This window comes from Candidatus Zixiibacteriota bacterium (assembly GCA_029860345.1).
Taxonomy (GTDB): Bacteria; Zixibacteria; MSB-5A5; order GN15; family FEB-12; genus JAJRTA01.
In genome coordinates this window covers 1-46,190 of sequence record JAOUBJ010000023.1, presented here as the reverse complement: position 1 = coordinate 46,190, position 46,190 = coordinate 1, and the positions used below count along the sequence as shown (strand labels likewise).

Sequence of the window (46,190 nt, the reverse complement as noted above, 5' to 3'; positions counted from 1 at the left end):
CCCGCAAACTCATCCTGACAATGTCCTCTCTGGCCATATACATCCCTGTCTTTTTGGGACATATTATAGCTGATCAATAGGACATTTCTACTTTGCTCAAATAGGACATTATCACTTTGCGGGAACACTACAAATCGAACCGAAGAATGTGGACAGGCCAACCGGCGAGGGGACACAGCGTATATAGTTGTAAGAACTAAGGGCGCCGGCGACACTCGGCGGATCTGGAGTCCAGGTCAGTCCGGATAGTTGGTGCGGAAAATCGCTTGCGTGGACCCCGGATGGACATTATAATCGATATCAGGCGATCTCGACGGCGTGAGTCGAATGGAAATCGGTCTCGACGGCTGTCAGACAGGGGTCGCTTGTTTTGATGTCAAACCAATGACTTGTTCGGAAATAGCCAAAGATGAGTTTTCGCGTCACGAGCGCGTTACCTGTTAGTGTGAGGTTATAGTTGAAGGCTACAGAGATTCTTAGGTCGGAGCACGATACCATCAAAAAAATGCTGGCCGTCCTGGATGCCGCCTGTGATCGCATCGAGCGAAAGGAACCGGTTGCGGCCACCGACTTGGTGCGTATTACGGAATTCATGAGTGCCTTTGCCGATCACTGTCACCATGCCAAAGAAGAAGACCTGCTCTTTGACCTCATTGAGTCACTGGGGCTGTCGGAGATCGTACCGCTGGTGAATGAACTTTCCACCGAACATACAATGGGACGAGCTCTCCGGATGTCAGTTAATGATGAAATTGAGGCCATTATAGATGGTGCGGCTCCCGACACCACCGATTTCGTAGAATTTGCTCGCAGCTATGTGCTGCTGTTGGCTCATCACATCTGCAAAGAAGACTTGAACCTGTTTCCCGCGGTGGATCGGCTATTGACAGCCGAACAACAGCGTGAGTTGTCGGCCAAATTTGACAGAGTGCATCGGGAACGGTTTACCGCGGATATCCACACTGAATCCTCACAATTGGTGCAGGAACTCCAAACAGCATACGGGGCCAGTGACCGGATCGCCCGCCTGTGTGAGCAACGATGACCCCATTTGAGATTCCGAAACGCTGGGATGATACAAACCCGGCGTGAGCGATTAACATTGGCAATACATCTTTAGAACGTAACATGCGACTGTTTTTGATAATCCTGGCTGTGCTCATTGTCGTTGTGCTGGTCGGAAATCAAGTTATTGTCCACTTGGTGCGAACCACTGTCTATGAGCGCAGTCTTACTTTCGTAGACGATACGCCACTGGAGGCCCTGCGGGACCTTAAGCAGGTGAGCGAGTCGGCCGACGGTGAGCAGTTTGATATGACCGGTCGCGTGCGACCATTCTACGAGCTTGATTGTTTCGATGAAGATGCCAAGTGCTGGTCCAACCAGTTCAGCCAGTATGGCGCGGCCGGGGTGCTGCTGTTCGATGCCAACGGTGATGACCTTTTGGACGTCTACTTTTGTCAGGACGGTCAGAACTGGACCCGTCCCACCGACCAAGCCGGTGTCCTGACAGATAAGCCGCGCTACCAGCACAATGGGCTGTACATCAATCGGGGTAATGACCGCGACGGTTATCCTCTCTTTATTCAGGCCGGTAAAGCTGCTGCTGCGAATGATGAATTTGTGAAAGAAGAGTTGCTGGTCGAGGATTACCTCTACCCCCGGGAATCCGTCGACGACTCCGAGGAGCGGTGGGGGCGTGGTTCCAACGTTGCGGTCGCGGCCGATTTCAACAATGACGGCCGCCTGGACCTCCTGGTCGGCAACGAACCAAAAGGGATGTTCTGGTCACATCCGAAAACACAGCGGGTATTGATGCAGTTTGTCAATCCGGTCGGACGCGAGGCCAGAAAATCAAAACAGCCGCTGGCTGCCCAGGGATTGTATTTTGTCGATTACACCCCGAGGCATTCCATCGAAGACAAGCGTGAATCGGCGCGCGGTATCGAAGCCGAAGGCGCCAACTCGCTGTATCTGAATATGGGTGACGCCGACAACGATGGCTTACCGGAGTGGAAAGATGCAAGTCGAGAATCCGGCCTCGAGGGATTCCGGGCGACCTACTCACTGTCGGTGGCCGATATCGATCTTGATGGCGACCTCGATGTTTTCGTGGGCAACACATGCGATATCGACTACTGGGTCGGTGGTTCGCAGTACTGGGCCGGCGGGGCGAATTGTCTATACATCAACCAACTGGCCCAGACGGGCGAAATGAAATTCGTCGAACGCGCTGGCGAGATGGATGTGGACGGTGTCTACGACGATGAAAACCCGATGCCGTACTATTACAAACTACGGGAGATTCCTTTCTTACCAAAAGAATACTCGATCTGGTTCATGGAGTATGAGGCCTTCCAACCGGAGTACCTGAACATCAACGGACAGGAAGGGGAGCACGGCCAGATTTCCTGGTCGGCACTGCTCCAGGATGTAAACGACGACGGCTATCCCGATGTATGGGTGGCCAACGACATGGGTTACACCCGGTTGTATCTCAACCAGCGGGGTGAAAAGTTTGTCCACAGCCGGCATGCGCGCTCACATCGATCAGGATACTGGATGACTTTTGCGCCCGGCGATCTTAACAACGATCTGCACGAGGATCTTTTTGTCGGCAACCTCGGTGGCGCCGTCATGAATCACGCCTTTGCAACCCCGGATCCCTATGATCTGTTCGAACCGGTGATCCTGAATGCAACCATTTTCGCGCAGTTTTACAACGACAAGCACGACACACGCCATTCGTTGATCGATGGTCGCGACTTTAACACTGAATTGGCCAACCGGGTGCAGCGGTCCAAAGTCCTGCCGCCCGACGTAACCATCCCCAACAACTACCGACGGCATGCTCCGGAAGGAGTCACGCTGCCCCGGTTTGATCCCAACGAGCTTAACGCTTATGAGTTTGCGTGGGGTGCTACCTGCTTCGACGCTCAGAACGACGGCTCCCTTGATCTGTACTATGTCGGATGTCTCTATGGTCGTGGCGGCGGCCTCTTTCCTATTTCCGGTACCGGGCCGGGGAGGTTCTTTGCCAACTGCACCAAGCCGGACGGTGAACTGAGGTTTGCCGATCAGACTGTTGAGCATCATCTTTTGAATATCAAAGAACTGCGCTATGACCGGTTGGATGAGGACGGCATAATCTATCGTCGCGCGCCGCGTCAGAATTGGGGCAAGCGAGATATGGTCTACAGCTTCGACCGATCCAACTGGGCCATGCAGGGTCCGGACATTCAGGAAAAAGTGACCAACCAGGACATGATTCAGACGGCGGAAAACGGTCGAGCGGCAGTAGCTGCCGATGTCAATGGTGACGGCTTTGCCGACATTCTGGTCAGGAACCAGGGCGGGTACGACAGCCGTAGTTCCAGGTCGATGAATTTGAAAGTGATGATGGATGGACGCCCCCATGTGTTGCCGGCCCATAACTACAACTATCCAACACCCACCGATTACGAACCGGGTGATTCGCGACTGTTCATCAATACTTATTCCGAAAACCGTTGGCTCAAGGTACGACTGGTCGACGACTCGCCGGGGAGTTTCAACCGCGATGCGATCGGCGCCAGAGTGGTAGTGAACGGAAAACACCTCCGGGTCAAAAGGTCCGGGCAGGGCGGTTTCCTCTCGAATAAGTTCGAGGACCTGCTTTTCGGGTTGGGCGCCGACGGTGCGCACACATTGGAAGTACATTGGCCCGATATTGAACGCACCATGACCAGGATTGAGATGGATGGTTCTTTCAACAAGACGGCGCTCATCTTCAAAAGTGAAGGGGTCGTCAGGTGGCTTTGAAGAGTAGACTCCTTCTTCTGGGTGTTTTGGCCTTTGCTATCCTCGGACAGATTCTATGGATCGGTTGTCGGGAAAGCAACTGGGGACGAGTAGAAGTATCGCCCACCCTTGAAGATGTAACCGAAAAAGGCTACCTGTACACCCCCTCTACGCAGTCGTTCCTGCGCGGCGGCCACTGGCTTGAGGAGGTCGATCAAGTGGAGATTACGACCGAGGGAAACATAGCCCGGATCATCTTCCACGCCAAGAACTCAGAACATGAGATGCAGGTGGTCAACCTGCCTCTGGATCGCCTGGTGCCGCGTTTGCACTATCATGCAGCCGACCAACCGGATGAGTTCGATGCGTATAATCTCATGTTGGCTGAGTATTCGCGCAACTCGCTCAGTGTACCGGTCGGCCGCCCGGGCGACAAAAGCGCACACTTCGAAAGCAGTCTTGAGGAGGCCGCCCCCTGGCGTCTGTCCGGTGACTACAGTTTCGTCCCTAACGAGCTCGTTCGCCCTATCCGTGTTGGTGTCATCAACAACTGTCTCAAACCGGGGCTGTGGGAGCTCAATGCCAGCGATCGCAGCGGTGAGATTTATCATTCGTGGTTCAATATGCCACCGGAACTCTACAATAAACTTTTGGCCGAGGCTAACGGCGTGAGCGAAGAGTTTGCATCTGCGGCGACCATCTGGTCAACCGAGCCGGTCGCCCTCGACTTGCCCCGGCTGCGCACCGTCACCGACACGCTGGGACGCTTTGCGGTGTCCCTTTGCTCCGACGATGTGGCCGGATACTCTTCTCAGGATTCGCGGCGCAAACTGGCCAAAGGGTATGTGCTGGTGGACAATGACGGACAAAAGGAAAAGCCGACCACGTTGAGTGAGATGACGACAAAGAGATGCTATCTGTCGGACTTTGTCGAGCCGGGCAAGTACTCCTTCACTGACCGCCGGGAGTTCGATCTTAGTTTTCTCGCCAAGGTGCATGAGGCATCGGTTTCCCGCGTAACACCACACACGGATTACAACTGGCTGTCGCCTGAGCAGAGGCGCGCCCGCCCAACGAGTCAGTCCGGTTACATCGAGTTGAGCATAAAGCTCGATGACATCTCCATCGTAATCGGCAACTTGCCGTTGCACCTATTGGTGCCTCAGGAGGATCTTGCCATTAACGGTTTCGGTGTGGGTGTATTGTCATCCAGCGGCATTGCCGAGCGTCGGGACTTTTTGATTAACGAGGGGCCGGCGCCGTCGTTTGCCTATCTATGCCGTGAAGAACATGATCGGATGAACGGGTTGAACTCGCACGATTTCGGAATTGAACAGATCTTCATCAGGACGCATATCAATGATCCTTCGCCCTGGTGGGAGGTAACCATTACATCGTTTGAACGGATGGTTGATCTTATCAAGTATCGTGTGGAAATCCCTGAGGCTCTTCAGGCCGAGTTAGTCGATCATTCACAGCGCTATATCTCGCCGCTATACCGCACTTATCGGGACGACAACCTAAGGTAGGCACCTGAGCCGACAGGTTCTCAGCCGATTCTGGGTCTTTCCAATCGTAACATAAAGCGGGCATCAACCGCTTTGGAGTTCTTGCGGTCGGCCGCTGCAAAGAACGGGTTAACATCGAACGAATCGATCTCGGGGAAATCCGTCACCAACTGCGACAGGCGGAGGATCGTCTCTGCCAGACAGTCAAAGTCAACCGCGGGAGCGCCCCGGAAGCCGTTGAGCAACGGGTAGCCCTTTATGGATTCTAACATTTCCCTGGCATCATGCGGCGTAACCGGATGCACCTTGAAGGTAACATCTTTCATCACTTCAACGAAAATACCACCCAGGCCGAACATGATCAGCGGACCGAAAGCCGGATCGTGATTCATGCCTATGATTGTCTCCACCGCGCCGGTGATCAACTCCTGTATGATCACACCGGAGAATCCGGTTTGAGCCGTCTCACAGTTTTCCCGCATCGATTCAAAAGCGAGCGACACTTCCTCGGCCGACCTGAGATCGGTCGACACACCACCCACTTCGGTCTTGTGCAGTACTTCGGGTCCGTCCACTTTCATAATAACCGGGAAACCGAGTTCACCGGCGATCACACAGGCCTCTCTGGCCGTTTCAGTCCTGATCGATCTGGCGACGTTCACACCGTAAGCATCGAGGATGCCAAGGGCCTCACCACCGATGATAGTTTGGCGATTGTCGGCGCGAGCGTTGTCGATAATCTGCTGCACGACTTTCGTGTGCGCTTTGAATGCCTGTGGTTCGCTCATCGGTCGGTCGATCCATCGGCGACGGCGCACCAAAGCCGACATGGCCTTGGCGGCTGATTCCGGGAATGTGTAGATAGGTATCTTGTGCTTGATCATTGCCTCAGAGCCGGCGATTCCGGACGGTATCGCCATGAAACAGCCTAACACTGTTTTTTGATTTTTGTCATTGTCGATAGCCGCGACGATTTCATCAATTACAGCTTTGTGATCGACAACCACCGGCGGCACGAAGATCACGATGACAGCATCCACATTAGGGTCGGACAAAACTGCGTCCATGGCGATACGATAACTGTCCGGACCACCGGCGGCGATCACATCAACCGGATTGTTGACCGACGCTACCAACGGCAGTTTCTCCCTGAGTATTTTGGTAGTCTTCTTGTCGAACGTAGCCATCTTCATACCGAGGTTTACAACAGCATCGGTGGCGAGAATGCCGGGGCCGCCGGCGTTGGTAATCACGGCAATTCGGTCTCCCCGCGGTATTGGCTGGTTTGATAAGGCTCCTGCGACATCGAACAATTCATCTATCGAAGTCACACGGGTGACGCCGCACTGCTCCAGCAGAGCATCGGTGCCGACATCCAACCCGGCCAGCACGCCGGTGTGCGAACTGACGGCCCGCGCGCCTGCGGCAGTGCGTCCCGCTTTGACCGCAACGATTGGTTTCTTGCGCGACAGTTCCCGGGCGATGCGCGTGAACTCCCGGGGATCACCAAAACTTTCCAGATACATGAGAATGACATCGGTATTTGGATCGTCGGCCCAATAAGCCAAAATGTCATTGCCGGAAATGTCCGCCTTGTTTCCTACCGATGCGAACATTGAAAAACCGAGGTTAAGATCATTGGCCAGACCGAGAATAGCCTCGCCGAGCGCACCCGATTGCGACATGAATCCAATGCGTCCACGCAACGGCTGGGCCTTGGAAAACGTGGCATTCATCGAGTATTCGAGGTCGGTGTTAAGTACGCCAAAACAATTCGGTCCGATCATCCGCATACGATACTTGCGAATGATCTTGAGCAGTGCCTCCTCCTTGGCAACTCCATCTTCACCGACTTCCTTGAAACCCGACGAGATCACCACCACTCCCTTTACACCTTTGTCACCACACTGTTCGAGGATAGGTCCCACGTGGTCGGCCGGGACGATTATTATGGCCAGATCGACAGCATCGGGTACATCGAGAATCGTGGAATAGCATTTGATAGAGTGAATAACATTTGCCTTGGGGTTGACCGGAAATACCTTGCCGTTGAATGAGTACTCGATCAGATTGTGCAGGATAGAGTGGCCGATGGTTCCCCTCTTGCTTGATGCACCTATCACTGCAATTGATCGTGGCCTGAAAATGCCGTCTAGTTCTGTATTCATCGCTATATCCTATGTTCATTCGTTGTCAGAGCGACCGGAATAAAGTGTCGATAGCCGGAGGGCGCAAGAGAATTCGGAGCCAAGAGTGCATCAATGCCCGTCAACGACACTACTTCGGTTTCATTAACCACAATTGACTTGTTTACGTTGCAAAGGACAAGATACGCAAAAGAAACGGGCGAGTCCGATCCGAGACAGGTAAGCTTGTGGGCGGCAGACGTCCCCGTCTGCCCCTGCAGTTGCGTGGCGCACGAGGACGTACACCACGCCCAAGAATAGAAACGGGCGAGTCCAAAAAGACCCGCCCGTGAATCGTGGACTGAGATAGCCTATACTAACCGGATACTTTCACGACACATCCTGCCGCGGTATCGCCGGCGGCGCATCCGGCAAAAAGACCGTAGCCGCCACCCTTGGTGGCCAATTCTTCGATTAGTTCCATTATGACCCGGAGAGCCGTCGGTCCCTGGGGGTGTCCCCAGATCAACGGGCTGCCGTAGTTATTCATTTCGTTTTTGTCATAGCCCAGTTCGCGTGACAGATGAATGTCATTCACCGCAAACGGGTTGTGAGTATGCACAGCCTTCAAATCACCAACACTGATACCGGCGTCCTCAAGCGCTGCTTTGGCCGCCGGAGCGACCGCCATAGCCATGTAACCCTTCTTGGTGCGGGCAGTACCGAATCCGACAAACTGGATTTCAATTTTGGAATCTGTGGCCAACTCAGCCGCGATCTCTTTGGTCGTAACGATCATTCCGGAGTTACCATCGGCCGGGTGAGTCTGTGAGCCGAACGAAACCGTCCCTTCGGGCATCATCGGCTTGAGCCCCTTTAGTCCGTCGAGCGTCGTTGGGAAGACACCTTCGTCGGCATCTATGGATTTCGCACGCTTACCCCTTCCGACCTCGACCGGAATCATGTACTTCTTCTGAAAAGCCCGGTCGTCGGCAAAGGCCATCTGGTACTGTTCGAACCGACGCTGAGTCAATTCGTCCTGTTCATCTTTTGAGATGTCGCACTCTTTGGCGACGTTCTCAGCCGTTTGAATCATCGATCCCTTTGCCCAGGGATCGAAGCTGAAATTGTCCCACACCCAGTTTTCGGCCTTCCCTGTTCCACCCGGGGCGGACTGGCTGGGATAGTACAGATGCGGACCGTTGGAGCAACGGTCGGCGGCAACCACAAGACTGGACTGAGCCACCCCGCCGTCAATGTCCTGCGAAGCCATCTTGACGCAGACAGCGCCGGTGATACATGCCTGGTTGATCCAGGGCCCGGTAATGCCGCCATCGCCGAACAATCCGGCCAACCAGGGACCGCCGTAGAAACTGTGCTGCTGCGGAATGGTCAAACCGAGATAGCAATTGTCAAACCGGTCCGGCGCGATCTTGCGCGCCTCAAAAAACTTGGCAGCCGTTGTGGCGGCCAGTTTCATCGAATGCATGTCGGCAAAACTCCCCTGCCATTTGGCGTAGGGGCTGCTCCAGTATCCTCCATAGGGAACATACGCTTTGGTAAACGCCATAGTCTTTCTCCTTACGCTATGCGTTCTGCTCTGTCTTTGTCTATATGCATAACCGGCGTTGTCTTCAGACGCTGGTCGTGCGGGTATTACTTTTTTTCAGTTCGTCCACAACCATGTCGCCGACTTGCGAAGTCGAGAAACCGCTGCGGGCATCCAGCGACGGTAGCTTGCCTGACTTTAGCAGCGACGTTACCGCATTCTCTATAACGGCGGCGCCCTCTTTCTCGCCAAGGAAATCAAGCATCATCTGTCCGGCCATAATCGCGGCTATCGGACAGGCGACGTTCTTGTCTTTGTACTTGGGCGCCGAACCGTGGATTGGCTCGAACATTGATACCTGCCCCGGATGAATGTTGCCGGAAGCGGCGATACCCATACCGCCCTGCACCATAGCGCCGAGGTCGGTGAAAATGTCACCGAAAATGTTAGTGGTTACGACAACATCGAACCACTCAGGGTTTTTCACCAGCCACATACAGGCGGCGTCAATGTATGCATGGTCCTTCTCGATATCGGGATACTCGGAGCCGACCTCTTCCATGGTGCGGGTCCAGATATCCTGGGCACGGATTGCGTTGGCCTTGTCAACCAGCGTGACTTTGTTGTCCTTGTTGCGCGCTTTGGCCAGTTCGAAAGCGTAGCGCACGGCCCGCTCGCAACCTTTGCGCGTGAACACCATGTTGGCGATAGCCACTTCATCCGGTGTGCCTGCCTTCATTATACCGCCGAGACCGGTGTAGACATCTTCGGTGTTTTCGCGCACGACTACCATGTCGACATCTTCGCACTTTTTGTTTTTGATCGGGCAGAGTGCTTCGGAATACAGTTTGATCGGTCGCAGATTGATATACAGATCCAGCTTGAACCTGATGCCTGCAATCACTGCGCGTTCGACCAGGCCGACTTCGCAGCGCGGGTCACCGATGGCGCCAAGGTAGATAGCGTCGTGCTGACGGTATTCGTCGTAGACCGAATCCGGTACCAGTTCGCCTGTCTTGAGGTAATGTTCCGATCCGAATGGATACTCGGTCGTTTCGTATTTGAAGCCTGTAAGTTCTGATGCAACTTGGAGCACTTTGAGTGCTTCTGTCGTCACTTCCGGTCCGATTCCGTCTCCGCCTAAAACTGCTATCTTGTGCAAGTTCTTTTTCCTCTCGTTGTTATCTGATCACAACCCACCCAACGCCTTGCTCTGGGTGGGGTACCGTTGTCGAATGCCAATACGCAGGGCGCAAAGCGCCAATTACAGGGCTTGACCCTGTCACCCTGAGCGCAGTCGAAGGGTGTTACCGCTACAGGATCAATAGGTCGGAATATAATTGAATGCGCCTCTGGGTCAAGTAGGCGGAGGAGGAAAGTTGGATTACCATCGCCGTGCGTGGCCCTCCACCGTCATTCCGGCGAAGGCCGGAATCCAGTCTTGGGACCTCCAGTTAGGAGCCCTGCTCACATAAGGATTACGGATGTAGAATAACGCGCTCAGCGCGAATAACAGGTTTACCTGTGCTGGATCAAGTCCGACATGACAAAACGGGAGGGCATTGGTCTTCTTGTGAAACGGTACCCAACACAATGCGACACGACCCTAAGTACCATAACCTGAACAGACCTGCCGACCTACTTGCTCCGGTGACGACGCTTTCGATCTTCTCGCTGAAGGATTGCTTCGTTAACCAGGCTCAAGGGATCAATCTCCTCAACGTCGGGCTCGAAGATTTCAGACCGCGCCCGGCGGACCGGTACGTAGGTTCCCCCGGCCCGATCCCTGCGTACATAATCCTCATCCACAAGATGCCGCCGCAGGGTGACATGATCCACTCGAAGACCGGAGCCCACACTCTCCAACCAGGACTGTAGGTGCTGGTCGAATTCGGCAGCCGTGTATTGCTTCTTCGTATCCAGTGTTATGGCGACGCTCTTGAACAGAATCTGCAGGTCACGTCTTTTCCTGGGTAGAACGCGCGGACTGAGACACAGTCTGGGAAGACTCCGTTTGAATTCTTCGGTGGTAACCGATTCGATATTGGTATTCATGTTATTGTATCCTCATATAAGGGTAACATCCCAAAACGTAGGAAGCGAACTACCCCCGCAGCCTCTCCAGCACCCAGCCTTTGAGGCCGCCTTTTTCGATGATCGTCTTCATGAACGGTGGGAAAGGTGCAAAGGTGAACTCTTTGCCTTTGGTCTTGTTCACGATCTTGCCGCCGAACATGTCGATTTCTAGTTCATCACCGGCCTCGGTGACTTCGACACACTCCGGCGACTCGAAAATCGGCAGGCCGATGTTGATCGCGTTGCGATAGAAAATGCGCGCGAACGATTTGGCAACGACGCCGCCAAGCCCGACTGCTTTGAAAGACAACGGCGCGACCTCGCGCGATGAGCCGCAGCCGAAATTGTCGTCGGCCACTATTACATCGCCAACGTTGATCGTATTTACAAACTCGGTGTCGTAGTCTTCCATGCAGTGCTTGGCCAGATCGACCTCTTCGGTCAGATGGCACCAGCGACCCGGCATGATAACGTCGGTGTTGATATTGTCGCCGACCCGGTATACTTTTCCCTTGATATCCATACTACAACTCCTCCGGTGACCCGACACGACCCAGAACCGCTGAAGCGGCCGCGATGCTCGGGTTGGTCAGGTAAACTTCGGAACTCAGATGTCCCATACGTCCGGCAAAATTCCGATTGGTTGTCGAGACGCAAACTTCCTTTTCGCCCAACACTCCCATGTGGCCGCCGATACACGGCCCGCAGGTTGAAGTCGAAAAGACGCATCCGGCGTCGATAAATATCTGCGGCAGGCCCATGTCGAACGCCTGTCGCGCAATCTTCTGCGAGCCGGGCAGGATGATCACCCGCACGTCGGGATGTACACTGCGACCCTTGAACATCTCGGCGGCATGCTGCAAGTCCTCCAGCCAACCGTTGGTGCAGGAACCTATCACCACCTGGTCGATCTTCACGTCCTTTACATCGGAGACGTTCTTGACATTGTCCGGTGAGAAAGGACAGGCCACCTGCGGTTCGAGATCGGTCACGTCGTAGGTGCGTTCCAACGCATAGACAGCGTCGGCGTCGGGGGACGCTATTGTATATTCGGGACGTTCTGACTTGTATCGTGGAGTGGACTCGACCAGTTCTTTGGTCTTGTCGTCGAACTGAAACAACCCGGTCTTGGCGCCCGCTTCGATAGCCATGTTGGCCATGGTGAACCTATCCCATATCGGCAATTGTTCGAACACTTCGCCCTGAAACTCGATGGCCATGTAGGTAGCGCCGGCGGTGCCGAGGTCCTTCAGGGTGTGCAGGATCATGTCTTTGCCGTAGACGTGTGGACGCAGTTTGCCGGTGTAGGTCAAGCGCGCCGACTGAGGCACTTTCAGCCAGACCTCGCCGGTTGCCCAGGCGGCAGCGATGTCGGTCGAACCGACACCGGTGGAAAAGCTGTTAACGGCGCCGGCCGTGCAGGTGTGCGAGTCGCCGCCGACCATTATCTGTCCCGGCATGATGATCCCTTCCATCGGCAGCACAGCATGTTCGATCCCGGCTCGTCCCACTTCGAGATACCACCTCACATCGTGCTTGCGTGCAAAGTCGCGCACCACCCGTGCGATTCCGGCCGCGTTGATATCTTTGGCCGGCGAAAAATGATCCGGAATCAGGCAGACTTTGTCCGAGTCGGCCAACTTGTCGATGCCCCAGTTGTTCAGTTCTTTGATGGCCAATGCGGCCGACAATTCATTGGCCATGGCCATGTCGACCGGGACGTTGACGATTTGGCCCGGGGTCACTTCGCACCCGGCATGTTCGGCCAGGATTTTTTCTGCTATCGTATATCCCATTGGGTATCCATTGTGTCAATTAGGTGTCATAACATTAATACTTGGAGACATGATCGCCATCGGCGCCTTACTCCGGCTCATCTGTCTTGGATGCAATCTGTTCATCCCATTTGGAAAGAGTATCAAGCGGTACATCGTCCTTTTCATACGAACGGAACTTCACCAGTTCCTCAAGTTCGTCTTCTGTGAGGACGCGGTTGTGTTGCTTGGCCGCTTTGAAGATCTCATCGACAAGTTTCTTGTCCGGTTCGATCCCTCTCATCTTGAGCCACCACACGATATTGGAGACTCCTGACATAAAACCGATCTCGATCACTTGTTTAAGCCCCACCATCTCAGCCGGAACGCCCGAGTAAACGCGGTCGGCCAGGTAGTCATGCCCCTTGTTCTGGGCTTTGATTATGGCTGCTGCATGCACGCCGGTGGAGGTTCGAAAAGCGTCACGACCCATGGCCGGATAGTTCCATGCAATAGGTGCATCGCACGCCTTCGAGGCGAGCCTGCAATACTGGGCCAACCCGGTGAGGTCACTGTCGATAATTCCTTCGAGCTTTAGGTTGATCAACAAGAGATCCATGGCCGTGTTACCGACCCTCTCGCCGATACCGAGAGCGGTGGCGTGTACCCGATCGGCCCCCTGTCCGATCGCGGCCATAGTGTTGGGGAGGGCCAGCCCGCGGTCGGAATGACCGTGCCAGTCTATCTTGATTTCCGGCTTGATGGCCTTGACCAGTTTCTTGACGAATTTCATCAAGTAGTGAACTCCAATGGGCGTCACATGTCCCACCGTGTCACAGACGCAGATTCGTTCGGCCCCTGCGTTGATGGCCGCTGTGAAGAGCCGCCTCAATGTCTCCGGGTCGGCGCGTGTGGTGTCTTCGGTGACATACATAACCGGCAGCTTGTTCTCGACGGCATAGCTGACCGCATCCTCGGTGAGTTGCACCATTTTCTCAATCGTCCAGCCCTCGGCGTATTGGCGAATGGGCGAGGACCCAATGAACGAGCAGGCTTCAATAGGGTAACCGGTTTTCTGCGAAACCTCGATCAGCGGCGTGATATCAGCCTTGACCGTTCGCACCGCGCAGTTGGGTCGCAGCTTCATCTTGTTCTTGACGATGTGGTTTACCATGGCGGCAATATCCGCCTGTGCCCGCGGTCCGGAGCCGGGCAGCCCGATGTCGGCGCATTGAATGCCCAGTCCTTCCATCAGCTCCAGAAGCTCAAGCTTCTCTTCGATACTGGGATCGGTGATCGAGGGCGACTGGAGCCCATCACGAAGTGTCTCGTCGTCGAATTCGAGGCCTTCCTTATATCGGAATCTGAACTTGTCGTATCGATTCCAGTCGTAGATCAGTTCTTCTTTGGACGGTTTGTCAGCCATGAGTACTTCCTTACACTTGCTTCACTTTTGACTTATCGTGTCGCGCCACCATGCCCGCAAAGGAGCGTTCGACAGAATCCTGCATCGCCTTTGCATCCTCATCCGACATGAATCGAAATCGTCCCTGGAGCTTTAGGTATTCCTCCAGCGGAACCGACTCGGATTCGTGGGTGAGACGGAATCGTTCACCGTCGTAGAGTTCATAGAGCGGGAAAACATTAGACTCCACAGCCATGCGCGCTATCGCAATACTGTCGGCCGGGTCGGACTTCCAGCCGGGGGGACATGGGGAGTATAAGTGGAGAAAACGCAGGCCCTGGATATCCTTCGCACGTTGTACCTTCGCTTTGAGATCATCCAGGTAGGCAGGTGATCCGGTGGCCAGGTATGGGATGCGATGGGCGGCCATGATGGCGTCGATATCTTTCTTCGGTTCGTCTTTCAGCCTTGCGGCCGGGGTGGTCGTGGTCCAGCTTCCCTGCGGCGTGGCCGAGCTTCGTTGCATACCAGTGTTCATGTAAGCTTCGTTATCGTAGCAAACATAGAGAACATTCTCGTTTCGTTCGGCAATTGCCGACAGGGCGCCCATGCCGATGTCAAACGTTGCACCGTCTCCAGCCCAGGCCAGCACGGTGACATGACTGCGCCCCGACATTTCCAATCCGGCCCGAACTCCGGCGGCCGCCGAGGGAGTAGCACCGAAGGGCACGTGCAGGTAGGGCACCGGCGACAGCGAATGCGGAAAGACGCCGTCGGTCACCGCGCCACAACCGGCCGGGGCCACCACCATGGTGTCCGGACCGAGGACGTCCAGAACATGGCGAAAAAGTATCTTTTCACCACAACCGGGACAGGCGGTGTGTCCGTAGAAATCGTGACCGGCGCAGAACTCGTAGTCGGGCCTGTCGTTCATTGGTTCAGCCCCACCCAATTAATATCCGTCGAGTTCGCGCTGTTGTTTTCAAGATCGTCAAATATGCGTTCAATATCGCTAACGGTAATGTCCCGCCCGCCCAGGCCGGCCACGAATTCATGCACCTGTTTACCGACATCGTTGCGACTAAGGGCAGCTCGCACTTCCTGAGCAAAGACGCCACCGGTCCCCGGGGACAGATTGCGATCCAACACGGCGATAGCCGAGTCGTTTTTCATCTGTGCGCACAACGCCTCAGCCGGGAATGGTCTGAGTTGCCGCAGCCTGAGAAGGCCGACCTTGCGGCCCCGTTCGCGCAGCTTCCGAACGGTGTGAAAGGCCGTCGAGGCGGCCGAGCCGGTAACGATAAGAGTGCTCTCGGCTTCCTCGGTGAAATACGGTTCCACCGCCTGATAGGATCGACCGAAGGAACCTTCAAACTGGGCGTAGGTTTCATCAATGACAGTTTGTGCCCGTTCGAAAGCCGAGTGCAGTTTGTGACGAAACTCCATAAACATGTTGGGCATGGTGCCACCTGAGAAGGTGCGCGGTTCGTCGGTGTCGAGCCTGTATTCGGCGCGACGCGGCGGCAGAAAGCTATCTACAAGTTTCTGACTGGGCAAGTCGACGGCTTCGTGCGTGTGCGAGATGAAAAAACCATCGAAGCAAATCATCGTTGGCACCAGAAGCTGTTCGGCAATCTTGAACGAACATATAACAGTGTCCAGAATCTCCTGGTTGGACCAACAGTAAAACTGCATCCAGCCGGTATCGCGCTGGGCCACCGAATCGGTCTGGTCGCACCAGATAGTCCACGGCGCTGCCATAGCCCGGTTGACATCGACCATCACGATCGGCAACCGCGCACCCGATGCCCAGAACAAAAGCTCGTGCATAAGAGCCAGACCCTGAGCCGAGGTTGCCGTGAATGATCGCACACCGGTCGAGGCCGCGCCGATCAGCGTGGCCATAGCCGAGTGTTCCGATTCAACTTTGACAAATCGAGCATCCAACTCACCGGAGCCGCATATCTCCGACAGTTTCTCAGAGATCGTAGTCTGGGGTGTAATTGGATAGGCCGAGATGACCTGTACGCGAGAGAGCTTGACCGCCTTTGAGACCGCTTCGTTGCCGGACATGACTTGTTTCATGCCACCCGACCTCCCTGCATACCGAGCGTGCCGGAGGGACACTCTTTGGCACAGATGCCGCAACCTTTGCAGTAGTCAAGATTGGCCTGGTATCCGTCGGGCGTACGCACGACAGCCAGATCGGGGCAGAAATTGTAGCAGTTGTCACACTCAAAGCATACGCCGCACGATAAGCAGCGGTTGGCTTCGTCGGTGGCCGCTGCCTTATCCGATGAGATACCTTGTCCTGAGGACAAACTGGCTCGTTGCGCGGCGTTGAGCCGGGTGAAGTACGCGAAATTGACATCCTCCTCGGTGGCCACCTCGGCAACTGCTGACGGCTTTGCCACCTGTACACCTTGCAGGAAGGCGTTTATCTGCTCTGAGGCCAAACGGCCCGAGGCCACGGCGTGCGGCACTGTTCGCGGCTGAGGCAGGATGTCACCCCCGATAAACAGTTTGTCACGCAGTTGCGGATCAACCTGCGACAAATCAAGTGAGCCGCTTGAGTCATAATCCAATCCGGCGGCCGCACTGAGATCTGGGTCCTCACCGATAGCGGTGAAAACAACATCAACGGTAATATCAAAGTCGGCGCCATCGATGACAACCGGCCTGCGGCGACCATCGTCGTCCGGCTCCCCCAACTCCATCCGGTGACAAGCCACGCATAACCGACCATCAGTGGTTGGCGTCAGCCTGAAAGGCGCCACCAGAAACTCAAGGTCGATAGGTTCTGTTTTCATTTGTTCGACCTCTTCGGCAAAGGCCGGCATTTCATGCTCGGTCCGTCGATAGGCCACAGTCACGCTGCCCCCCAGGCGGTAGGCGGTCCGGGCCACATCGCAGGCGGTGTTGCCGCCCCCGACAACCAACACCTGTTTGCCTTCAAACTGAACAGATTCGCCCGAATTAACACGTTTGAGAAAGCCAAGTCCGGACTCGACCCCGGGCAGGTCTTCCCCCTCGGCATACATCCGTTTGGATGTATGTGCGCCGGTGGCCAGAAAGATGGCATCGAATTCGGCCAGCGAAGCCAGGTCAAAGTCGGACCCCAGCCGCAAGTTACCTTTGAACTCGACGCCGTCAAGAACGCGATCGAGTTCCGCTTTCAGTACATCTTTGTCCAGACGGTATGATGGGATACCATACTGTAGGATACCACCCGGTTTTTTGTTCTCGTCGTAGAGAACCACGTTCACGCCGCTCTGTCTGAGGTAGTGGGCGGCCGCCAAACCGGCCGGGCCGGCGCCGATGACAGCAACTCTCTTCGAGCCGGTGGCAGGCAGCGTCGGTCGAAAGCCGGTCTCGATACCCCAGTCGCCAATCAAACGTTCTACTGACCGGATTTGCAGCTCGGTATCGAAATTGTGGCGGTTGCAGTTGGTCTGGCAGGGATGATAGCAGACATTCCCACAGACAGCAGGCAGCGGGTTCGCTTTGGTAAGCAGTTTGAAAGCGTCGGATACCTTTCCCTTTTTCATCAGGTCAAGATAGCCGCGAATGTCTTCACCGGCTGGACAGTTGAAATTGCAGGGCGGTAGCTTGCCCTGGTGTCCCGGTGTGCTGGAGCGCCAGGAACCGGTCTTGTTCCACGACATGCGAGCCTGACTGACCGGCAGTTCCGGCATCTCCGACATCGTCTTGAAGGCAACGAATTTACTCACAATGTACTACCGATCCGTAGGCGAGTTTGACCGCCTGGAGATTCGCCTCAGTCTTCTGCGGCACCTTACTTTCGACCGAGGCCAGCAGGTGCTTCAACTTCAGATTACCGGCAGCTTTTGCAAAGGCGCCCAACATAGCGGTGTTGACCAACGGTTGAGCGGCGGAACCCAGGCCGCACTTGAGGGCGATGGAACTCGCATCGATGATCGACACGTCGAAACCGTTCAGGTTCTCTGGAAGGGTCGGTGCGTTTATAACGAGCAGTGCCTGCGGTTTCACCGATGGTCTGAAAGTCGGCGACCCGACAATGTTGGACGCGAAAACCAGCCCGGCGTCGGCTTGGTATATCTGGCTACGCAGGTGAATAAACTGCTTGTCGGTACGCAGAAAGGCCGTCACCGGTGCACCGCGACGTTCCACGCCGAATGAGGGGAACGACTGCACATGGTATCCCTGACGGAAGTATGCATCGGTCAGGATTTCCGATGCTACCACGGCGCCTTGGCCGCCGCGACCAAAAAAGGTAATTTCTTTCATACTATCTACTCAGTGCCGAGACGTTCCATCGCTTCGACAGTTGTAGGTCAGACAGTTGTAGGTCAGGACCCTTGTGGTCCTGACATCTGTGTCAGGTCCGTAAAGGACCTGACCTACTCTTTGCCGAAGCATTCACACACGGACAGCATAATTAAGGCAAACGGCGCCCCCGGCGCAAGTCCTGTGGTGCGTGAATTGGTGGGGAATGAATTGAGTTGTAGGCTTTGACAAAGGCCAACACTTTTCGTATACTTCGGGTGTACATACCGGCTTGTAGCCGAAATACTAGCAATTGCCACCGTCAGTTTCTTTATTGACAACTAAGAGAATGGACTTTACATTCCGACTTTGTTGTTACAAGGTAAAGACACTCGGCGGTCCCCTTTCGGGGGCTTAAATGGCAGTCTATTGTGGAGCGGATCGTATGGAAGAAGTAGTTATGAATGACAAGAAAAGAGCAAACATCCGCTTCGATCTTTACAGCGCCTTCCAATTCTCCGACAGTTGCGCAAAAATTATGTCGTCATGGCAAACGGATAGAATGGTCTGTCAAGCTGCTGAGCAAGTTCTTGAGCAGGGCCTTATGGACTTGCGCGCTAAGTCAGTTTCGTCAGATATTGGTAAGAATCTTCCTCATGGTGCGAAGGTCTTCTACAGTTCCAATGTGCGTGTTAAGCAGGATACAAGTCTCAGGATTAAGCTCTTCAATAAAGTATGGGCCGATTGTGGATTTGATGAATCCTGGCCCGAATCCAACGGCGATGAATACCTAAGTCTGCTGACCAGCGCAGATCGACTGAAATCAGCATACTCCTCCGTGAAGGATCTCTTGGGAGGTCGTCTTGTTTTAGCATGTATCGAAGACTTTGACAGGTGTCTCGATTTTGTGAGGGAATATCTCGAGACAAATGAGTACAAAGTTTTCAAGGAGTATAAGGACTTCAGGGTGAAGCCGAAAAGGGATGGCTACTATGGTTGTCATTTGTACGTGAGGGTGCCAAGTCGAGGTGCTCCACGGTTCCGAAAGGCAGAATTACAGATTCAGACGCTACTCGGCAATGCCTGGTCACTTTTTGGGCATGACATGTTGATGAAGACCCTGGAGGTGCCGGGTCGTCAGCTTCTTTTACCCATTGCGTATCGGCAGATGGCAGGTCTCTCTCGCGGACTTCAGGCCACTGACTACATGTTTGGTATCACTAGAACATTTATTAACGAGTCATAGGGAGGTTGTTCTGAGTAAGACCAGCAGATACGATCTTAAGGGAGTTGTAAGACAGCGACGCAACGGTAGAGTTATGAAAATTGTATCTTCCGAGACAATAGATAGCTGGATAAAGGGCCCCTACAAGAAGTACCGAGAAAGATACTCTCTGGAATTAGTGCCTGCCGACGAGAATGTGATAGGTCTTCCTGGGAGGGATTCGACATTTCAAGAGAGTGGGCTGGTGACAATCCCTCCCATACCTCATGGAATCCCACCGGTGAAGGACGATGAGGGCGGTGAAGTGAAGCTTGGACGGGTGAATCAGAAGCATTTAGTGCCTGTCGTAGCCTGTCTAAGGAAATTCGGCCCGGAACAGTGCATTGTTGCTGGTGAACTCAACAGTACCATTTACGACGAGAGATTCCTGGCAACGCTTGAAGATGAACTAAGGCTTGCCACCGGTTGGACACACGACGGGGTCCTTCCCTACCGCACACAGATCGTTTGCGGGCCAGTTGTGATGATTAGGAAAAACGGAGATCGTGACAGAATCAAACGCACGGTTCTACCGGAATTGATCAATAACCCAGATGTGGATGTCTTTTGCTCACTTACGCGCCAGCCGGAGCACTTCAGACTGGCCCCGATGGCAGTATACTGGGAAAGGTGGCATCGCCCAAACGAGCCAGAACGTTGGGCGCACAAATCGTATTATGATCCGGAGACCCTAGTGCGTTTTCAGAAGAAGAAGATCGCAATCCTAACAGACAAGAAGAATGTTAAGCCCGTTGAGACTCTCGCAAAAATGAAAGAGTGTTTTGTTTTCATGACTGCCGAAGAACTCAAGGTGGTTTTGAAGGCAGATCACGATAACTATCCCGAGGACGAGATGCATTTTGATAGCCTCAAGAAAAAGGAAGTTTTGCAAATCGCGAAAGACGAAGGAATAGACCTTAACTGAAGTTCCCATGCAAATGATATACAATCAGGGCTTCTCGGCAAGTCTCAGGATTCCCCTCTCGGTGCCGGCTGCCGAAGGATAGTCCGCCCCCCCATCACCTCCGGGGCATCAACTGGCGGGCGATGACGATTCGTTGCATCTCGGAAGTACCTTCGAACAATTCAGTGACACGGGCATCGCGGTACAATCGTTCGACGTGGTACTCGCTGCAATAACCATAACCACCCATCACCTGCACGGCTGAGTGCGTCACTTTGGTCGACATCTCAGAGGCGAATAGTTTGGCCTGTGCCCCGGCCATGGTGTACGGCTCACCCTGGTCTTTCAACCAAGCCGCCTTGTAGACAAGATTGCGCGCCGCCTCAACCTGTACCGACATATCGGCCAAGTGAAATTGAATCGCCTGAAAAGCCGCCAACGGTTTGCCGAACTGTTCACGCTCCTGCGAGTACTTGACGGCCAACTCCAGTGCCTCCTGAGCGATCCCGACGGCCATGGCGCCGACACTGATCCGTCCACCATCGAGCGTCGACATAGCAATCTTGAACCCCTCCCCTTCTCTTCCAAGCAGGGCGTCTTTGGGCACTTTGCAGTCTGCGAAGATCAACTCGGAAGTCGGCGAGGCTTTGAAACCCATCTTTTTTTCATTGGTGCCGATCTCGAACCCCTCAGTATTGCGATCAACCAGGAAAGCGCTGATCGCCTTGGGTCCGCCGCCCTTTTCCTTGATCGCAAAGACCAGACAGTTGTCGCACATCGAACCCATCGTGATGAATATCTTGGTGCCGTTGATAACGTAGCCGTCGTCGGTCTCCTGGTAGGTAGTGGTAAGCGAGGCGGCATCGGAACCGGCGCCCGGCTCAGATAGGGCGAAGGCTCCTATGTACTCACCCGTGCAGACGGGCGGGAGATACTTCTGCTTCTGTTCTTCGGTGCCGTGCTTCACCAACGGAAAACCATAGAGCGAATTGTGCAGCATGACCACCCCGCAATGCGACGGACAACCGCGCGACAATTCTTCGCTGGTCACCATGTAAGAGACGGCATCCATCTCACCGCCACCGTACTGTTCCGGCAGTGTGATGCCCATCAGGCCGAGTTCGCCCATCTCCTTGAGCAGATCACGATCTATTCGCTGCTCGGCATCGAACTCTTCGGCCTTTGGTTTCAGTTTCTTCTCGGTAAAGGTGCGCGCCACTTCCTGGACGGCCAGGTGATCTTCATTCAGTGCAAAGTCCATATCACATCCTGTCTGCTTCGCTATTGCATAAACTTAAGCGGGAGTCTAAGCGACTCCCGCTTGCAGGTCAAACTAAAACGGACAGGTAAATTATCGGGATGTTACTGGCCGACAAACTCCGCTTTGCGTTTCTCCAGAAAGGCGTTAGTGCCTTCCTTTTTGTCTTTGGTAACGCAGATTCCGGCGAACAGAGCAGCCTCGTGTTCACACCCGGCGTCGAGTGTGACATTGCAGCCGCGATTGATCGCTTCCTTGGCCGCCGCGACAGCCAGCGGCCCGCGCGAGGCAATCTTCTGCGCCATCTCCATGGCCTTGTCCATCAGCTCGTCCGGAGGATGGACTTCATCGACCAGCCCTATCCGGTAAGCCTCGTCGGCTGGATAGATATCACCGGTGAAAATCCACTGCTTGGCCTTGCCGAACCCGACCAGCCGGGTCAGCCGCTGGGTGCCGCCATAGCCCGGAATGATTCCCAGCGATACTTCCGGTTGACCCAGTTTGGCTTTGGCCGAAGCCAGACGAATGTCACAAGCCATAGCAATCTCACAGCCGCCGCCGAGAGCAAAACCGTTGACGACCGCAATGATCGCCTTGGGTAGCTTTTCCATCTTGAAAAGCAGCGACTGACCGCGATCACACTTAGCCCGTCCACTGATCACATCGCAGGTGGCCAACTCACCGATATCGGCACCGGCCACGAATGCCTTCCCCTCGCCGGTGAGAATGACGCAGCGGATGTCATTGTCGGTGGCGATGTAATCGAAACAGGCGTGCAGGTCGGCGATCGTTTCATCGTTGAGTGAATTGAGCACTTCTGGTCGACTGATCGTGACGATGCCGACACCGTTTTCTTTGTCCAGTTTGATATTCTTATAATCCATGACACCTTCCTGCTACTTGCTGTAATCGTAGAAGCCGCGCCCGGACTTGCGACCGTGATAACCAGCTTTTACCATCGCCTTCAACAGAGGCGGTGCTGCGTAGTGATGCAGCTTAAACTCGGCGAACAAAATTTCGGCAATGAAATAGGTGGTGTCAAGGCCGACAAAGTCGGTCAATTCAAGCGGTCCCATCGGATGGCCGCAACCCAGTTTCATACCGGCATCGATATCCTCTTTGGTGGCCACACCATCCTGGAGGGCGCGGATGGCATCGAGCAGGTAGGGCACCAACAGACGGTTGACCACAAAACCCGGGGTATCCTTGCACGACACGACTACCTTGCCGACTTTTTCTCCGAACGCCTTGGCCGATTCAAAAGTGGCGTCGCTGGTGGCCACAGTCTTGACAACTTCGACCAGCTTCATTACCGGCACCGGGTTGAAAAAGTGCAGTCCGCAGAACTGACCGGGTCGATCGGTAGCAGCGCCCATCTCGGTTATCGATAGTGACGATGTATTCGAAGCAAAGATAGCATCCTTCTTGACGATGCCATCGAGCGTCTTGTACAGCTTGATCTTTTCATCGAGGTTTTCTACAATCGCCTCGATCACCAGATCACAGTCGGCCATGTCGTTGACATCGGTGGTCGCTTTGATTTTGTCAAGCACCGCTTTTTTACCGGCTTCATCCAGTTTGCCTTTGTCGACCGCTCGCGAAAGTGATTTGTTGATCCGTCCCATTCCCTTTTCCAGGAATTTGTCTGCCACTTCCATAGCGACGACATCGATACCCGCTTTGGAGGCGATCTCGGCGATTCCCGTTCCCATCAGCCCCAGACCGCAGATGCCTAGTTTCGTGATTGCCATGTTATCTCCCTTCGTGCAGTAAAACGATAAACTATCCAATGTGATGGCCGCTGGAAAGCGGCCGGTGATTTCCTGTTTTGTTCTCGTGAATGGGTGGCATGAGCCAACTGCTCTTGCCTACGTGCGAACCTACTCAAAGGTTATAATCGAGCGGAGGCCCGCCCCCTTTCTGAGATGGTCGAAGGCATCATTGATATCATCCAATGAAAAACGAGCCGTGACCAATTCCTTGACCTTGATCATCCCCAGTCGGCACATCTCGATCAGTTTGGGATAGTCGACCGGTCGACAACCCAGTGAGCCGACAATCTCCATCTCGTGAAACATGATCTTCCCGGCAAAAAGCGAAATGTTCTCAGCGCTGTAACCCAACACCACCAATCGTCCGCCAACGCGCAACGAGGCAAAGGCGGTTTCGATAACTTTGGCGTTGCCGATAGCTTCGATGGCAATGTCGGCCCCACCGCCGGTCATCTTCTTGACCGTCTTGGGCCATTTTTCATCTTCTTTGGGATTGATGACAGCCTTCGCGCCGAGTTTTTTGGCCCACTCAAGTTTTTCCTCTGAGATATCTACCGCGATCACGGCACCGCCGACGGCTGCAGCCATCTGCACCAAATTGATGCCGACACCGCCGCAACCGATCACCACCACCGAGTCACCCGGCTTGACCTGCGCCCGGTTGACAATGGCATGGTAAGGCGTCGAGATAGCATCGGCAATGATGCATCCTTCGACAAGCGGTATCTCTTTTGGCAGATGGAAAGTGTCTTTGGCCGGTGCCAGTAAGTACTCAGCGTAGGCGCCGTCGACATTGTTGCCGAACATGATCATGCTGTCGCAAATATTCTCACGCCCGGTGCGACAGGCACGACAGTTACCGCATGTGTATACCGCCGGCAAAAGAATATTGTCACCTTCTTTGAAACCGTCGACCCCTTCGCCCATACCGGCTACGGTGCCCGAGGGTTCGTGGCCGAGGATCAGTGGTGGTTTCTTGAATGTCGGAACGCCGTGGTCGATGTAACCGATGTCGGTGTGGCAGACACCGCAAGCCGCTGTCTTTATCAGCAACTGTCCGGGTCCGGGAGTGGGCGTGGGAACTTCTTCAATTTTCAGAGGCTGTTTCGGTCCATGAAAAACGGCGGCCTTCATTACAATCTCCTTTTGTCACCACAGTTAGCGTGAGCGCCTTAATGGATAATACAATCCGGTCTACTCGTCAACTGATTCGTAAAGATCGTCGTCAAGCGGCTTGCCGGTGGGTCGGGTGAATATCATAACGGAAGAGTCGTTGGCGTCTTCGAAACATATCGTGCAGCCATCGCATCCGAGTTGTTGGACCGGGACTGTCTTGGTTTCAAATCCCAGCGTCCGGTAGTTGTCAATCGCTTCTTCCAGCCGCACGCCTGAGGCTGTGAACTGCTGGGTCCAGCCTTCGGCCTTGAGTTTTTCGATCAATTCAGTGCTCATAATCTACCGGTGTCGAAACCTCGCATTGCGACCCCTTCGGGGCAGGGGTCTCGACCTATGTCCTCCATTCAAGTTCCGCGACTTAACCCATCGACTTCGCTCAGGCTGACAGTAGGGCTGCCGTTCTTTTTCCCTCTTGAGAGGGCTGCCCGAAGGGCGGGGTGTGTTTCTTCTTCTAATGATCCCAGTAACACACTCCTGAATCCCCTCTCAAGAGGGGAGCAAGACGCACCTGCAAAACGTTTGTCATACTGGCGAAGGCCGGTCTCTTGTAGGTCAGGTCCTTTACGGACCTGACTCAATTGTCAGGACCACAAGGGTCCTGACCTACCTCATACTGTCATACAAACGGACCCCATCAGGGGTGGCACCCTCAAAGTTCTTTGGGGGTGATTCTTCTTCTGAAGGATTCCCGTCCCAAACAAGGTTTGAGACGGCCACCCGAAGAGAAGACTGGATGCCGGATCAAGTCCGGCATGACAAGGTTGAGGCATGTCACTATTAGAACAACTCATCATCAAGGTCGTTACCGGTCGGCAAGCTGCCGTGTTTCTGCAAATGCTGCGACAACATTTCTGACTCGCGCTGAGTATACATCTGATGTGGTTCAAAACTCAGGAAATCAGCATCAAATCCATCTTGTAGCTTCTCGTCGGCGAGAGCCTGCATGTTCTCCGCACCGGCAACCAGCACAACGTTTTTATCATGGTCGTAAAGCAGCAACACACCCGCCTCAGTCGGCACGGTTGCCACGCCGTCCTGGTTGAACTTGTCGAGCCCCTCCGGCGGCGATTGAACGGCCGGGACCTTCAGCCTGAGATCACAGCGGCTGCATCGTGACGCCTGCGCAACGGCGGTGGTATCGTCGTAACCTTGTTCGATCTCATCGAATCCGTCCCGCTTCTCCACCAGCAGACAGTGTGGTGACTGAAGAGATGTGGTTGCATGTTGTGATGCCGCCGGGTCTTTGTCGGCGGCAATGCCATAGGCAGGCAATTCACCGTCGCCTCCGAGATAGCGGTCGACCGCCTGGGCGACCAGACGACCTGCCTCGACCGCCGCGACCACCGATGACGGTCCCGACACGTTGTCTCCTCCTGCAAATACGCCTTCGCGTGAAGTCATGCTGTCCAATGGCGACACCTCAATGGTTCCTTTAGTCGTGACACCAAACTTCGCCAGAGTCTCTACGCGCTGGCCGATAGCAGCCACTACATGATCGACCTGCATCTCTGTGGTCGATCCTTCAATCGGCACCGGCGAACGTCGGCCAGAACTGTCTGCTTCACCCAGTTGCATCTTTTGCAATGTCACACTCAGGTGCCCATTCTCTTTTTTGACACCAACTGGGCCGTGCAGAAAACGCATTTCAATGCCTTCGGCCAGCGCCTCGTCGATTTCGTTTTCATAGGCCGGCATCTCATCGCGAGTGCGACGATAGACAATCGTCACTTTGTCCGCCCCCAAACGACGGGCCGAGCGAGCGACATCGGTGGCCACATTGCCGCCGCCGATCACAGCTACCCGTCCCGAAAGATCGATCTTCTCACCGTCGTTGATTCGTTGCAAGAGTTCGAGTCCATCTTGTGCGATGTCCTCCTGCTGTGAACCTTTGGCCAGGGCCACCGAGCGGGCTGCTCCTGTCGCCCAGAATACAGCGTCGAAACCGGACAGCTCATCCGGCGAGTCAATCGGTGACTGCGGATGAAAGGTAACGCCCAGGTCGAGGATTGCCTGGGTCTCGATCTGCAGTGCTTCTTCCGGTAAACGGAATCTGGGGATACCATATCTTAACATCCCGCCGGGTTTTTTCATACGGTCGTACAGGTCTACCTGGTGTCCCGACAATCTTAGGTAGTAGCTCGCCGTCAACCCGGCCGGTCCGGCCCCAACAACCGCGACCCTCTTGCCTGATTGGTCTTTCAGCACCAGCTGACTCTTCCAATGTCCATCATCATGGTCGGCGGCGAATCTCTTGAGAGAACGAATAGCCACCGGCTCATCCCAGGTCTTGCGACGGCAGCCCTGCTCGCATGGGTTGTAACATACCCGGCCCAGAATACCGGGGATAGGCGCTTTCTCACGAATGACCGCGACCGCTTCGCCGTAGCGCTTCTGGGCCACCAGCCGGACGTACAAGGGTACGTCGATCTCGGCCGGACAAGTGGCGCGACAGGGTACCACCGCATCCTCCTTGCGATCACTCTCAAACGGTTTGTCCATCATGGCGCCGGTGGGGCATACTTCAATACAGAGACCGCAGAAGATACAGCCGGATTCTTTCAGCCTGCCGGATTTCGGTATCGCAACCGGTCGTCCGAATTCTTCGGTGAGCTTGAGCGCATCGACCTTCTTGACATCGCGACAGGCGCGGATACAACGGGTGCAGGCAATACAGAGATTGTAATCGAAGTTATAGAACGGTTCGTCGAGTACTTTTGGCAGCCCGTCCGACTTGTAACGCGGAGTGAAATCGGGGATACCGATATAGGCGGCGACGTCCTGCAGTTGGCAGTTTCCAAACAGCGAACAACATCGTTCCGGCACTTCAACATTCTGGGTACAACTGGTTCGGGTGCACCCCTCGGCGTCGGAGCATGTCAGGCATGCGTGGGGGTGGGTGGTGAGTATTTTGGCGAGACTTCTTTGTCGCGCTTCCCTGATCTGAACGCTGTCGGTCGTCACTTCGCTGACCGTATCCGAGGCAATCCGGCAGGCGCGCACCGGTGATGCATCGCCGTTGACCTGTACCACACAGAGACCGCAACCGTCGTCGTCGCACGCCGGTAAAGCCGGATGATGACAAATGTGCGGGACATAAATGTCATTATCCAACAGGGTCGAAAGAAGACTCTGACTACCAGGTGCCTCTAGTTGTTTGCCGTCGACGATCATGCTACCACGAGTGGCTGATAGCGTTCTGCGGACAAACCTCTACGCACGGCAACGGCGGCGGATCGGAAGCCGGTTTGCACTCTGAGCAGACATAGGCCAACGAACGCCTATGTTCCTCCACGACCGCCGCCACCAGGTCGTCGTAGTCGTCCTCTATGATGTCAAAGACATCCTGCGGACAGGTATCGACACAGTTATGGTCGGTGCATTTCAGACAACCTTCGGTTTCGATGGCGATGTAATAATCCCCGGACCCGTCGGTGTATCCGTAGTTCGCCTTCATACTATCTTTCTCCGCTTTGGTACTTCCATACTACACTGAGCGGCCTTACTTGGCAACAGTTTTGGCCTGACGCTTCTCGTACAAGGTTTTGGCGAACAGTGCCGCTCCCAGGGCGCCGGCGATCTGAGAATCGAACTTGGTCTGAATTGCGTTTACCCCGAGAATCTTCTCCAGCCTTTGAACAACTCCTCGGTTCTTGGCGATGCCGCCGGTAATGAAGAACTTCTCCTGCATCCCGACCGACTCCAACAGAGATGCCACCCGCTGAGCCATAGCCGAACAGTATGCGGCCAGCACTCTTGATTTCGGCCAGCCGTCTTTTAACAAGGCCATCGCTTCGGATTTGGCAAACACGACGCAGGTCGATGACACCGGCGGCGGTTCTTCTTCGACCTCAAACGACAGGTCACCTATCTCGGTGATTGGCACTTCCAGGAGGTCGGCCATGACTTCCATACCGCGCCCGGTACCGGCGGCGCACTTGTCGTTCATCTTGAAGTTGGTTACTTTGCCTTTTTCATCGCAGTGGATAGCCTTGCAGTCCTGTCCGCCCATATCGAGAATGGTTCGCACATCATTGCCGGCCATAAAATTGGCCCCGCGTGAATGGCAGGCTATCTCAGTGACTGCCTTGTGCGCAAAGGGTACATTAACCCGTCCATACCCGGTCCCAACGACAAACTTGAGATCCTCGATAGTCAGGCCGGTACTTTTAATGGCGCCGTCAAGGGCGCGACGGGCCGAGTCCGGTGAGTTGGAGCCGGTGCGAGCGTTGTTGAAAGCATAGAGTTCACCATCGACACATATAACCGCCTGCGAGGAAACCGATCCGACATCGATCCCGGCCGTTACGATGTCACCCTCGCGCCAGTCTTTGTTTTCATCGCGCCAGTTATACTCGGACCAGCGCCAGAATTCCTGTTTGTTTTCAGTCATCAATCGTTCTTGCTCCTTTCGACGGCCACCAGGGCAGCGCCCAGAGCGCCAACATACTCTCTGTCTTGGGGTATGACAATCTCGCATTCGAGAGTCCGTGTGAGCGAATCGACAAACCCAGGGTTATATGCCACGCCACCGATCAACGCGACTTTCTGCTCCAAGCCCACTCTTCGTACCATCGAAGCCACTCGGCTGGCTATAGCATCGTGCACGGCGCGTGAGATGTCCTCTTTGGGCGTCTCGGCATGCAACAAAGACACCACTTCCGACTCGGCGAAAACGGTGCACTGGGCGTTCATAGGGATTGTCCTGGTCGACTCAAGTGACAACTTGCCGAACTCGTCAAGAGTGACCTCCAGGGCGCGCGACATCGACTCGGCAAACGACCCGGCGCCGGCGGCACACTTTTCATTCACCGCAAAATCGACCACTTTTCCTTCACCACTCACTTTGATGCCGCGTCCTTCCTCGGCGCCGACATCAATCACCGTGCGCGCCTCGGGTACGGCGTGCACAGTACCAACCGCGTCGGCGCCCACTTCGGTAACCTGGCTGTTGGCCTGCTCCACTGCCTTGCGACCGGCCCCGGTGGAAACAATCTGCGCGATGGTCGACGCATCGATCCCAGCCTTCTCGACGGCTGCCCCAAGAGCCATGGCGGCTGATTGGGCTTGGTCAAAACCGGTCGCGGTGACTGCTTTGCCGATAACGGCTCCATCTTTGAGAACGACTACCTTAATCGTCTTCGAGCCTACGTCAATTCCAGCAGTAATCATCATACCTCCTGTCGTCTTCAATTGTAAGTGTTGCCAACCTCGCCAGGTCTGTCATGCCCGCGAAGGCGGGCATCCACTGGCCGGTCTTAACGGATGGATTCCCGCCTGCGCGGGAATGACAAGCATCGCCCCAGGCCTGCACTTCTGTTTCTGACGCGGTGTGATTCAACAATCCTCTACTCCTCCTGCAACATTGTGTGGGCGGCGGATGTCCTCATCTGCCTCTTTGCTTCGACTGCGCTCAGCATGACATGGAACGACGCACGAGGACGTACACCACGCACACTACTACGCCTCTTGCAACATCTCGATATCGAGGGTTTCCATAAACGAATCAATCCGTGCCATAACGCGCTTCTCGTCGAATTCACGTTCGTCACCCATGTTGCCCTCGAAAGTCATCACCGGCACACCGGCCTCGGCGATACCCAGGCGGTTTTCCATGATACCGCACGAAAGACCCTCGCAACCACGGTTCAGATGCAGCATGACACCGTCTACCTCCCACTGTTTGCAAATTTGCAGCATCATCTTGGTCTTCAGGTTGGGATCATAGAAATGCTGCCACTCCGGCTTGGCCAGATTCCAGTCGGCCAGCAGGCGAAGGGCCTGATCGCGAGTGGTGATCTCCTCACCTTTCTGCATCGGCGTCGTGCGTGGACCCCAGGTGCCGTCCGGTTTATCTTCCCAGATTCCGATCAGCCCGAAGGTGTATAGCGAACCGATCGACACCGCGCCGAACTTCTCAAGATAGCGAAAGACTTTCAAAAATCCCCAAGGCGGTTGCGTGTCGGACATAAGGCGGCAGCGTTCGTTGGGCACGGCCGCGATTTGGTTGTCGATTCGGTATTGCACCTCGTCGCGCAGTTCTTCGTAGAAATCGGCAATCTCCCCGGAGTGCTTGGATAAAGTACCGTGCACGTAAAGCGAGTACATCGTTTTCTCGTCCAGCGGCGCCGGCCTGGCCATGTTGAGATAGCAGACTTCAGCCCAGGCCGCGGTTGAGCGGAACTCATTCTTGACCGCCTCGATCAGCAGTTCGTCCTGGTACTTGCGGCCGGTTGTTTTCTCCAGCCATTCGATGGATTCATGCATCTGGTTGACGACGAACATCAAACGGTTCTCATCGACATCTTCGTAGGGACCCACCGATACATCGATGCAGAAATACGGAATCTTTTTGTACTCGGCCACGTGCTGATACCACTTGCCGTGACTGCAACAAATATGATCCTGGAAACAGAAATCGGGCTTGGGATACTCGCCGCCGAAGGCATACTTGTTCAAGTACATCGAGCCCCAGTAGTTGCGCATGTAACTGCAAAGGTCACGCGCCCAGCCTTTGGCTTCGGCTGCTTCCATACATTCCATCGAGAGCTTTTTGTCGAAGGCAATCGAGGCGCCATAAGGTTCGCCGGTGATATTGTAAACGTCGCGACCCAGCCCGGCCGGGATAGCATCGAACGCCCAGGCTCCCCCGGTCCAGCGCAGCCCGCCGTTTTTGTGTGCCTCCTGGTAATCCTGGTAGTACTTCAGCCTGAGTTCTTTGGCCTTGGTCCAACTCTCAAGCGGTGCGGTTTTGTATTGGGCCATATAGTCATCATCCTCTCTATCAAAACAGTTCTTCTTCGCCAACCATCTCAAGGAATGCTTCGACCCGGATGCGCATGGGACCGAGCGGCACGGTTACATCGAATTCCAAAAACAGAGTGGGAAAACCGTTTTCGTTCAGAAACTCCTTAAGCGGCGGCATATCGCATTCGTGCGGATCGCAGAACTTCTGTTGAATCAGTAACACACCGTCGACATTGAAATCCCTGGCCATCTGCAAAATGTGCGGAAAGCGCGTGCGCTCCTCCCAATCCTTGGTGGGACAGGCGGGGCGGTCGACATAGCGATTGGCGATGTCGTGGACTATGTCGCCCGTAGTATATTCAATCGAGTTCCAGAAATAGCGCGATCCGGTGCAGTGATCATCGGTAACAATAGTCGCGCCGACCGACTCGACCATCTTGACAAATTCGGTATCGTCGTCCTCAGATCCGACCAGCATCAGACGCGCACCGGTTTCACGGTCGAGAGTACGCTCCTTCAACATCGGCAGAATCCGTTTCAATTCGGCGTTGTGCTCTTTCTTGTCGACAAAGAACGACGAAGCCACCATCACCATCGCCTCCAACCCTGTCACGGCTGGATTGGGACCCTTGCGCAGATTGTAAACTTCGTGGGCAAGGACACGGCTCTCGTTGTACAGTTCGGATGCTTCTTTAAGTGCCTCATCGGTGATCTTGCGACCCGACCATTCCTCCAGCGAAGCGCGAAACTTGCCCAGTTCCCCCCTCAGATATTCGCGCGAGTGCTCAGTCTGCACTTTGTTGGGCATGTACAGATAGTAGGCGTAATCGACCGGCACATGGTTGCGCCATGATGTGAACGACTGCCTGAGATGCAAACAGGACTGGGCCAGCATGATCCCCTTCATGTAATTGAAACGACCCTTGAGACCCTGGGCCAGAACATCGCGACAAAACGGACAGTACATGCCGAAAATATGCGGCTCGGTGACATCCTGCGGCTCGTGCGAACCGAGCATCCGAACCGGCAGATGACCGTTGGCGTAAATCAACTCCTCCGGTGCATAACTGCAAAAACAACCAACCACCTCACCGTCGTTCTTGCTCAACCAATCGCGCGCGTAGTCGTGACGCTTGTCGTACCATTCAAAGAATTGTGAAAACATAAACCTCCTGATATCCTTATGCGGTCTGTATTCCGTTGTGATGCGCCATCATGCTTCCGTTCCGCTGGGTCCTGATTTCGCGATGAGCGAGATTGTGACCCGGCGGTCCAAATCTCGCATAAAAAACGAGGACCAGCCACGGTACCGTCATTGCAAGGCGCGCCTTGCGTGCCGCGGCAATCTCATCCAATGTCATCCTGAGCGCAGTCGAACAGTGGGCCTTCAATTGCTCGTAAGATTGCCGCCCCCGGCGAAACGCGGGGTCGCTCACAATGACGGGAAAGCCGCTGTGTTGTGCCCGTGTGATCTTCAGATCGCGCCGGGGTGGGTATGCTGTCATTGACTTGTGACCGAGTCTGAAGACTCGATCACCACAACGCAATGAACCGTTTCGCCTCATCACGACACCTTTATTCCATTCAAGTAAATCTTCAAGAGTTGATCGGACAGTTTACTGATATCTGAATTCTTGTCGGCATCATACCAGGTGTAGACCCAGTTGAGCGAACCGTACAAGAACAACGCCGCCATATCGGCATCATGCCTGCGCCCGTCGAGATTCTCAGCGACCACTTGGCGTACCAAACGGTAGTACTTGCGGCGGACGTTTAGCACCTCACGGTAGTACTTGCCCGACAGCGATTCCATTTCGTGCACACACACTTTCAGGTCATCCATGTTTTCGACAAAGAACTCAAAATGGTTGTCGACCACGGCGCGCAGGCGAGCCTCATTTGTCTCGCACGATTGCAGCCGCTGCTCCAACGTATCGTGTAACGTCGAGAACGTGTGATGCTGTAATGCGTACAACATTTCATCTTTGTTGGTGAAGTAGTAATAGATACCTGACAGATTGATCTTTGCACGGGCGGCAACATCGCGCACCGAAGCGCCTTCGAAACCATCGCGGGCGATCACATGCGATGCTGCTTTGAGAATAGATGCCAGTCGTTTTTCGTACTGGCGGTTTCGTCGAGCCGGTGCGTTAGCGGTTTTGATTGCCGGTAGCATGGTTCTGTGTCCAATCGTCAAATTAAATCGAACGTTCGTTCTAATTATACTATGTTATCGACAGAGGGGTCAAGAGAAAAATGTGGTTGAAATTATCCTAATTGAAACCCGATTTCATTTGGGCGTGGTGGGCCGAGAGTAAGAGAAAGACTACTGCTATGGGTGGCCGTCTAAAACCTTGTTTGGGGCGGCGGGTGGCCCGGACTTGCCCCGGGTTTCATTCTTTAGTAGGGCGGGCCCGTCCTCGAACTGACCGGCAGAACTAAACTACCACGCAAAGCGCGTGATGTCGAAACCACAGGGGTTTCGACCTACGGTTTGGAGACGGGAGAAGATCACCCCCAAACCGGGTTTGAGGGTGCCACTCACCACACCAACAGCGGCAGAACCGCTAATCTTCCACCGCGGACTCCCTACAAGAGAAAAGCCCAACCTCACGACTTAACGCAAGGCGTGGTTTCAAAGGCGCGAAGCGCAAAAAGTGATTTATCACCCCTCAGAAACAGCTTGTGTTTTGAAACGGCAGAGCCTACATTCTCAAGTCAGTAATTAGGTAAATGGATGCACACAGTCCCTGTTTGACACTTCGACCCGGGCTGGTGCCTGAAAAGTTAACGGATAGTGGCAAAGCCACAGGAGAAGGGGAATCTCGATGAAGTTTGATGATTCTTTGGAAAACGACATTGTCATCCTGGATGTCTCGGGCAAAATCATGGGCGGCGAAGAAACTACCATGTTCCACGGCAAGCTCCATGAGTATATCAACCAGAACAAAAAGAACATCGTGGTCGATCTCTCCAAAGTCGACTGGGTAAACTCTGTCGGACTGGGGATGCTGATTTCCGCCCTCACAACCGTCAAAAACTCGGGCGGCCGGCTGGTACTGGCCAATATCACCAAAATCGAGTCGATCCTGACTATTACCCGCCTGATCAGTGTTTTCGAGCACTACGACAGCCGCACCGAAGCGCTCCAGTCGTTCGCATAGCAGCGTTCCCGAGCAAAGCGATTATCGAAAGCCCCCCGTCGGGGGCTTTTGTTTTGGCATACCTGCCCGTAAATCCAGGTGGTGTTGGGCCTCGGGTGGCACCCTCAAACTCGGTTTGGGGGTGGTTCATGCGAATTCCCGCCCCAAACAAGGTTTGAGGCGGCCACCCACCGGCTGTCAGGCGAGTCGTCTTACAGCATTAGCTGCCGACAAAGGCGGGTCCACGCCGCGGCGCGCAGGCGAAGACGGACCCACCCTACGAGAAACGTCCGAAATTTCAATTAATTACTAATTTCTTAGTTTTTCGCCAACCGAAATGAAACTATGCGATCATGGGTGCGTAATGACTTGGGTAGATTAGTTAATTTGTTACTAGGTTCTCCGCTGCGATGCGCAACAGCGAGGACCAGGGACGCGTCAGAGGGTTTCAATTTGTTTCGCAGGGTTGTGCTGTCCAATAGTGAGATAGACTTCTTGACAGGAGGTAAAAGACGTGAGAACTTGGATTCTCCTCTGTACAACCGCTGCGCTGTTATGCGCACTCTTCACGACCACCGTATTTTCCGACACAGAACCGACCGATAAAGACAAAAATGACGATGTCCGTATCATGCGGGCGGTTCGAATCAATCCCCATGCTCCATCGATTGACGGCAAACTGGATGATGAAATCTGGAAGAGTGCCAAGATTGAAAAGGTGACGGGATTTCTGCAGATGGAACCCGACGAAGGTGAAACTGCAACTGAGTCAACGCTGGTGGCAACGGTTTATGACGACGAAGCTATTTACTTTGCGTTCTGGTGTTTCGACTCAGAGCCGGAGAAAATTAAACAGCAGATGGTCAGGCGCGATCGATGGTCGGAGGCCGACTATGTTAGAGTCCGGCTGGACCCCTACCATGATCATCAAACCGGGTATGAGTTTCGGCTGAACGCTTCGGGCGTCCAGCGTGATTTCAGAATGTTCGATGACGTCAACATGGATCAATCCTGGGATGGAATCTGGGAGGGTGAAGTGGCTATCCATCCATGGGGATGGGCGGCCGAATTCAAGATTCCGTATCATAATCTCAGATTCACAAAGAAAAACGAACATGTTTGGGGTGTAAATGTCACTCGATATATAAGTCGCAAGGCCGAAGTTGACTGGTGGGAGTTCTCACCCTCGACCGAGGGTGGGTCGGTATCGCAGTTTGGGCATCTGGAAGGGATCACCGGTATTGAGCCGGTTCGTCAGTTACAGGTTTTACCATACGCGGTATCCAAATTTCAGACCGAGCCGAGTCATCTTGGCAACCCGAACGGGCGGGACATGCTGGGTGATGTCGGCTTCGATGTGAAGTATGGTATTTCGTCGAACCTGACTCTTGACGCCACGATTAATCCAGACTTTGGACAGGTGGAACTGGACCGTCCGGTGTTGGACCTGTCACCGTTCGAGACTTTCTTCAGCGAGAAACGTCCGTTCTTTATCGAGGGCTCCGATCTGTTCAGTACGCGATTCATGTTGTTGAATTCGCGCCGTATCGGGCGAGCTATCACCGGCGGCGTTGACGATGACGATCTTGATGTGTACACCGACTATCCCGAAACAGCGACTATCCTCGGTGCGGCAAAAATCACCGGTAAACTCTCCGGCGGGACCTCGCTGGGATTTCTCAATGCCGTAACAAAGGAAGAGAGCGCCGATTACCTGACGGTCGACGGTGAAGAACGAACCGGCGTGGTCGAGCCGTCGGCCAACTATAGCGTCTTGCGGGTCAAACAGGATCTGCTGTCGAACTCATACGTCGGTGTCCTTGTGACCACGACCAGCCAGAAGACACGCACCCCGGCCACCACCGGCGGCCTGGACTGGCAACTTTATACCAACAACGGCACCTGGGGATTCGGCGGCCAGACCGTGTTCAGCCGTAATTCCGGTGAGCCGGTAGGCTTTGGAATGGCGGTCGAGCTTCAGAAAGCGGCCGGCAAACACTGGCGCGGTTCCATCGGGGGGACGGTCAAGGACCAGAACCTGTATATAAACCGGATGGGGTACACCAGCCGCAACGATATACGCTCCTTCTATGGTTGGCTTCAGTATCGCACTCAGGACGACTGGTTTGTCTTCCGTAACACCTACCACAACATGAATATCTACGCCGGTTGGAATTATGCCCGCGACAATATCGATAAAGGCTGGAATTACAATTTCTACCTGGATTTTATTAACAACTGGAGTCTCGGCGGCGGGCTCAGCCAAAGTATTGACGATTACAGCGATTGGGAAACGCGCGGCATGGGACTCTGGGAGCGCCCAAAGTCATGGAGCTGGTGGGCGTCGCTGCATACCGACGGTCGTAAGAAAGTCTCTTTCAGTCTCAATCCGGGCAGTGGTCAGTCTCGCTTTGGATCCTGGTGGGCGCACTATACCGGCGTTGAATTCCGACCTACAGCCAATATGGAATACGGCCTGGGTGTCAACATCCTGAAGGACAACGACCAGAGACGATGGGTGGGTAACCCGGTGGATTCCATTACAAACGAAGAGGTAACGTTGTTTGCCGACCTCGATCAAACACGGGTCACACTGAATGTCAGTGCCAGTTTTATGCTGCACAAGAATCTCTCGTGTCAGTTGTCGGCCAACGGCTTGCTGGCCGGGTTGGATTATGAGGACTATCGTCTCTACGAAGGCGGCAACCAGTATAGTGCTGTCGGTGATTATGGTGGTATTGATGCTCCCAATAGTGACTACAATTACTCGTCGCTCAACTCGACGCTGCTGATGCGATGGGAGTACCTGCCGGGCAGTACGCTGTATTTTGTCTGGACACGTTCGCGTCCGGAAGTCGACGATACGGTCAATGACCTTAACCTGTCTCGCGATTTCGATCGTTTCTTCTCTGAAGGCGCCTCGAACATATTCTTGGTGAAAGCGAGCTACTGGTTGAACATATAGAAGCCCCACTTCGATGGGAGTAACTGACTCTCAGATGGGGTCGCCTTGTGCGGCCCCTTTTTTGTAGGCTAGCCTACTTTTTCGCACTTCGCGCGCTGACCAAGGCGGGTGGCCCGGACCTTGGGGCTTGTTGCTAAACCCTCAATATCACACGGTGATGTGCTTCGCGATGAAGGTGCTGTCAGGTGACTCGCCTGACAGCCATCGGCGGGTGGCCGTCTCAAACCTTGTTTGGGACGGTGGACAAGCATCTTATTCGCAGGTCGGGGTTGACACTCCCTTGGCAAAGACCTATCGTAGGACATGCCCGACGATAATGGCCAACACAACGCAATCATCGAAACCGACCGGCTGTTTATCCGCAAGGCTTTGTCATCCCAGGCCGACATCGAAATGTATCACAGCCTGTGGACGAATCCTCAGGTGATGACCAATGTCGGTTTTCCCAACGGGCTGAAAACATCGCGAGAAAAAATCGCCGAACAAATCGCCGACCAGAGTCCATCCGAATACGAGTCATTGCTGGTTGTAGTATTGAAGGACTCAGCCACCCCAGTCGGGGAATGCAGGCTGTATCGGCCCGACGACAAGGGTATTTCGCGCACAGATGTTAAACTGCTTCCCGAGCACTGGGGGAATGCCTACGGTGTGGAAGTCAAACGAGGCCTGTTGGAGTACTTATTCACACACACCGACTGTGTGGCGGTCCAGGGTGATCCCAACAAGAGCAACGTTGCGTCGCAGAAGATGCAGGAAGCGGTGGGTGGTAAACGAATCGGTGAGGATGTTTATCGCTTCCCGGAGCACATGCGGGATTACACCTGCGATGTGCACTCTTATATCTACATGGTATTTCGAACGGATTGGGAAAAGCGACAATCGTAGGGCAGTCCGCCGCGGCGGACTCTGCTCCTGCCACGGCAGGTTCAATCTCACCCATGCACGCGCCGAAAGATCACCGCGCCGACAGTAAAAGCGGCCACCCCGACACCGATTAGAACCCCCAGCGGCAGAGCCATCTCACTGTAACTAAAGCCGCGCCAGATCGCACCTTCGAGGGCAAGTATCCCCCATTTGACCGGACTGATATGGCTGATGGTTACCATCCAGTTCGGCATCGCCATAAGAGGTACCATACCGCCACCGGTCATTGACATTACCAGCATGATTGCCCAGCCGGCTCCGGCCACCGCTTGCTCGGTCTTGCCGAGGACGCTCATCAGCATCATCAGGCCCGTGAAACACCCGGCGCAGGCGACTACGGCTAAGGCCAGTCGCACCGGGTCGGGCGTACTGATGCCGAAGACCAACTTGGCAAACAGTAATAACAGAGAACAAACCGCTATCGAGAACAAAAAGCAGGCCAGCCCTTTCCCGGCCAGTAGGTGGGCGCGCGACAGCGGCGCCAGACGCAATCGCAAAAGTGTGCCGCGGGTGTGCTCGGACACGATTGATATGGCGAAAGCGGCCGTGCACCCGATTAATGCCCACATGAGTGCCTGTGGAAAAGTGATTTCCCAGGATGACCGCGGGCCGCTCTGTTGACGAACTACTTCTTCAACCTCGATCTTTGGTCCCAAGCCTGTACTCGCCCCGCCGCCACTGTCCGCCGCCGAGCCGCCGGCCAGGACACCGGTGTCGACTTGGCCCATAAACTGCTCGAGGTCTCCAAAGAACCCGGTGAGCACTTCGCGCTGTCCCGCATTCATGTTTGTATCGGACTCAATTTGCTCAACAACGTTCGAGAGGAATCTCTGGGACTTGGATGGGTTGAAAAATCGATCCTGCATCATCGAAAACCAGGCTTCCATCAAGAGACCCTGCAGATATCCACCTTCGGCCTTACGGGCTGGATCAATTCCGACGGTGAGAGTCGTCCCGTTTCCTGCAAACATGTTCTCAAGCGAACCAAAACCGGGGTGAACAATCAGGTAAGCTACCGCCTTGCCGGTGCGTACCAATAAGCGGGCAGAATCGGCATGGGATACAGTAACACGTAGAGCTGAAGAACTGTCCAGGCGAGCCGCAAACGCCGCCGATTGTTCCGACTGCGCCTCATCTACAACTACAATCTTCATCTCGGCACGATTGCCCGAACCGCCGCTGAATATGGCGCCGAAGAACAAAGCCATCATAAGCGGGAAAGCCAGCACCCAAAACAGGCCGAACCGATCCCGCGCGAGCAGGCGCAGGTCTTTGGCGGCAATTATCAACAGCGTTCTCATTGGTCGCGCAGCTTTCTGCCGGTTAGGTTCAAAAACACCGTCTCAAGATTCGGTTGGTCGATGCGCATAGTGACAAAGGACTGACCTTTGGCACTCAAATCGGCAATTGTATCCATGGGGCTGTCTGTTTCTACTCTCAGGTTCAGCCCGTCGAGCGTCCCCGGAAGTCCTGCAGTCTCCTCCGGAGGCGCCGACAATTGAGCATTCACGAAAGAGGGTCCGCCGTGGTTGGTGATCAGGTTTTCAACACTGTCGACGGCCATAATACGACCGTTGTCGATTATGGCAACTCGGTCGCACAGCCGCTCGGCTTCTTCCATGTAATGAGTAGTATAAAGAACGGTGCGTCCCTCGGCTTTGAGTTGGCTGACTTTTTCAAAAATCAGATTACGTGACTGCGGGTCCACACCCACCGTCGGTTCATCGAGCAGCAGCACTTGTGGATCATGTACCAATCCGCAGGCCAGGTTAAGACGTCTTTGCATCCCGCCCGAATATGTTTTGACACGGTCCCGCCTTCGCCCCGTCAGCCCGACCAACTCAAGCGCCCAGTCTGCTCGTGCGCTCAAGGCTTTACCCGACAAACCGTACAGCCGTCCAAAGAAAGCCAGGTTTTCATCGGCTGTTAACTCATCGTATAAAGCCAACGCTTGCGGCGCGATACCGAGTGACCGCCGCACCTGTGTCCGGGTCGGATCGGTAGCACCATCGATCGAGATACCGCCCCGATCGGGTTCCAGCACCCCGGCCAGCATGTTTATCGTCGTGGATTTGCCCGCGCCGTTCGGCCCGAGAAACCCGAACGCTTCTCCCTTGTGTATCTCAAAGGAGATGTCATCGACGGCGGTGATTTCGCCGAAGCGCTTGGTGAGGTTTTCAGCTTTGATCATGGCTTATGTTCGTTTGATACGCTCACTTCTTAACTTGGTTGCGTTGTGGCGAATATAACTGTGCCATGGGCACCAGTCAAACGGGGTCAGAGAAAAAAAGGCAGCTTGCTGCCCCTTTGACGTTGCGTTTGGTCTTGAACCGTTCTTTATTGGCGCCAGGATAGAATGTCAAGTTTTCAGGAGATAAGGACATGATTGCGAAGATTGAGCAGTACTTAGGAGATGATAAGGGCCTACTCAGCTACAAGTGCAAAGGGATACCAAAGGAACGACTGCACTTGCCGGGTACGGATTTTGTAGACCGTGTCGTGGCCCAGTCGGATCGCACCCCGGCCGTGATGCGCTCACTGAATTGGATGTTCACCACCGGTCGCATGAACGGCAGTGGATACCTTTCGATTCTGCCGGTGGATCAAGGCATCGAGCACACCGGCGGCGCATCGTTTGCTCCCAACCCGGATTATTTCGACCCGGCGAAAATCGTCGAGTTGGCTATTGAGGGCGGCTGCAATGCCGTAGCTTCGACCTACGGCGTACTCGGTGCCGTGGCCCGCAAGTATGCCCACAAGATTCCGTTTATTCTGAAACTGAACCACAACGAATTGATGACCTATCCCAATAAGCATGACCAGGTGATGTTCTCCTCGGTCGAGAACGCTTTCAACATGGGCGCGGTCGGTGTCGGCGCCACGATTTACTTCGGTTCGGACAACTCGATGCGGCAGCTTACAGAAGTCACCGAGGCCTTTTCGCAAGCACACGAGTTGGGTATGTTCACGGTCTTGTGGTGCTATCTTCGCAACTCAGGTTTCAAAAAGGACGGCACCGACTACCACACCGCAGCCGATATGACCGGACAGGCCAACCATCTCGGTGTCACCATCGAAGCCGACATTATAAAACAGAAACTGCCCGAATGTAACGGCGGCTTCAACGCTATCAGTTTCGCCAAGACGCACAAAAAGGTCTATGACGAACTGTCCAGCGACAACCCCATCGACCTCACCCGCTACCAGGTGGCCAACTGCTACATGGGGCGGGCCGGATTGATCAACTCAGGCGGTGCTTCCACCGGGTCCGATTCGTCGGATCTGGCCCAGGCAGTGCTCACGGCTGTCATCAACAAACGGGCCGGCGGCATGGGTCTGATCTCCGGACGCAAAGCCTTTCAGAAGCCGATGAAAGACGGCGTTGCGTTGCTTAATGCCATCCAGGATGTCTACCTGTGCGATGAAGTGACGGTGGCGTAACCCATAAATGGGTTCTTTCGCGCTTCGCGCGTTACTCCAGTCACCCTGAGCGCAGTCGAAGGGTGCGACCAACGCCGGGTGCAAAGCGTAAGATACCCATTTATGGGTATCACCCCCGCAGCCCTCTGTCACCCCCGCGAAGGCGGGGGTCCATCTTTTCACTTGTGCAACAGCAGGGCACATCCTACCTTTGAATCGGCATCGGTGATCAAATGTGACTAAGATGGAGGGTGCATGTATGCACAAGACATTCCGCAGACTCCTCGAAAAGGCCACAGGGGCGTCGGAGCATGTGATAGCTGCAAATATAGACGTCCGCAGTTTTACGGAGTTTGGCAAGAGAGTCGAATCGCCCGATACAGCGATGTTCATCAAACGCGTTTACATGACTATTATCGATGAGTATATCCCTGATTTGTCGTACTACAAGCCGGCTGGAGACGGTCTGTTGGTAGTTGTACCCTACGATCAATGGACGCTAAAGGACCGTGCACGGGACACCGTTAAGTGGTGCCTTTCCCTTGTCAAGAAGTTTAACACAATCTGCAGGAACGATCCGATGATCAACTTTGCTGTACCGGATAAGATAGGCATAGGCCTGTGCCGCGGTCCCGTTACAAAGTTGATCGCGGGAAGAACGATCCTGGACTACTCCGGCACTGTTCTTAATGTGGCGTCCAGATTGATGGACATCGCCAGGCCTTCCGGTATAGTATTTGATGAGGGATTCGGCCTTGAATTACTACATCCTTCCACCAGAAAGCTGTTCGCCAAAGAGTCCGTCTTCATTAAAGGAGTCGCGGAACACAAACCAATGTCAATTCACTACACGGTGCAGAATACGAGAGTTGGCACTTCGTACAAGAAGCCTCTGGCGGCGGTACAGTGGGAAACTGAGACAGACCAACTTGCGCTCAAAGAGATCAAGGCACGACAAAAGCGGTTCTCTTACGACCTAAAGAAAGAGCCGTTGGATCCTGCTCAACTCAAGGTAAAGGTTACTTTCCCGCATGTTCACTCGGGTCGCAAAAAGAAGGGCCTTGTGTCATTTGTTGACTTCGATTCGTACAGGTTTGACACAGAAGCTGGGCAACCTTTTGTCGAGATAGACTATGATGCCTTGGCAAAGATGCTCGCGAGTCATGAAGTGAAGGACAACATGCAGGTGACAATAGATATCAAGTATCCCACCGCATAGGCTTCTGTCACCCCCGCGAAGGCGGGGGTCCATCTTCTACTATGTCACAGTACTCTGTCTACATCCTTACCAGTAAAAGCACGGTACACTGTACACTGGGGTGACAAGCGACCTTGTCGGTCGAATCTACCAACACAAAACCGGAAGCGTCGAGGGTTTCACCAAGAAGTACAAGGTTCATCTCTTAGTTTACTATGAGGTGCATGACGACATACACAGCGCTATAACGCGCGAAAAGCAAATCATGAAATGGCGACGGGCATGGAAGATTCTTGTGATTGAAGCGAAGAACACCGATTGGGACGATCTATACCCTCAGTTGATGTAAGAATGGATTCCCGCCTTCGCGGGAATGACAAGCGCGGCGTACACAGGACAGGTTGTCGCCACAGCGCAGATTTCTTCCTTGTCCAACGAATGTCGACGAGTATCTTACCGGTGAGGTGAAGACATCGATAGGAGAGTCGCGCCATGAATACCACCCGCCGAGTGCTCAAGAGACGATTTGTGATTGCGACATTGCTGACCCTCGCATCCTGCTTGCTCTTCTGCCACATAGCAGCCGCTGACAGTCCGGACCACGATTCTTCAGGCGAGCGACAGGCTGACTCTTTGCAACAGAGTAGCGCAGGCCCGTCTTTGCCCGCGCGCCGCGGCGTGGACCCGCCTTTGTCGGCAGGTCTGAAGACAGACCTGCCCTACAAGACTGAGACACCGGAATCGCTATACCCGATGTCGCCGGAACGCAAGGAAGAGCTGATTAGTTACTCGCGTTTCAGGAACATCTGGCGTTTCGCAAGCTTCCTCATCGGCATCGGTACCCTGGCCCTCATTTTGTTAACCGGACTGTCTGCGAAGCTCCGCGATCTTGCCTGTCGCATCAGGCTCAGGTTCTTTGCCGTTTGGGTTTTCTATATCTTCATCTCGCTTGTCGACTACATGCTCAATCTGCCGTTCACTATCTACCGCAGTTTCATAGTCGAGAACAACTACGGGTTTCTGAACCAGACTTTCATGCAATGGTGGGGTGAGAATCTGCTCGGCCTCTTGCTTGGGCTGATCGTCGGTATTATCCCTGTTTGGTTTTTCTATTGGCTGGTGTCCAAAATGAAGCGGTGGTGGCTGGCCTTTTCGCTGGGGGCGATACCGTTTGTAGTGATATTGATCGTCATTGTTCCGGTGTTTGTTGCACCCTTGTTCAACAAGTTTGAACCTCTCAAAGACAAGCAGCTTGAAGCAGAGATTCTCGCCCTGGCCGAATCGGCCGGGATTGAGGGTTCCGATATTTTTCAGGTGGACGGCTCCAGACAGTCATCCAAAGTCAACGCCTACGTGACCGGCTTGTTCGGCACCAAACGGATCGTGCTCTATGACACCATGATCGAAAACTTCACTCTCGATGAAATCCGCTATGTCATGGGTCACGAGATGGGCCACTATCTCATGAACCATTTATGGTGGGGGTTGGCAGTGGCCATCATCTTTATCATGTTCGCTTTATGGTTGATGGATAAGACCATTCACGGCGTCATACACAGGTTTCGCACCCGCCTGGGCTTCGACAAATTGTCGGACATGGCCTCCTTGCCCCTGGTGTTGATCTTTGTTCTCGTAATCAACTTTGTCTTTCAACCGATCACCAATTCCGCCTCGCGGTACATGGAGCGACAATCCGACAAGTTCGGTATGGATGTAACCGGTGTCTCCGGTGAAACCGCGGCCGTCACCTTTGACAAACTGTCGGTGTACAACTTGTCCGACCCCGATCCACATGTGCTGATTGAATTCTGGTTCTACACTCATCCCGCTCTAAAGAAGCGCACGGAGTTTGTCAGGGGTTACCGCCGATGAGGATTCACATAGTCACGCTATTACTGTGCCTGACCGGCCTGGTCCAACCGGGATCGGCCTCGACTGGTTTGGAGCTTGAGCGGGCCTTTGACATCATGTATGATCCGACCCTTGACGACACGGCTGTCTACGAGGTGTCCGGGTTAACCATCGAACATCGGGATATGACTCTGTATCTGGACTCCGGACGGATCTATCTTTGCGAGCCGGTCGAAATCGACGGCACTCCGCTCTGTTTTGGGGGCTACTTTGAGGGTAAGGGCAATTTCCAGTTCTATCCGTCGGTGCCATTGGAGCGCGATCAACTGCTGAGATTTTTCGAGACCGACTCACTCAATCGTGCCATCGAATCAGCCGAGCTTCTGTTCGGCCATCAAATCCACCAGCTCATACTGGATTCGTGCACCCGGTCTCAATCATCGGTTGCCTCCGGCACCAGAAAGGGTTTTCGGAAGGCCCATAGTCAATTGGTTCATCACGAGCGGCGGGGCAATATCTACCGCGCTCTGAAGTGTCTCACAGAACCTGCCGTCGAACCATACTTGCTGGTTAATGTCGAACCGGACGGTACCGAACGAGTCTGTTATCGATACTATCCATTCGCCAGGGAGGAAGTCCGTTTTTTCAAGACCTTTGGGCTGTTCCCCCTTCGGAAATGGTTGGAGTTAATCTGCAGCTACTCTCCGCCTTCAGTAGCGGAAGCCGCTGGTGACCACAAGGTCAACAGAATACGGTGGGACCCGGTTCATTACGAGATCGCAACCTCGATTGATAGTCGTGGAGAATGCGTTTGTCAGGCGGAGTTATCATGCGAAGTATTGGCTCCGCTAAAGATCGTGGCCTTGAATCTGCACCCGAAATTGGAGGTCGACAGCATTCTCGATTCATCGGGGCGGTCTCTCCGTTTCAAGCGATGGGAGAAGAAAAAAAACCGATCCGATGGTTTGTATCTGTTCCTTGAAGAGGTACCCGAGACTGGGACAACGACAACTCTTACATTTTTCTACCACGGGAAGATTGCCGAACGGCACGAAGGGGAATTCTTTGTGCAGGCGGGAGCGGAATGGTATCCGCGATTGAACTTCAATCAGAAGACGACATTCG

Annotated in this window: 37 protein-coding genes and 1 pseudogene; 13 read left to right on the top strand and 25 right to left on the bottom strand. The window is 54.3% G+C overall.

Translation table 11 applies throughout. The annotated features are described in order from the left end of the window. Positions 1-457: 457 nt before the first annotated feature. The 3 genes from OEV49_16960 to OEV49_16950 all read left to right on the top strand — a co-directional run bounded on the left by OEV49_16960 (position 458) and on the right by OEV49_16950 (position 5,309). Complete coding sequence (locus OEV49_16960) at positions 458-1,045, top strand: hemerythrin domain-containing protein (protein ID MDH3892754.1); 588 nt, start codon at positions 458-460, stop codon at positions 1,043-1,045. Between the two features lie 83 nt (positions 1,046-1,128). Beyond that, a complete protein-coding gene (locus OEV49_16955) occupies positions 1,129-3,801 on the top strand; it encodes a VCBS repeat-containing protein (protein MDH3892753.1) in 2,673 nt (890 codons plus the stop codon). After that, a complete protein-coding gene (locus OEV49_16950; GenBank protein ID MDH3892752.1) occupies positions 3,798-5,309 on the top strand; it encodes a hypothetical protein in 1,512 nt (503 codons plus the stop codon). Before OEV49_16955 ends, OEV49_16950 begins: the two co-directional genes overlap by 4 nt. A 20-nt stretch (positions 5,310-5,329) precedes the next feature. Here OEV49_16950 and OEV49_16945 read toward each other — a convergent pair whose 3' ends face one another. From OEV49_16945 to OEV49_16895, 11 genes are all read right to left on the bottom strand, one after another. Beyond that, positions 5,330-7,456, bottom strand: a complete 2,127-nt coding sequence (locus tag OEV49_16945) for an acetate--CoA ligase family protein (protein MDH3892751.1) — start codon at positions 7,454-7,456, stop codon at positions 5,330-5,332. Between the two features lie 334 nt (positions 7,457-7,790). Then, positions 7,791-8,984, bottom strand: coding sequence for a thiolase family protein (locus tag OEV49_16940; protein ID MDH3892750.1), 1,194 nt, complete (start codon positions 8,982-8,984; stop codon positions 7,791-7,793). Positions 8,985-9,048: 64 nt separating this feature from the next. Beyond that, entirely contained in the window at positions 9,049-10,125 is a 1,077-nt protein-coding gene (locus tag OEV49_16935; protein ID MDH3892749.1) for a 3-isopropylmalate dehydrogenase, read from the bottom strand. 476 nt (positions 10,126-10,601) lie between these two features. Further along, positions 10,602-11,018 carry a DUF2087 domain-containing protein gene (locus OEV49_16930; GenBank protein MDH3892748.1) on the bottom strand — a complete coding sequence of 139 codons (417 nt, stop codon included), beginning with the start codon at positions 11,016-11,018 and terminating at the stop codon, positions 10,602-10,604. Between the two features lie 49 nt (positions 11,019-11,067). Beyond that, positions 11,068-11,562: a 3-isopropylmalate dehydratase small subunit gene (locus OEV49_16925; protein ID MDH3892747.1), complete on the bottom strand. Its 495-nt coding sequence runs from the start codon at positions 11,560-11,562 to the stop codon at positions 11,068-11,070. A 1-nt stretch (position 11,563) separates the two neighbouring features. Next, positions 11,564-12,835, bottom strand: coding sequence for a 3-isopropylmalate dehydratase large subunit (locus tag OEV49_16920; GenBank protein MDH3892746.1), 1,272 nt, complete (start codon positions 12,833-12,835; stop codon positions 11,564-11,566). A gap of 67 nt (positions 12,836-12,902) precedes the next feature. Continuing rightward, positions 12,903-14,219 (bottom strand): LeuA family protein, encoded by a 1,317-nt coding sequence (locus OEV49_16915; protein MDH3892745.1) that lies wholly within the window; start codon positions 14,217-14,219, stop codon positions 12,903-12,905. 10 nt (positions 14,220-14,229) lie between these two features. Beyond that, on the bottom strand, positions 14,230-15,132 hold the full coding sequence (locus OEV49_16910; protein ID MDH3892744.1) for a thiamine pyrophosphate-dependent enzyme: 903 nt from the start codon (positions 15,130-15,132) through the stop codon (positions 14,230-14,232). Further along, a complete protein-coding gene (gene porA / locus OEV49_16905; protein MDH3892743.1) occupies positions 15,129-16,283 on the bottom strand; it encodes a pyruvate ferredoxin oxidoreductase in 1,155 nt (384 codons plus the stop codon). Before porA ends, OEV49_16910 begins: the two co-directional genes overlap by 4 nt. Next, on the bottom strand, positions 16,280-17,929 hold the full coding sequence (locus OEV49_16900) for an FAD-dependent oxidoreductase (GenBank protein ID MDH3892742.1): 1,650 nt from the start codon (positions 17,927-17,929) through the stop codon (positions 16,280-16,282). Before OEV49_16900 ends, porA begins: the two co-directional genes overlap by 4 nt. Next, complete coding sequence (locus tag OEV49_16895) at positions 17,922-18,467, bottom strand: 2-oxoacid:acceptor oxidoreductase family protein (protein ID MDH3892741.1); 546 nt, start codon at positions 18,465-18,467, stop codon at positions 17,922-17,924. Before OEV49_16895 ends, OEV49_16900 begins: the two co-directional genes overlap by 8 nt. A gap of 424 nt (positions 18,468-18,891) precedes the next feature. Here OEV49_16895 and OEV49_16890 point away from each other — a divergent pair, with 424 nt between their 5' ends. Next, complete coding sequence (locus tag OEV49_16890; GenBank protein MDH3892740.1) at positions 18,892-19,692, top strand: RelA/SpoT domain-containing protein; 801 nt, start codon at positions 18,892-18,894, stop codon at positions 19,690-19,692. Positions 19,693-19,765: 73 nt separating this feature from the next. Next, on the top strand, positions 19,766-20,635 hold the full coding sequence (locus tag OEV49_16885) for a hypothetical protein (GenBank protein ID MDH3892739.1): 870 nt from the start codon (positions 19,766-19,768) through the stop codon (positions 20,633-20,635). A gap of 94 nt (positions 20,636-20,729) precedes the next feature. On the opposite strand, the gene OEV49_16880 is transcribed toward OEV49_16885, so the two are convergent. The 12 genes from OEV49_16880 to OEV49_16825 form a co-directional block, all read right to left on the bottom strand. Next, positions 20,730-21,875: an acyl-CoA dehydrogenase family protein gene (locus OEV49_16880; protein ID MDH3892738.1), complete on the bottom strand. Its 1,146-nt coding sequence runs from the start codon at positions 21,873-21,875 to the stop codon at positions 20,730-20,732. A gap of 101 nt (positions 21,876-21,976) precedes the next feature. Further along, a complete protein-coding gene (locus OEV49_16875) occupies positions 21,977-22,756 on the bottom strand; it encodes an enoyl-CoA hydratase-related protein (GenBank protein MDH3892737.1) in 780 nt (259 codons plus the stop codon). A 12-nt stretch (positions 22,757-22,768) separates the two neighbouring features. Then, positions 22,769-23,623, bottom strand: a complete 855-nt coding sequence (locus tag OEV49_16870; protein MDH3892736.1) for a 3-hydroxybutyryl-CoA dehydrogenase — start codon at positions 23,621-23,623, stop codon at positions 22,769-22,771. Between the two features lie 129 nt (positions 23,624-23,752). After that, positions 23,753-24,778: a zinc-binding dehydrogenase gene (locus OEV49_16865; GenBank protein MDH3892735.1), complete on the bottom strand. Its 1,026-nt coding sequence runs from the start codon at positions 24,776-24,778 to the stop codon at positions 23,753-23,755. Between the two features lie 60 nt (positions 24,779-24,838). Continuing rightward, positions 24,839-25,096 (bottom strand): hypothetical protein, encoded by a 258-nt coding sequence (locus OEV49_16860; GenBank protein ID MDH3892734.1) that lies wholly within the window; start codon positions 25,094-25,096, stop codon positions 24,839-24,841. 501 nt (positions 25,097-25,597) lie between these two features. Next, on the bottom strand, positions 25,598-27,991 hold the full coding sequence (locus OEV49_16855; protein MDH3892733.1) for an FAD-dependent oxidoreductase: 2,394 nt from the start codon (positions 27,989-27,991) through the stop codon (positions 25,598-25,600). 1 nt (position 27,992) lies between these two features. Next, the gene (locus OEV49_16850) at positions 27,993-28,274 is read right to left on the bottom strand and encodes a ferredoxin family protein (GenBank protein ID MDH3892732.1); all 282 of its coding nucleotides are present in this window, start codon (positions 28,272-28,274) and stop codon (positions 27,993-27,995) included. A gap of 45 nt (positions 28,275-28,319) precedes the next feature. Then, on the bottom strand, positions 28,320-29,210 hold the full coding sequence (gene bzdQ, locus OEV49_16845; GenBank protein ID MDH3892731.1) for a benzoyl-CoA reductase, bzd-type, subunit Q: 891 nt from the start codon (positions 29,208-29,210) through the stop codon (positions 28,320-28,322). Next, positions 29,210-29,989, bottom strand: coding sequence for an acyl-CoA dehydratase activase (locus OEV49_16840; protein MDH3892730.1), 780 nt, complete (start codon positions 29,987-29,989; stop codon positions 29,210-29,212). The genes bzdQ and OEV49_16840 overlap by 1 nt, the downstream gene beginning before the upstream one ends. Before the next feature lie 288 nt (positions 29,990-30,277). After that, positions 30,278-31,582, bottom strand: coding sequence for a benzoyl-CoA reductase, bzd-type, subunit O (bzdO, locus tag OEV49_16835; protein ID MDH3892729.1), 1,305 nt, complete (start codon positions 31,580-31,582; stop codon positions 30,278-30,280). A gap of 19 nt (positions 31,583-31,601) precedes the next feature. Beyond that, the gene (gene bzdN / locus OEV49_16830) at positions 31,602-32,729 is read right to left on the bottom strand and encodes a benzoyl-CoA reductase, bzd-type, subunit N (protein MDH3892728.1); all 1,128 of its coding nucleotides are present in this window, start codon (positions 32,727-32,729) and stop codon (positions 31,602-31,604) included. A 399-nt stretch (positions 32,730-33,128) separates the two neighbouring features. Next, positions 33,129-33,740, bottom strand: coding sequence for a TetR/AcrR family transcriptional regulator (locus tag OEV49_16825; GenBank protein ID MDH3892727.1), 612 nt, complete (start codon positions 33,738-33,740; stop codon positions 33,129-33,131). A 652-nt stretch (positions 33,741-34,392) separates the two neighbouring features. Between OEV49_16825 and OEV49_16820 the strand changes: the two genes are divergently transcribed. From OEV49_16820 to OEV49_16810, 3 genes are all read left to right on the top strand, one after another. Then, the gene (locus OEV49_16820; GenBank protein ID MDH3892726.1) at positions 34,393-34,728 is read left to right on the top strand and encodes an STAS domain-containing protein; all 336 of its coding nucleotides are present in this window, start codon (positions 34,393-34,395) and stop codon (positions 34,726-34,728) included. A gap of 493 nt (positions 34,729-35,221) precedes the next feature. Further along, positions 35,222-37,672: a carbohydrate binding family 9 domain-containing protein gene (locus tag OEV49_16815; GenBank protein ID MDH3892725.1), complete on the top strand. Its 2,451-nt coding sequence runs from the start codon at positions 35,222-35,224 to the stop codon at positions 37,670-37,672. A 303-nt stretch (positions 37,673-37,975) separates the two neighbouring features. Next, positions 37,976-38,557: a GNAT family N-acetyltransferase gene (locus tag OEV49_16810; protein MDH3892724.1), complete on the top strand. Its 582-nt coding sequence runs from the start codon at positions 37,976-37,978 to the stop codon at positions 38,555-38,557. Between the two features lie 47 nt (positions 38,558-38,604). On the opposite strand, the gene OEV49_16805 is transcribed toward OEV49_16810, so the two are convergent. Both OEV49_16805 and OEV49_16800 read right to left on the bottom strand, forming a co-directional pair. Then, positions 38,605-39,897 (bottom strand): ABC transporter permease, encoded by a 1,293-nt coding sequence (locus OEV49_16805; GenBank protein ID MDH3892723.1) that lies wholly within the window; start codon positions 39,895-39,897, stop codon positions 38,605-38,607. Continuing rightward, the gene (locus OEV49_16800; protein ID MDH3892722.1) at positions 39,894-40,787 is read right to left on the bottom strand and encodes an ABC transporter ATP-binding protein; all 894 of its coding nucleotides are present in this window, start codon (positions 40,785-40,787) and stop codon (positions 39,894-39,896) included. Before OEV49_16800 ends, OEV49_16805 begins: the two co-directional genes overlap by 4 nt. Positions 40,788-40,978: 191 nt before the next feature. Here OEV49_16800 and OEV49_16795 point away from each other — a divergent pair, with 191 nt between their 5' ends. The 5 genes and pseudogenes from OEV49_16795 to OEV49_16775 form a co-directional block, all read left to right on the top strand. Further along, complete coding sequence (locus OEV49_16795) at positions 40,979-42,037, top strand: class I fructose-bisphosphate aldolase (protein MDH3892721.1); 1,059 nt, start codon at positions 40,979-40,981, stop codon at positions 42,035-42,037. Between the two features lie 238 nt (positions 42,038-42,275). Further along, complete coding sequence (locus tag OEV49_16790; protein ID MDH3892720.1) at positions 42,276-43,235, top strand: hypothetical protein; 960 nt, start codon at positions 42,276-42,278, stop codon at positions 43,233-43,235. Between the two features lie 41 nt (positions 43,236-43,276). Beyond that, positions 43,277-43,563 (top strand): annotated as a pseudogene (locus tag OEV49_16785) (GIY-YIG nuclease family protein). Between the two features lie 143 nt (positions 43,564-43,706). Further along, positions 43,707-45,086: a M48 family metallopeptidase gene (locus OEV49_16780; GenBank protein MDH3892719.1), complete on the top strand. Its 1,380-nt coding sequence runs from the start codon at positions 43,707-43,709 to the stop codon at positions 45,084-45,086. After that, positions 45,083-46,190, top strand: a 1,108-nt coding sequence (locus tag OEV49_16775; protein ID MDH3892718.1) for a hypothetical protein, incomplete at its 3' end; no start/stop codon positions are given. The genes OEV49_16780 and OEV49_16775, both read left to right, overlap by 4 nt.

Bases quoted from the DNA above. Each gene is read 5' to 3' on its own strand.
- OEV49_16955 (MDH3892753.1), top strand. From the start codon at position 1,129: ATGCGACTGTTTTTGATAATCCTGGCTGTGCTCATTGTCGTTGTGCTG.
- OEV49_16945 (MDH3892751.1), bottom strand. From the start codon at position 7,456: ATGAATACAGAACTAGACGGCATTTTCAGGCCACGATCAATTGCAGTG.
- OEV49_16940 (MDH3892750.1), bottom strand. From the start codon at position 8,984: ATGGCGTTTACCAAAGCGTATGTTCCCTATGGAGGATACTGGAGCAGC.
- OEV49_16930 (MDH3892748.1), bottom strand. From the start codon at position 11,018: ATGAATACCAATATCGAATCGGTTACCACCGAAGAATTCAAACGGAGT.
- OEV49_16925 (MDH3892747.1), bottom strand. From the start codon at position 11,562: ATGGATATCAAGGGAAAAGTATACCGGGTCGGCGACAATATCAACACC.
- OEV49_16920 (MDH3892746.1), bottom strand. From the start codon at position 12,835: ATGGGATATACGATAGCAGAAAAAATCCTGGCCGAACATGCCGGGTGC.
- OEV49_16915 (MDH3892745.1), bottom strand. From the start codon at position 14,219: ATGGCTGACAAACCGTCCAAAGAAGAACTGATCTACGACTGGAATCGA.
- OEV49_16910 (MDH3892744.1), bottom strand. From the start codon at position 15,132: ATGAACGACAGGCCCGACTACGAGTTCTGCGCCGGTCACGATTTCTAC.
- porA (MDH3892743.1), bottom strand. From the start codon at position 16,283: ATGAAACAAGTCATGTCCGGCAACGAAGCGGTCTCAAAGGCGGTCAAG.
- OEV49_16895 (MDH3892741.1), bottom strand. From the start codon at position 18,467: ATGAAAGAAATTACCTTTTTTGGTCGCGGCGGCCAAGGCGCCGTGGTA.
- OEV49_16890 (MDH3892740.1), top strand. From the start codon at position 18,892: ATGGAAGAAGTAGTTATGAATGACAAGAAAAGAGCAAACATCCGCTTC.
- OEV49_16885 (MDH3892739.1), top strand. From the start codon at position 19,766: ATGAAAATTGTATCTTCCGAGACAATAGATAGCTGGATAAAGGGCCCC.
- OEV49_16880 (MDH3892738.1), bottom strand. From the start codon at position 21,875: ATGGACTTTGCACTGAATGAAGATCACCTGGCCGTCCAGGAAGTGGCG.
- OEV49_16875 (MDH3892737.1), bottom strand. From the start codon at position 22,756: ATGGATTATAAGAATATCAAACTGGACAAAGAAAACGGTGTCGGCATC.
- OEV49_16870 (MDH3892736.1), bottom strand. From the start codon at position 23,623: ATGGCAATCACGAAACTAGGCATCTGCGGTCTGGGGCTGATGGGAACG.
- OEV49_16865 (MDH3892735.1), bottom strand. From the start codon at position 24,778: ATGAAGGCCGCCGTTTTTCATGGACCGAAACAGCCTCTGAAAATTGAA.
- OEV49_16860 (MDH3892734.1), bottom strand. From the start codon at position 25,096: ATGAGCACTGAATTGATCGAAAAACTCAAGGCCGAAGGCTGGACCCAG.
- OEV49_16855 (MDH3892733.1), bottom strand. From the start codon at position 27,991: ATGATCGTCGACGGCAAACAACTAGAGGCACCTGGTAGTCAGAGTCTT.
- OEV49_16850 (MDH3892732.1), bottom strand. From the start codon at position 28,274: ATGAAGGCGAACTACGGATACACCGACGGGTCCGGGGATTATTACATC.
- bzdQ (MDH3892731.1), bottom strand. From the start codon at position 29,210: ATGACTGAAAACAAACAGGAATTCTGGCGCTGGTCCGAGTATAACTGG.
- OEV49_16840 (MDH3892730.1), bottom strand. From the start codon at position 29,989: ATGATTACTGCTGGAATTGACGTAGGCTCGAAGACGATTAAGGTAGTC.
- bzdO (MDH3892729.1), bottom strand. From the start codon at position 31,582: ATGGCCCAATACAAAACCGCACCGCTTGAGAGTTGGACCAAGGCCAAA.
- bzdN (MDH3892728.1), bottom strand. From the start codon at position 32,729: ATGTTTTCACAATTCTTTGAATGGTACGACAAGCGTCACGACTACGCG.
- OEV49_16825 (MDH3892727.1), bottom strand. From the start codon at position 33,740: ATGCTACCGGCAATCAAAACCGCTAACGCACCGGCTCGACGAAACCGC.
- OEV49_16820 (MDH3892726.1), top strand. From the start codon at position 34,393: ATGAAGTTTGATGATTCTTTGGAAAACGACATTGTCATCCTGGATGTC.
- OEV49_16810 (MDH3892724.1), top strand. From the start codon at position 37,976: ATGCCCGACGATAATGGCCAACACAACGCAATCATCGAAACCGACCGG.
- OEV49_16805 (MDH3892723.1), bottom strand. From the start codon at position 39,897: ATGAGAACGCTGTTGATAATTGCCGCCAAAGACCTGCGCCTGCTCGCG.
- OEV49_16800 (MDH3892722.1), bottom strand. From the start codon at position 40,787: ATGATCAAAGCTGAAAACCTCACCAAGCGCTTCGGCGAAATCACCGCC.
- OEV49_16795 (MDH3892721.1), top strand. From the start codon at position 40,979: ATGATTGCGAAGATTGAGCAGTACTTAGGAGATGATAAGGGCCTACTC.
- OEV49_16790 (MDH3892720.1), top strand. From the start codon at position 42,276: ATGCACAAGACATTCCGCAGACTCCTCGAAAAGGCCACAGGGGCGTCG.
- OEV49_16780 (MDH3892719.1), top strand. From the start codon at position 43,707: ATGAATACCACCCGCCGAGTGCTCAAGAGACGATTTGTGATTGCGACA.